General features: G+C 38.6%; 51 protein-coding genes (2 of these 51 only partly in view). 25 read left to right on the top strand and 26 right to left on the bottom strand.

Annotated features, from left to right (window positions below):
• The 14 genes from IX38_RS03475 to IX38_RS03410 form a co-directional block, all read right to left on the bottom strand.
• Positions 1 to 486 carry the 5' portion of an OmpH family outer membrane protein gene (locus IX38_RS03475; protein WP_034701559.1) on the bottom strand. The gene continues 18 nt to the left of window position 1, outside the view, so the window shows 486 of its 504 coding nt (coding positions 1-486); it begins with the start codon at positions 484 to 486; its stop codon lies beyond the left edge, outside the window.
• Positions 487 to 554: 68 nt separating this feature from the next.
• Complete coding sequence (locus tag IX38_RS03470) at positions 555 to 1,109, bottom strand: OmpH family outer membrane protein (RefSeq protein ID WP_034701761.1); 555 nt, start codon at positions 1,107 to 1,109, stop codon at positions 555 to 557.
• Between the two features lie 8 nt (positions 1,110 to 1,117).
• Positions 1,118 to 3,655, bottom strand: a complete 2,538-nt coding sequence (gene bamA / locus IX38_RS03465; protein WP_034701557.1) for an outer membrane protein assembly factor BamA — start codon at positions 3,653 to 3,655, stop codon at positions 1,118 to 1,120.
• A gap of 26 nt (positions 3,656 to 3,681) precedes the next feature.
• The gene (locus tag IX38_RS03460) at positions 3,682 to 4,431 is read right to left on the bottom strand and encodes an isoprenyl transferase (protein WP_034701555.1); all 750 of its coding nucleotides are present in this window, start codon (positions 4,429 to 4,431) and stop codon (positions 3,682 to 3,684) included.
• A 5-nt stretch (positions 4,432 to 4,436) separates the two neighbouring features.
• Positions 4,437 to 5,327 (bottom strand): type IX secretion system protein PorG, encoded by an 891-nt coding sequence (porG, locus tag IX38_RS03455; protein ID WP_034701553.1) that lies wholly within the window; start codon positions 5,325 to 5,327, stop codon positions 4,437 to 4,439.
• A 213-nt stretch (positions 5,328 to 5,540) separates the two neighbouring features.
• A complete protein-coding gene (locus IX38_RS03450; protein ID WP_034701552.1) occupies positions 5,541 to 8,036 on the bottom strand; it encodes an exopolysaccharide transport family protein in 2,496 nt (831 codons plus the stop codon).
• 2 nt (positions 8,037 to 8,038) lie between these two features.
• Positions 8,039 to 8,890 carry a polysaccharide biosynthesis/export family protein gene (locus tag IX38_RS03445; protein ID WP_117585874.1) on the bottom strand — a complete coding sequence of 284 codons (852 nt, stop codon included), beginning with the start codon at positions 8,888 to 8,890 and terminating at the stop codon, positions 8,039 to 8,041.
• 37 nt (positions 8,891 to 8,927) lie between these two features.
• Positions 8,928 to 10,055, bottom strand: coding sequence for a glycosyltransferase family 4 protein (locus tag IX38_RS03440; RefSeq protein ID WP_034701759.1), 1,128 nt, complete (start codon positions 10,053 to 10,055; stop codon positions 8,928 to 8,930).
• A gap of 113 nt (positions 10,056 to 10,168) precedes the next feature.
• Complete coding sequence (locus IX38_RS03435) at positions 10,169 to 11,152, bottom strand: glycosyltransferase family 2 protein (RefSeq protein WP_034701547.1); 984 nt, start codon at positions 11,150 to 11,152, stop codon at positions 10,169 to 10,171.
• A gap of 51 nt (positions 11,153 to 11,203) precedes the next feature.
• Positions 11,204 to 12,271 (bottom strand): formimidoylglutamase, encoded by a 1,068-nt coding sequence (locus tag IX38_RS03430; RefSeq protein WP_051884426.1) that lies wholly within the window; start codon positions 12,269 to 12,271, stop codon positions 11,204 to 11,206.
• 33 nt (positions 12,272 to 12,304) lie between these two features.
• Complete coding sequence (locus IX38_RS03425) at positions 12,305 to 12,754, bottom strand: ecotin family protein (protein WP_034701545.1); 450 nt, start codon at positions 12,752 to 12,754, stop codon at positions 12,305 to 12,307.
• 116 nt (positions 12,755 to 12,870) lie between these two features.
• Positions 12,871 to 15,429: a type I DNA topoisomerase gene (gene topA / locus IX38_RS03420; RefSeq protein ID WP_034701543.1), complete on the bottom strand. Its 2,559-nt coding sequence runs from the start codon at positions 15,427 to 15,429 to the stop codon at positions 12,871 to 12,873.
• Positions 15,430 to 15,701: 272 nt separating this feature from the next.
• Entirely contained in the window at positions 15,702 to 19,130 is a 3,429-nt protein-coding gene (locus tag IX38_RS03415) for a T9SS type A sorting domain-containing protein (RefSeq protein WP_051884422.1), read from the bottom strand.
• Between the two features lie 302 nt (positions 19,131 to 19,432).
• Positions 19,433 to 20,572: an EpsG family protein gene (locus IX38_RS03410; protein WP_228377901.1), complete on the bottom strand. Its 1,140-nt coding sequence runs from the start codon at positions 20,570 to 20,572 to the stop codon at positions 19,433 to 19,435.
• A gap of 326 nt (positions 20,573 to 20,898) precedes the next feature.
• On the opposite strand from IX38_RS03410, the gene IX38_RS03405 reads away from it, so the two are divergent.
• The 6 genes from IX38_RS03405 (at position 20,899) to IX38_RS03380 (ending at position 28,072) form a co-directional block, all read left to right on the top strand.
• Positions 20,899 to 24,552, top strand: a complete 3,654-nt coding sequence (locus tag IX38_RS03405) for an MMPL family transporter (RefSeq protein ID WP_034701539.1) — start codon at positions 20,899 to 20,901, stop codon at positions 24,550 to 24,552.
• Between the two features lie 43 nt (positions 24,553 to 24,595).
• On the top strand, positions 24,596 to 25,510 hold the full coding sequence (locus tag IX38_RS03400; protein WP_034701537.1) for a hypothetical protein: 915 nt from the start codon (positions 24,596 to 24,598) through the stop codon (positions 25,508 to 25,510).
• Between the two features lies 1 nt (position 25,511).
• Complete coding sequence (locus IX38_RS03395) at positions 25,512 to 26,651, top strand: beta-ketoacyl-ACP synthase III (RefSeq protein ID WP_034701535.1); 1,140 nt, start codon at positions 25,512 to 25,514, stop codon at positions 26,649 to 26,651.
• The gene (locus IX38_RS03390) at positions 26,651 to 27,082 is read left to right on the top strand and encodes a hypothetical protein (protein WP_034701533.1); all 432 of its coding nucleotides are present in this window, start codon (positions 26,651 to 26,653) and stop codon (positions 27,080 to 27,082) included. The genes IX38_RS03395 and IX38_RS03390 overlap by 1 nt, the downstream gene beginning before the upstream one ends.
• 5 nt (positions 27,083 to 27,087) lie before the next feature.
• On the top strand, positions 27,088 to 27,531 hold the full coding sequence (locus tag IX38_RS03385; protein ID WP_034701530.1) for an ABC transporter permease: 444 nt from the start codon (positions 27,088 to 27,090) through the stop codon (positions 27,529 to 27,531).
• A 271-nt stretch (positions 27,532 to 27,802) separates the two neighbouring features.
• Positions 27,803 to 28,072, top strand: coding sequence for a hypothetical protein (locus IX38_RS03380; protein ID WP_034701529.1), 270 nt, complete (start codon positions 27,803 to 27,805; stop codon positions 28,070 to 28,072).
• A gap of 80 nt (positions 28,073 to 28,152) precedes the next feature.
• On the opposite strand, the gene IX38_RS03375 is transcribed toward IX38_RS03380, so the two are convergent.
• Positions 28,153 to 31,065 (bottom strand): M16 family metallopeptidase, encoded by a 2,913-nt coding sequence (locus tag IX38_RS03375; RefSeq protein WP_051884420.1) that lies wholly within the window; start codon positions 31,063 to 31,065, stop codon positions 28,153 to 28,155.
• 250 nt (positions 31,066 to 31,315) lie between these two features.
• Here IX38_RS03375 and IX38_RS03370 point away from each other — a divergent pair, with 250 nt between their 5' ends.
• From IX38_RS03370 to IX38_RS03290, 17 genes are all read left to right on the top strand, one after another.
• Positions 31,316 to 31,720, top strand: a complete 405-nt coding sequence (locus IX38_RS03370; protein ID WP_034701528.1) for a hypothetical protein — start codon at positions 31,316 to 31,318, stop codon at positions 31,718 to 31,720.
• A gap of 65 nt (positions 31,721 to 31,785) precedes the next feature.
• Positions 31,786 to 32,781, top strand: coding sequence for a BtrH N-terminal domain-containing protein (locus IX38_RS03365; RefSeq protein WP_034701526.1), 996 nt, complete (start codon positions 31,786 to 31,788; stop codon positions 32,779 to 32,781).
• A 1-nt stretch (position 32,782) separates the two neighbouring features.
• Complete coding sequence (locus IX38_RS03360; protein WP_034701523.1) at positions 32,783 to 33,541, top strand: ABC transporter ATP-binding protein; 759 nt, start codon at positions 32,783 to 32,785, stop codon at positions 33,539 to 33,541.
• Positions 33,528 to 34,796: an ABC transporter permease gene (locus tag IX38_RS03355; protein WP_034701521.1), complete on the top strand. Its 1,269-nt coding sequence runs from the start codon at positions 33,528 to 33,530 to the stop codon at positions 34,794 to 34,796. The genes IX38_RS03360 and IX38_RS03355 overlap by 14 nt, the downstream gene beginning before the upstream one ends.
• Positions 34,786 to 35,211 carry an acyl-CoA thioesterase gene (locus tag IX38_RS03350; RefSeq protein WP_034701520.1) on the top strand — a complete coding sequence of 142 codons (426 nt, stop codon included), beginning with the start codon at positions 34,786 to 34,788 and terminating at the stop codon, positions 35,209 to 35,211. Before IX38_RS03355 ends, IX38_RS03350 begins: the two co-directional genes overlap by 11 nt.
• The gene (locus tag IX38_RS03345) at positions 35,211 to 36,344 is read left to right on the top strand and encodes a beta-ketoacyl synthase N-terminal-like domain-containing protein (protein ID WP_034701519.1); all 1,134 of its coding nucleotides are present in this window, start codon (positions 35,211 to 35,213) and stop codon (positions 36,342 to 36,344) included. Before IX38_RS03350 ends, IX38_RS03345 begins: the two co-directional genes overlap by 1 nt.
• Before the next feature lie 11 nt (positions 36,345 to 36,355).
• A complete protein-coding gene (locus IX38_RS03340) occupies positions 36,356 to 36,895 on the top strand; it encodes a beta-ketoacyl-[acyl-carrier-protein] synthase family protein (protein WP_034701750.1) in 540 nt (179 codons plus the stop codon).
• A 131-nt stretch (positions 36,896 to 37,026) separates the two neighbouring features.
• Positions 37,027 to 37,284 (top strand): phosphopantetheine-binding protein, encoded by a 258-nt coding sequence (locus IX38_RS03335; RefSeq protein ID WP_034701517.1) that lies wholly within the window; start codon positions 37,027 to 37,029, stop codon positions 37,282 to 37,284.
• Between the two features lie 88 nt (positions 37,285 to 37,372).
• On the top strand, positions 37,373 to 38,572 hold the full coding sequence (locus IX38_RS03330; RefSeq protein WP_034701516.1) for a beta-ketoacyl-[acyl-carrier-protein] synthase family protein: 1,200 nt from the start codon (positions 37,373 to 37,375) through the stop codon (positions 38,570 to 38,572).
• Positions 38,569 to 39,630 (top strand): beta-ketoacyl synthase N-terminal-like domain-containing protein, encoded by a 1,062-nt coding sequence (locus IX38_RS03325; RefSeq protein ID WP_034701515.1) that lies wholly within the window; start codon positions 38,569 to 38,571, stop codon positions 39,628 to 39,630. The genes IX38_RS03330 and IX38_RS03325 overlap by 4 nt, the downstream gene beginning before the upstream one ends.
• 72 nt (positions 39,631 to 39,702) lie before the next feature.
• Entirely contained in the window at positions 39,703 to 40,458 is a 756-nt protein-coding gene (locus tag IX38_RS03320; RefSeq protein ID WP_034701513.1) for a polysaccharide deacetylase family protein, read from the top strand.
• Positions 40,451 to 41,077 (top strand): LolA family protein, encoded by a 627-nt coding sequence (locus IX38_RS03315; protein WP_034701510.1) that lies wholly within the window; start codon positions 40,451 to 40,453, stop codon positions 41,075 to 41,077. Before IX38_RS03320 ends, IX38_RS03315 begins: the two co-directional genes overlap by 8 nt.
• Positions 41,043 to 41,684: a hypothetical protein gene (locus IX38_RS03310; protein ID WP_034701507.1), complete on the top strand. Its 642-nt coding sequence runs from the start codon at positions 41,043 to 41,045 to the stop codon at positions 41,682 to 41,684. The genes IX38_RS03315 and IX38_RS03310 overlap by 35 nt, the downstream gene beginning before the upstream one ends.
• A 1-nt stretch (position 41,685) precedes the next feature.
• Complete coding sequence (locus tag IX38_RS03305; RefSeq protein WP_034701505.1) at positions 41,686 to 42,288, top strand: outer membrane beta-barrel protein; 603 nt, start codon at positions 41,686 to 41,688, stop codon at positions 42,286 to 42,288.
• A 4-nt stretch (positions 42,289 to 42,292) separates the two neighbouring features.
• Positions 42,293 to 42,670, top strand: coding sequence for a 3-hydroxyacyl-ACP dehydratase (locus IX38_RS03300; RefSeq protein ID WP_084680169.1), 378 nt, complete (start codon positions 42,293 to 42,295; stop codon positions 42,668 to 42,670).
• A complete protein-coding gene (locus IX38_RS03295) occupies positions 42,670 to 43,146 on the top strand; it encodes a hypothetical protein (protein ID WP_034701502.1) in 477 nt (158 codons plus the stop codon). The genes IX38_RS03300 and IX38_RS03295 overlap by 1 nt, the downstream gene beginning before the upstream one ends.
• 4 nt (positions 43,147 to 43,150) lie before the next feature.
• The gene (locus tag IX38_RS03290; RefSeq protein ID WP_034701499.1) at positions 43,151 to 44,323 is read left to right on the top strand and encodes a DUF2062 domain-containing protein; all 1,173 of its coding nucleotides are present in this window, start codon (positions 43,151 to 43,153) and stop codon (positions 44,321 to 44,323) included.
• A 26-nt stretch (positions 44,324 to 44,349) separates the two neighbouring features.
• On the opposite strand, the gene IX38_RS03285 is transcribed toward IX38_RS03290, so the two are convergent.
• The 8 genes from IX38_RS03285 to IX38_RS03250 form a co-directional block, all read right to left on the bottom strand.
• Positions 44,350 to 44,712 (bottom strand): hypothetical protein, encoded by a 363-nt coding sequence (locus IX38_RS03285; RefSeq protein ID WP_034701497.1) that lies wholly within the window; start codon positions 44,710 to 44,712, stop codon positions 44,350 to 44,352.
• Entirely contained in the window at positions 44,709 to 46,394 is a 1,686-nt protein-coding gene (locus IX38_RS03280) for an acyl-CoA--6-aminopenicillanic acid acyl-transferase (RefSeq protein WP_034701495.1), read from the bottom strand. The genes IX38_RS03285 and IX38_RS03280 overlap by 4 nt, the downstream gene beginning before the upstream one ends.
• Complete coding sequence (locus IX38_RS03275; protein WP_034701492.1) at positions 46,381 to 47,916, bottom strand: phytoene desaturase family protein; 1,536 nt, start codon at positions 47,914 to 47,916, stop codon at positions 46,381 to 46,383. Before IX38_RS03275 ends, IX38_RS03280 begins: the two co-directional genes overlap by 14 nt.
• A 211-nt stretch (positions 47,917 to 48,127) precedes the next feature.
• The gene (locus IX38_RS03270) at positions 48,128 to 49,012 is read right to left on the bottom strand and encodes an LpxL/LpxP family acyltransferase (RefSeq protein ID WP_034701489.1); all 885 of its coding nucleotides are present in this window, start codon (positions 49,010 to 49,012) and stop codon (positions 48,128 to 48,130) included.
• A 120-nt stretch (positions 49,013 to 49,132) separates the two neighbouring features.
• The gene (locus tag IX38_RS03265; protein ID WP_034701488.1) at positions 49,133 to 49,387 is read right to left on the bottom strand and encodes an acyl carrier protein; all 255 of its coding nucleotides are present in this window, start codon (positions 49,385 to 49,387) and stop codon (positions 49,133 to 49,135) included.
• Positions 49,388 to 49,391: 4 nt separating this feature from the next.
• Positions 49,392 to 50,612, bottom strand: a complete 1,221-nt coding sequence (locus tag IX38_RS03260) for a beta-ketoacyl-[acyl-carrier-protein] synthase family protein (RefSeq protein WP_034701485.1) — start codon at positions 50,610 to 50,612, stop codon at positions 49,392 to 49,394.
• 116 nt (positions 50,613 to 50,728) lie between these two features.
• Complete coding sequence (gene fabG / locus IX38_RS03255; RefSeq protein WP_034701482.1) at positions 50,729 to 51,460, bottom strand: 3-oxoacyl-ACP reductase FabG; 732 nt, start codon at positions 51,458 to 51,460, stop codon at positions 50,729 to 50,731.
• A 74-nt stretch (positions 51,461 to 51,534) separates the two neighbouring features.
• Positions 51,535 to 53,055 carry an HAL/PAL/TAL family ammonia-lyase gene (locus IX38_RS03250; protein ID WP_034701479.1) on the bottom strand — a complete coding sequence of 507 codons (1,521 nt, stop codon included), beginning with the start codon at positions 53,053 to 53,055 and terminating at the stop codon, positions 51,535 to 51,537.
• Between the two features lie 98 nt (positions 53,056 to 53,153).
• Here IX38_RS03250 and IX38_RS03245 point away from each other — a divergent pair, with 98 nt between their 5' ends.
• Entirely contained in the window at positions 53,154 to 54,404 is a 1,251-nt protein-coding gene (locus IX38_RS03245; RefSeq protein ID WP_034701477.1) for an NAD(P)/FAD-dependent oxidoreductase, read from the top strand.
• A 36-nt stretch (positions 54,405 to 54,440) separates the two neighbouring features.
• Here the strand turns inward: IX38_RS03245 and IX38_RS03240 are convergent, their stop codons facing one another.
• The 3 genes from IX38_RS03240 to IX38_RS03230 are packed head-to-tail and all read right to left on the bottom strand — an operon-like array spanning position 54,441 to position 57,010.
• A complete protein-coding gene (locus IX38_RS03240; protein ID WP_034701474.1) occupies positions 54,441 to 55,043 on the bottom strand; it encodes a hypothetical protein in 603 nt (200 codons plus the stop codon).
• Positions 55,044 to 55,102: 59 nt separating this feature from the next.
• A complete protein-coding gene (locus tag IX38_RS03235; protein WP_034701471.1) occupies positions 55,103 to 55,705 on the bottom strand; it encodes a hypothetical protein in 603 nt (200 codons plus the stop codon).
• A gap of 12 nt (positions 55,706 to 55,717) precedes the next feature.
• On the bottom strand, positions 55,718 to 57,010 hold the full coding sequence (locus IX38_RS03230; protein ID WP_034701468.1) for a phenylacetate--CoA ligase family protein: 1,293 nt from the start codon (positions 57,008 to 57,010) through the stop codon (positions 55,718 to 55,720).
• Positions 57,011 to 57,641: 631 nt separating this feature from the next.
• On the opposite strand from IX38_RS03230, the gene ileS reads away from it, so the two are divergent.
• On the top strand, positions 57,642 to 57,671 hold the 5' portion of the coding sequence (gene ileS / locus IX38_RS03225) for an isoleucine--tRNA ligase (RefSeq protein WP_034701466.1). The gene runs 3,471 nt beyond the window's last position; only the first 30 of its 3,501 coding nucleotides appear in the window; it begins with the start codon at positions 57,642 to 57,644; the stop codon falls past the right edge of the window.

Genomic DNA, 57,671 nt, shown 5'->3' with positions numbered 1-57,671 from the left:
TTTTTTAACAGCAGCTGTAGCATCTGCACCTCCTTTGTACACAAATGCACCGGAGTTTGCATCGAGGATAAACTCGTATCCGTTAGCCTTAGCTACTTTTTCGATAGCATCATTCAGCTTTTTCTCGATAGGTCCGAAAGCAACATCCTGCTTACCCTGAAGGTCTTTCTGAGCTTTTTCCTGCATTTGCTGGATTTCTTCTCCTAATTTTTTCATTTCTGCTTCTCTAGCAGTGTTTTCTTCAGCCGTTTTTTTAGGAGCTTCAGTCTGATATTGCTGAAACTTAGTTTGAGCAGCGTCTGTTTTTTTCTTAATTTCCGCTTGTTTTGCATCTAAGAAAGCTTTTATGTCAGTATCTGCTTTTTTCTTTTCAGGCATTGCATTAAGAACTCCCATTAAATCTACAGAGGCTAATTTCTGGGCTTTTGCCATACTTACCGATACAACCATTATTACCGCGGCAAATAATACACTTAATTTTTTCATAATTGGTAAAATAAATAATTTAATTTGTTTTTAGATTTTAAATTTAAGTAAAAGTTAATTTTAAAAAGTTATTTTTTACTTTTACTTGTCTTTTCTTTTTTATCAGATGAAGATCCTTTTAATAGAATCGTTAATACTTTCTCTGTGTAATCATATCTTGGTAAAAGGAAAAGCACATTGTTATCCGATTTATCAAGAACCGTGCCCAATCCGTTTTTCTCTGCCATAGTTTTGACAGCGCTCCAGATCTGATCCTGGAAGGGTACAACCAGATTTGTTCTCAGTTTTGTAATTTCGCCGTTGGCTCCAAAACGTAGGCTTGTTGTGGTTTTGATATTTTTCTCAAGATCCATTACTTCTTTTTCTCTAAGCTTGAGCTGATCTCCTATCAACAATACTTTCTCACTTTCAAATGCTGATTTTTTTCTTTCGTACTCGGACTGCAGGTTTTGAAGTTCTGACTGCCAGGTATCGATCTGTGAATTTAATCTTGCTTCTGCTTCTTTGTATTGGGGCAGCTTATCCAAAATATAGCCTGTATCCACTATTCCAACTTTCTGGGCGTTTGAAAATCCGAAAAGCAGGAACAATACAAATGTGAAAATGATTTTAAGGTTCTTCATATGTGTGATTATAATGATTGGTTCATCAGGAAGTGAGGCTGCCATCCAGCAGGTTCTGTTCCTGAAACTGTTTTATCAAATCCGTAAGCAAAGTCAAATCCGATCAAACCAAAAGCCCCCATATATACTCTTACTCCAAAACCTACTGATCTTTTCAGCTGGAATGGATTGTATGTACTCCATGAGTTCCATACGTTACCGCCTTCTGCAAAGGTAAGTGCATAGATTTTAGCTGTCTGGCTCATTGAGATCGGGTATCTTAATTCCAGTGTAAATCTGTTATAGATTGTACCTCCTCCTCTTTGTGTAATATCCCCAGCTTCTCCTCCATATGTTGAAGCGTTTTCGTATCCTCTTAATGGAATCAATTCACGTCCGTCATATCTACCTCCGAACAAACCTGTTCCTCCTACATAGAATCTTTCGAATGGCGGAGCACCAAGATTTTTGTTATATCCATCCATGAATCCCATTTCAGCGGAGGATCTCAATACAAGTTTTCCTGCAACTTCGTTATATACATCTGCCTTGAACTTAATTTTGTAGAATTCCATCCACTTATATTTATCAACCGGCGACATTGTAGAGTAATCTTTATTGCTGAACAATGAGTAAGGTGCAGTCAGTTTGGCGGAAAGTTCGATATTTGAACCCATTGTCGGGAAGATAGGGTCAATACCTGCTGAGTTTCTGCTTAAGCCTAAGTTTAAACTTAAGTTATTGGCATCACCATAGTATTCTGTAGTATCTCCAAACTGGAACGGATAGTTTTTGAAGGTATATTTCTGGAACTGTAATCCTGTATATAATGAGAAGTAATCATCCGGCCAGTTCAGTAGTCTGTTCAGACCTACCGATGCCGAGAAGATATTAAGCTTCTGATCATTTCCGCTACTGTCACTGTATTTTACTCTTGAGGTATTTAAACTTACTGAAAGAGCAGTAGGTCTTGTTCCGAATAACCATGGCTCTGTAAATGAAATCCCATAGTTTTGGAAATACTGACCTGCCTGTGCCTGAATAGACAAAGTCTGGCCATCTCCCTGTGGTACCGGCTTAAAGTCTTTAAATTTAAGGAAGTTTTTCAGTGAGAAGTTATTGAACGTAAGACCTAAGGTCCCGATAAAGCTGTTACCTCCGTAACCTGCCTGTAACTGTACCTGAGATGAACCTTTTTCAACCAGCTTCCAGTTGATATCTACGGTATTATCCTGCTGATTCGGCTGAATATCCTGTCCTACCTGCTGTGGATCAAAGAAGGACATACCTGCCAGATCGAAGTAAGTTCTTTTAATTTCAGTTTTTTTGAAAAGTTCTCCCGGCTTTGTTCTTAAGGCTCTAAGAACAACGTGGTCATGGGTAGTTGTATTCCCCTGCCAGGTTACTTTATTCCAGGTTGCCTGTTCTCCTTCATTAATTCTGATCTCCAGATTTACGTTGTCTCCTGATACGGATTTCTCCACCGGTGTTACGTTAGAGAAAAGGTAACCGTTATTCATGTACACAGATTTGATATCTGAGTCATCTTCTTTACCTCCATCTTCTCCAACTTTTTTGTTGAAACCAACGGCATCGTAAATATCTCCTTTTTTGTATCCTAACAATCTCTGTAAATATTCTGTAGAGTAAACGGTATTCCCGGTAAATGTAACATCCCCGATATAATACTTTTTACCTTCACTAAGCTTTACATTGATTTCGTAATTGTTTCTTTTATTTCTCCACACGGAATCCGAAACAATCTTGGCATCTCTATACCCTAAAGAGTTATAGTAGTTAACAAGACTCTGTTTGTCTTCCTGATATTTTTGTTCAATGAATTTTGAAGATTTTAGGATTCCGCCGATCCCAAATCTTTTCTGTTTGGTTTCTTTGAAGGCTTTTTTTCTAAGCTTTGCATCTGTAACGCTTTGGTTGCCTTCAAATTCGATATGGTCAATTTTTATTCTTTTGCCCTTTTCTACATTGATGGTCCAATCTACCATAGACGGATCATTGGCATTCACTTTATCCTGAATGGTAATTTTCGCATCAGCAAAACCTTTTTTCACATAATCCTGAGGGACTTTTGTCTTAAGGCTAGAGATCAGGTTTTGGGTGATTTTTGTTCCAGGCTTTAGATTGTTGTCTTTGATTAGCTTTTCGTTTTTAGATTTACCGATCCCTCTCCCTGCGAATTTTACTTCTCCAAGTTCTTTAAGATCTTCAAGGTAGAATCTCAGAATTACGGTCTGCCCTTCAATGCTCTGTACATACACTTCAACTTCTGAAAAAGACTGGGTATCCCAAAGCTTTTTAACAGCGTTGCTGATCTTCTGTCCCGGAATATCTACGGCCTCACCTTTGGTTAAGCCCGTAAATCGTAAGATCTGTGCCGGCGTATATTTTTTTACCCCATCTACAACGATGTCTTTAAGAGTGTAAGTTCCTGCTTCATTTTCTGCGTGTACAGCATTATTTACTTTAGTGCTGTCCTGAGGAGTTACTTGTCCATAAAAATGCGCCGAAGCAGCAAACATTATGATGGGTAATAGTCTAAACTTCATTTTATCGAGTCTTTCTTTTCTTTAATTTATTGGGCATTTATCTGATCGCCAGTTAAGCCGTATCGTCTTTCTTTATTCTGATAATCAACAATACACTGGAAGAAGATGTCTTTTGTAAAATCCGGCCATAGGATATCTAAAAACTGTAATTCCGCATAGGCGATCTGCCAAAGCAGGAAATTACTTATTCTTATTTCTCCGCTGGTTCTGATCAGTAGGTCTACGGGAGGAAAGTCTTTTGTATAAAGGTAATTTTCGAATAATTTTTCATCAATATTCTCCACATCAACTTTTCCTTCTTTCACATCGGAACTGATGCTTTTTACGGCATTCAGTATTTCATTTTGTGAACCGTAGCTTATTGCCAGCACTAAATTGCCTTTTGTGTTTTCTTTTGTAAGCTCCATTACACGTTCAAGCTGTTCTTTCACCAGAGGAGGAAGCTTTTCAAGGTTTCCTATAACATGCATCCTGAGTCCTTTGCTAAAGATTTCTTCAGCCTCCAGCAATAAGGTCTCTACCAGCAGATTCATCAGTGTACTTACTTCATTTGCAGGACGGCTCCAGTTTTCAGAAGAAAATGTATACAGCGTTAAATAGGGTATATCAATCTCATTACAGGCATTAATGGCATTTCTTACTGCATTAATGGCATTTCTGTGACCAAAAGTTCTTTCTTCGCCACGGGTTTTTGCCCATCTCCCATTGCCATCCATAATGATAGCGATGTGTTTCGGTAAATTCTTAGAATTTATTTTATCTTTAATCAACGACATATTAATTAATCACAATAGCATGGAGGTCTTCCGAATGAATAGGTAAGCCCTAAACTAACCGTATTCATCCAGTCCTTAGACCTTTCATCTCCTATATTTCTTTTGTTAAGAAGTTCCTGCTCTCTTTCTTTAGAGACCGCATAATAGTTTCCTGACTGCAGCAGCGAACCGCCTGTAGAAGGATCTAAAATATCTGCATTAAAGCTGGACGTCAGATCTTTTGAAAGCAACCTGCTGTGATCCAGCTGATCTGTCAGTGTATATCTGAACGTAGCTTCTGCAAATATAGCCCAATTATGATTGAACTTATATTTCAAGCCTACCCCAAAAGGAATATGCATCGTTACTTTTTTTCCTAATGTATATTCCGCAGTACTTTTAAAATCCTGTTCGTTAAGAGGAGCCTGCGCCACTCCATCTGCATCTCTTCTAAAATCGTTTACAAGATTAGCTTTAGGAGCATCAAACACTAAAGCACCTATACCACCGAAGATATAAGGACTCACCATACTTACCTGTTCATTATTGACAGGGAAAAGGTTGTATTCGAACATTAAACTTGCTTCGTATACGTTATTTTTTCCGTATGAATTTCTGTTCACTCTATATTCCTCTTTCGCAGCTTTATCGCTGAACTGGACCTGGTTGTAGCCTAAATCCAATCTAACGGTCTGGTGCGGGTTAAAATTAAATCTATATAATAAACCACCATAAAAAGGGAACCCCCAATCTGACATTCTGTCTAAATCCAACGGCTTTTGTAAAATATAATTGGTCCTTCCTATGTCTCCAACTAGGTTACTCATTCCCAGACGAACTCCCAATTCGTTTCTTTGTGCTTTAACACTTACCACTCCAAGGAAGGCAAGAAAGCTAAACAATAATTTTTTATTCATAAAAGAATATGGATTTATGGTTATTTTAAAATTTAATTTTTGCAAATATAAAACATTTTTATATTAATGATATTCTTAATGTATAGTTAAAAATAAACAAAAAAACATAATTTGTTATAAAGTAAACGGCAAAGTGGCAAAAATATTCTTTTTTCCTTAGATCACCAATACCTAAAGTATAAAAAAACCCCCATTTGCTGAGGGTTTAAAACGCTATTTTTTATTAAATATTGCCTGTACCTTGTTTCGTATCTTGATTAACAACGGTTCTTTATAAGTTTTGTCTTCATCAAAATAGCCGTAGCCATAGCCATATCCGTAACCATAACCGTAACCATATCCCTGCTTCCTGTTGTAATCATTGTAGATAAGTCCTAAGTGACTGATTTCCCCATTATGATATTTCTCGGTAATCATCTTCAGCATATATTTCTCTGTATATTCGTGACGAACTACATAAATATTAGCATCAGAATGTTTCATCAGCTCGTAAGAGTCTGCCACCAAACCTACCGGCGGGGAATCGATGATGATGAAATCATATTTCTCTTTCAGCTCTTCCAAAAATCTGATGTTTCTATCGCTCATCAGAAGTTCTGAAGGATTTGGAGGAATCGGCCCGGAAGTCGCCACATCGAGATTAGGAATTCCGGTCTTATTAATAATCTGTTCTATGTTTACTTCTCCCGTCAGATAGTTGGAAATACCAAATTTATTGTCAATTTTAAAATCTCCGAAGATCTTGGGCTTTCTAAGGTCCATCCCAAGCAGGATGGTTTTTTTATCGCTTAATCCTATTACTGATGCTAAGTTGATGGAAACATATGTTTTCCCTTCGCCACCGATGGAGGAAGTAACCAAAATAACTTTCCCTTTACCTTCTTCATTATTTTCCATCAGAAACCTCATGCTTGCTCTAATTCCCCTGAACGCCTCTGAAACTGATGATTTAGGCTGTTCCAGAACGGTAAGCATATTCTCGTTGCTGTTGTTGCCGATAACACCAAGGAGTGGAATCTTTGTTGCACTCAGCAGTTCTTTTATATTCCGGATTTTGTTATCCAGTGTTTCTCCTATCAGGATGAATAATAGCGGAAGCAGCAGCAAACCAAACATTATTGCCGTTTTTATTGCTTTTACATTAGGGCCAATCGGAGACTGTCCTAAATTCTTGGCAGGATCTATTACTGTAATATCAGACTGGTTGGTAGCCACTTTCATCTGTGCTTCATTCTGTCTTCCCAAAAGGCTGTTGTAGGTAGCCTCGATCATACTGTAGCCTCTTTCTGCATCCAGATATTTTCTTTCTTTTTCGGGATATGAAGTCAGGTCCGTATTTGCTTCTGCTACCTGGCGGTCTATCTTATTGATCTCATCATAGTATTTCGTATAATAATTTTGTAAAGAACCTGATGAACCCGTCCTTGCCTCATTAATAAGCCTGTCTATTTCTCTCATAGGCTCTGAATTCGGCTTATAGATAGTCGCCATTTCTCTTCTTTTCATATATAAAGCTTTGAGCTCTGTTACAGAAGCAGAAAAGAAACCGTCCTCGAAACCTGCTGCATTGGTGCTGATCATTTTATCAAAATTCTGGGCCTGCAGTGTATTTTTAATATTATTCAGTGAGCTTATTTTGCTTATAATATCAGCTTTCCTCGCTTCAAGATCTTTTATTTTTTCGAGAGATTTTTCATCTCTGTCTTTAATATTATAAAGTTTTTCAGAGGTTTTAAGGTAGTTCAGAACTGCTGCACTTGAATCCAGCTTTTTACGGATGTCATCTATATTGCTCTGAAGATAAACATCTGTATTCTTATTAACTATATTTTTGTCTGCCAGTCTTTTTTTCTGAAGTTCGGCTACGGATTTATTCAGGAAATTTACCGTACTGTTAAGATTAAAACCTTTTTTGTTAATAATCATGATGGTTCCGATCTCCTTATCGAATGATACTCCTATTGTAGAAACAATCTCATTAACACTTTGGTTTACAGAATTAAGGCTTACGATAATGTTACCCACTTTTATTGTAGGGGTCATTGTGTTTTTAAGCAGCCTGAATCTGAGATTCGGGGAATTGTACCATTCGTTGATCTTTATAATTTTGTTCGCAGGTCTGCCATATCCGTTAACAGAGTGAAATCCTTCAGATTCATAGTTGTATAAACTGGTAGACTGCCCTTCTTCCGGAAGAATTACCTCGTAAGAGTCTCCACCTTTTGGAATCAGGGTAATAGGATAATTAATCTGCTGAAGGTGCTTTTTGTCAACCTGCAGAAAAACCGGTGAATCTGTTTTATCAATATAGGTTGATTTGATCAATCCTTTGGTGGAGTAATTAACAAAAAGATCCAGTTCTTTCACCAAAAACTCGTTATGAGATCTGGATAAGAGCATTTTTTTAAGATAAACCCCGTCCTGATTCCCATTTTGGCCCCAAATAAAGTTGATGGACTGGTTTGGAGTAAAATAGCTGGAGGTATTATTGGATATGCTCAGCGAAAGGTCTGATGCATAAATGCTCTGTGCATAATATTTGCTGTATACCCATGAAATACCGTAGCCGATAGCCAGCATCAATACAAACCAGTACCAGTTTTTGAGTATTCTTCTCAGAAAATGTTCGATATCAAATAATGCAAACGATCCGTACTTATCCTTCTGGGATTCGTTTTTCCCTGTTTGGGAGTCTCTTTCTGGAATCATGGTTAAAGGTTTTTAAGAAGCAGATAAATTGATAATGCTGTCGTAATAACCGACACCCCTGTTGTTAAGGTCTGTATAGGATCTTTTCCAAATCCGTTCAGGCTTTTTCCTCTGGTACTCAGATAGATCTCGTCACCATTCTGTACATAATAGTACGGAGAATTCATGATATCTTCACGGGTAAGGTCTATTTTTGCCACTTTTATTCCTTCGGGCAGTTTTCTGTGGATAACGATATTTGTACGGTCAACAGTTCTGTTCAGACCTCCGTTAATAGCCAGTGCTTCTGTAATGGTCAACGTATTTTTGTGGGCCACCTTTTCTCCGGAAAGTCCTGTAGTTTCTACGTCTCCCAGGATATAATAGGTTATTCCGTCTGTATTCAGTCTTACTTCGGCTTTTCCTTCCTGAAAATTTTCGTTTACTTTTTCCTGAAGTTCGAGGGTAACGTCTTCGAGTGTTCTTCCTTCAGCTTTAATATATCCGATTCCGAATACATTGATATCTCCTTTGGAATCCACCTTCAGACCGTTAAAATAAAAATTTACATTTCCACCGCCGGAAGAGCCACCGGCTCCTCCTACTCCTCCAGAGTTACTGGAACCTCCTACTCCTCCGGAAGAATTCAGGGATGAATAAAACTGGGCTGCATCTCCTTTGGGAGTGGTTACAATGTTGAGATTAAGAATATCATTCTTGGTAATCCTGTAGGTAGGAATATTGTAGGGAATAAGTCCTTCTTCATTAATTACAAGGCTTTCGCTGGGCTGCATATACCTTACATCTTTTTTGGTAATACAGGATGTAATAATAAAGGGGAACAATAAAAATAAATACTTAAATTTTTTCATCATATTGGGATATTGTTTGCAAAAATAAAAAATTAAATTCTTATTTTCTTATTTTCTTATTATTTCGTAAATGGTAGATAAGATCAGGAAGATAAGCCCCCATAAAGCCTAATAAAATGATCATCAGCAGAAGGCGGTTTATATTGATATGCCTTAAATAATAAGCCACAGTTACGATCATCAGATAATAAACAATGATATAGAATGCAGCACGCCTGTGTGTAAGATCAAGCTTCAGCAGTTTGTGATGGATGTGATTTTTATCTGCATCAAAGGGTGACTTTTTATTGCACAGCCTTACAATGATTACATTCAGCGTATCCACAATCGGCAGAATGAGGATAGCAACAGCTATCACAGGTGCAGACTGCAGGTGGTATCTCGGTACATTGGGAAGCTCTTTATCAATAAAAATATCAATAAAGCAGATTGATGTAAATGCCAGAAGGAAACCGAGAAGCATAGATCCCGTATCTCCCATAAATATTTTATTGGTTCTGGAATTGGATAAATTATAGTACATAAATGCCAGTACGGTCCCTATGATAACCGCCGATAAGACAACCAGGGGATAATTATATTCTCCCAGTCTGTAATAGCTTATTCCGAAAAGACCGCTGCAGATCACAGAGTATCCTCCGGCCAGCCCGTCTATTCCGTCGATCAGATTAAAAGCATTGATAAGAACAATAAAAGTAATGATACTGAATAACACGCTTACGAAATAGCTCATCTCATAGATCCCCAATATTCCGAATAAGCTTCTGATCCTGATATCTGAACCAATTACAACCAACGAGGATACTATAATCTGCGCTACGAGTTTTTTATAGGCCCTCATCACAACAATATCGTCCATCACTCCGATGTACAGAAGAATAATTAATGACGCAAATAAAAATTTGTAGAGGTCAAAAAGCTCGTATGCAAAGACAGATGAGCAGATTCCTATTGAATAAAAGATGGCAATCCCGCCAAGATTGGGAATTTTCCTGAGGTGGGAACTCCTGACGCCCGGCTCATCCATAAGATTCTTTCTTCTGGAGATCTTAATGATGGTAGGAATGGAGAAAAAGGTAATTAAAAAAGATAACAGAAAACCTAACCCTATTTTCACGTAAAAAATAGAAATTCCTGATTCGCTTAAGAACAATTCAAAATTCTTCATTTTTTTTATCAAGTACATTATCAATACCTCAATAAAACCCTTCAAAAACACTTCAAAAGAAGCTATCTATCAATGTTTTATATAATGACCAAACAATGCACTTATCATTTGTGTTACAACAACTTTCTTATCAGCTTCTTCTGTCCTGCAAAAAATAACAGATAAAAAATCTTTTTTTTCAACGGCAAAGATAAAAGATAATTCTTACCAAAACGATTATAGTTTAATATATCTCGAATTTTTATTTTCCTTTCTTTCATAAAAACAGTCAGCTCCCGGTCCATCTTATAAAATGTTTCGTGGTCTTTTACAAAAGCTAGATAGGCCAGAAAAGAGTATACCCCTTCGAAAATCTGGAAGTTTTTCAGCGCTTTCCTTTTGTGGGAATATCCTGATTTTTCAAATACCGATTCCACAGCTTTTACAGCTTTCAGGATATCAAGCCCTCTTTCTGTATGGGTTTTTGTAATAGAATCCGTTCGTTCAAGATACTGATAATGGAAATTCTGCGTCTGGGCCAGAATGCTGCATTCCAGAAGCAGCTGCGGTATGAGCTGAATATCTTCAAAGTGGACTCCTTTCTGAAATCTTTTATGGTCAAAAAGCTCTTTTTTAAACAGTTTGTTGCAGGCAAAGTAGCTGAGATCCGAGAAGACGGAAAAATGATTTTCAAGTTCTATTTTCTCAGGCATACCGGGAATCTGGGTCAGCTTCTGGGTTACTTTTCCATTCTGATCTACTTTCTGAATGTTGCAAATAACCATTTTAGCCCGGTGTTTTTCTGCCAGCTGCTGCATTTCTTCAAACATGGTCTCTGTAATATAATCGTCACTGTCTACAAATCCTATATATTCTCCCGAAGCCCTATCAATCCCAAAATTCCGGGCATCGCTCAGTCCGCCGTTCTCTTTGGTGAAAGCTTTTATTTTCCCGGGAAATTTTTGTGCATATTCTTCAATGATCAGGCCTGATCGGTCTTTACTGCCATCATTAACGACTAAGATCTCAATATCCTGAAGACTTTGGTTAACCAGCGAATCCAGGCATTTCGCCAGGTAATTCTCTACATTATATACGGGAACTATAACTGAAACCATTCATTTTCATTTTTGAAAGATTCTTATTAATCTTTTTTGTTTTATGAGTGCTTAAAAAGTCAGCCTGGGATTAAGCGTTCCTCTTTTTGCTTCTTCAAAATCTTTTCTGGAGCACGGGATGCAGTTTTCTATATTTTCATCTTCCCCAAAATACCAGAGATTACTGAATGTATCACGTTTGAAAGCATACTGATCGTCATCAATCAAAACATAGAACAGTTCATAATGTCTTTCTTTAGGATGAGACCGCTGAATATTGACCCCTTCAATCAGGTACCAGATCATCTGGGCCAGCAGCTGGTGGTTCAGCTGGCTTTCGGAGTAAATATTATAATTAAAGATTCCTACAGATTTTAGATTTTCACTCAATCCTATTTCTTTCATGTAGGCACATATCTCTCTCCTGTTCAACCCATTGACCTGCGGATTCATGGAAAAGGGTTCACTGAAACTTTCAACAGCGTCACAATTTAAGGTGACAAGATCTGTTTTTCTGAAAAAAGGCTCTGTTTTTTCTGTAGAGTTCATCATTTCGGCAAGACGGATGATATCAAACTCCACTTCTTTGATGAGTCTTATTGAATCGGCTTCATTCAGATGCTTCTGATAGCCCAGATGATGGTAATTTTTGATGGAGAAATTCTTGGAACCTAAAATTTTCCCCAGGAAGGTATGCTCATTGATTGTCTCACCCTGCTGCAGGGAAATAATGTTGCTGATCTGGGTATAGTTAATGTTTTTCTCATGAAAATTCAATGCTGAAAATAGTGAAAAAGCAAAATCATTTGAACCTCCGATAATCACCGGAAGTGCTCTTTTGTAATGACACGCCGACAAAACCTCCTGCAGAATATAATGGGAATCCTGAACCGATTTTCCGGAAACCAGATCTCCAAGATCCACGACCGGAATTTCAAAATCCAGCTGCGAAAGTTTATAAAATTCCTTTCTGACTGCCGTGAAATCCTGAACTTCCGCATCGCCACCCGCACCTCTGTAATCTGAAACAAAGAGAAGAACAATACTGTCTTCTTTTATATCTTTCGTGATCCGGCTTCCGATCTGCCAGCTTTCTGCTTTGAAATTTCTTGGTGAAATGATAAAATCTTCAAAATCCATAAATTACAATGTAATTAATAATGTAATATTTTTTTATTTTACTTCTATATATTTTGGCTCAGCTTTCCATATTCTATATTCTACATTCATCTTCTTAGGAATATAAAATATATAAGGGCGTTGAGATTCATATTCTTCATTCAAAGGAAAATTATAAACTTTTTTGCTAATTTTTTCTTTACACTTATCACTAATTAAAACAACAGTTTCAATATTGTGATTCTTCACTTCATAGTAAACATATCTATTACCTGAAAGCAAATATTCTCTTTCCAGTTTTACTGTTGAGCTTGGTGTATCACATTTTGTCACCGTCATCATAAACGTAACAAAAATTTCAATTTTGTAGTCTTTCTCATTTTCTTTTTGAGGTAATTTTAATTCCACCTTTTTATATCCATCCTTTGGTTGAGGGTATTCAGGTTTTTGAGAAAAACAAAGTATAAAGAAAAATAATAAAATAAAAGTATAGCCCTTTTTCATCAAGTATATTTTCACAAACTTACAAAAAACCTTATCAAATTGAAATCTTATCGAGTTTTTATTCATAAAAAAAGCCGTCAACAATATATGTTAACGGCTTGTATGATTATTTTATATTACTTCTTTTTTGCGGCAGTCTTCTTCACTGCAGTTGTTTTCTTAGCTGCGGGTTTCTTAGCAGCCGGCTTCTTTTTCTCTGCAAAAGCATTTTTATCCTGATCAGTGATCCATTTTTTCACCTCATCCAGAGATACATCCTTCAGCTCTTCTGCTTCATATTTTGTATCATCTTTTTTCTTCGGGATCTTGAACATGGCTTTTCCGAATTTAACAAATGGTCCCCATCTTCCGTTTTCAATGGAAATTTTTTCTTTTTCCCACTGCTGGATGTAACGGTTGGCTTCTTTTTCAAGCTTGGCATCGATCAGTTCGTTGATATCGCTTTGAGAAAGATTGTCGAAATTATATTTCTTCGGAACATTTATAAAAATATCTTTGTATTTGATGAAAGGCCCGAACCTTCCCGTTCCTTTGGTTACCGGATCTCCTTTATAAGAAGCAATAGGTGCATCCGCTTTTTTCTTTTCGTTGATGATCTCTTCTGCACGCGCCTGGCTTATAGAAAGAGGATCTTCCCCTTTTGGAATGCTGATAAATGTCTCGCCCCACTTCACATAAGGTCCGAACCTTCCCACGCCCACAGAAACAGGCTGTCCTTCAAATTCATTAAGCTCAAATGGCAGTTTGAAAAGTTCCAGCGCCTCGGCTAATGAAATGGTTGCAATATTCTGTCCGGTCATCAATGAAGCGAAGATTGGCTTTTCTTCGTCTTCCGTTTCACCGATCTGGATCATCGCTCCGAATCTTCCGATTCTTGCGTGAACATTTTTACCGGTCTTGGGGTCTACTCCAAGCAGCCTGTCTCCATTGGCTCTGTCTGCATTTTCCTCTACATCCTCGATTCTCGGGTGGAATTTTGAATAGAAAGTAGTCATCATTTCTTTCCACTTCTGATCTCCGTTGGCAATTTCGTCAAAACTTTCTTCTACTCTTGCTGTAAAACCGTAGTCCAGGATTTCTTTGAAGTTATCTGTCAGGAAATCGTTAACGACCTCACCGATGTCCGTAGGTATAAATTTATTTTTGTCGCCCCCGAATTTTTCTTCAAGAACTTCTTTTTTGATTTTATCTTTTGTAAGAGACATTCTCACCACTTCACGGGTTTGAGGGTCAATCTCTCTTTTATCCACGTATTCTCTGTTCTGAATGGTCTGGATCGTCGGTGCATAAGTAGACGGACGTCCAATTCCCAGTTCTTCCAGCTTTTTCACCAATCCTGCTTCCGTATATCTTGCGCTCGGTCTTGTAAACTTTTCTGAGGCGGTGATCTTTTTATAGTTTAAAATTTCACCAACGCTTACTTTAGGCAGAAGCTTTTCGTTGTTTTCTTCATCTTCGTCTTCTGTCTTTACAATACCGTAAGCTTTTAAGAAACCGTTAAATATGATTACTTCACCCTGTGCTTCAAAATGCTGGGGTAAAGATGCGTTTCCTATTTCAATAACTGTCTTCTCAATTTTAGCGTTAGCCATCTGGGAAGCCAGCGTTCTTCTGTATATTAGCTGGTATAATCTGTTTAACTGGACATCACCGATACTTTTTACGGCAAAATCCGTCGGGCGGATGGCTTCGTGAGCTTCCTGTGCAGAGGCTGATTTTGTAGTGTAATTTCTTGGTGAAGAATATTGTGCGCCGTATTCTGAAGTGATCTGCTTTTTTGCTCCTTCTATAGCTTCCTGAGAAAGGTTTACGGAGTCGGTTCTCATGTAGGTAATGTATCCTTCTTCATAGAGTCTCTGCGCAAGACGCATGGTATTGGTTACATTGTATCCTAATCTCGAAGACGCTTCCTGCTGTAATGTGGAAGTGGTAAATGGTGCAGATGCAGTACGTGTTCCCGGTTTTGTTTCAACATTCAGAACTTTAAATTCTGTAGTTTTTGCTTTTTCAAGGAATTTTTCTGCGTCTTCTTCTTTTTCGAAGTCTTTTTTAAGCTTAGCGGCAATTTCCTGCTCGCCTTTATTTAAGAAAATTCCATCCAGCTTAAAGCTTGCTTTTGGAACAAATTCGCGGATTTCTTTTTCTCTTTCTACAATTAACCTTACAGCAACGGACTGTACTCTTCCTGCAGAAAGGCCTGGTTTTATTTTTTTCCAAAGCACCGGAGACATTTCAAAACCTACGATCCTGTCCAAAACCCTTCTTGCCTGCTGGGCATTCACAAGATTCTGGTCAATATCTCTTGGGTTTTCAATCGCTTTTAGAATGGCATTTTTAGTAATCTCGTGGAAAACAATTCTTTTTCTGTTTTCAGGCTTTAGTTTCAGCTCGTCCGCAAGGTGCCATGCAATAGCTTCTCCTTCGCGGTCCTCATCGGAAGCCAGCCATACCATTTCGGCTTTCTTCACGGCAGCCTTTAATTCTGTTACCAGTTTCTTTTTATCAGCCGAAACCTCGTAATCGGGACTGAAGGTGGCAAGGTCTATTCCCATTCCTTTTTTCGGAAGGTCACGGATATGCCCGAAACTTGATTTCACATCAAAATCCTTCCCTAAATATTTCTGAATAGTTTTTGCTTTTGCCGGTGACTCTACGATTACTAAATTTTTCGACATTCTAAAAAATTTTTTTGCAAAAGTAAAGCTTTTTTATTATATACTTTTTGTTAAAACAGTTTAATTTAATATTTAGATACGTTTAACACGCCTTTCCGAGGGCATTTTTATAGATATCAAGTCCTTTAGGGTGTACGGTTTAGGGCAAAATCCGGCTTCAATAAAACAGGTGATATAGAATTTTTCATCAACGCTGATAGATGCAGGGTATATGGAAGGCATAAAAAAGCAGAACAGGAAACCCCATTCTGCTCTGTCACTGCTTTTTTAAGTTAGTGTTTAACGATTTTCACAATTTTTTCAGAATTATTGATTCTTATTAAATATATTCCTGAAGTGAGCGCAGAAAGATCTGTCTTTTTGTTTTCAAACTTGCCCGATTTCACCAGTTGTCCGGACATATTATAGATCTGATAATAATATCCGTCCTGTTCCGGTGCATTGATATAAAGAATATCTTTTACCGGGTTCGGAAATAAAATGATTTTGTTTTCACTTATTTTTTCCTTCACCTCAGCGCTGCTTAAAACAGATGCTGCTTTTTCAGAAACCAAAGCGGTCACCTGTAATCCCGGAATGGGGCCGGCTTCATTTCCCTGAGCGTCATATTTCATTCTCACACACCGGCAGCTTGTCGCGAGATATGGATCATTATTATCATTCAAGGCGATAAACCGGTTGGCCGTAGAAGCTGCATCAAATAAAACATTAACGGATCTTCCCAGGTAGTTTGAAGCCAAAGCTCCTGTCCAGACAGCGGGATACTGGAAATTGACGGTATTGAACGTACCCTGTGGAGACTGATTAGCCAAAACGCTTCTAAATCCGCGTGAACCTGAATCCGGGAAATTACCTACTGCATATGACGGGCCGGCCAGCATATAACCTATGGTAGAAGTCGTGGAGGGATTTCTTACCCTATATCCTGCATAATCTGTACTGACATTATAAAAAGCAGCTGCGTTTTTATCTTTTTTATACCAGGGTGACTGTCCGAAATCCTTGTTAGAAACCAATGCCACATTGGTAAGGTCGGGAATTCTCCAGCCTTCCGGACAGGGATCGAAAGGTGATTTCTCCCCTCCTCTTCCCCATCTTTCGGGAGCAAGGTTCGGCTCATCTGCAAGCCAGTCTGTTCCATTGGTATAATTAGGCACCGCACTGTTATAAGGCGCAAAAGAACTTGGAACCATATATACCAAAGGGTTTTTCACGGAATAAGACAGCACTTTTGCTATTTTATCTGCGGGTTTATCCGTGCTCTGTACAGTTGGAGCTGCATAGGTATTGTAAGGAACAATGTAATTTCCCGACGTATTGTTGTACATGGCAGGAGTGAGTGTAGTATAGGTGACTGTCCCGTTATCTGATGCTGTTCCCAAAAACACATTAAAGGAAGCTTTATTATCCGCATACTGGAAGGTAGGAATCGGGTCTTTTCTTCCCCACTGATAATGCATTCCTGTAGAAGCCCGTATTTTTGCCAGCTCAGCGGCAGTTGGTGTCATCGCATTAGCAACCATCGGAAATGCATCTACTGCTCCCAGGTTCCTGTCCATAAATTCTGTCTGCAGCACCACATCAGCCTTACTCACATAGTTCACATAGTTGACAGCTTCAGCCGAAGGAAGTTCTGTTGTATAATTAAAAGAGCCCAGAGCAGAGTCCGTTATCCAGATATGCCAGCTCCAGTATACCGGAGATGAAATACTTCCGTTATGAAGTGTTACTACAGCATTTCCACTCTGGTTCGGGCTGATCTCCACTGAAATCTTTGAGTTACCGAGGTCCTGAAGGGAAGCAGGAGAAGGATTTATAACTGATATCCTGTTGATTAATTTTGTATTGGTAGTCCACAGTACATTGGTTTTTAAATTATTAAAACTGGAAGGGTTTAATATTTCCTGGTTATCCAAAAGCTGGCTTTGGACCGAAAACGCTTTACTTACAGGAATTTCCACCATAAAAAGCTGGGTATTCCTGACAGCCTGATAGGTATTCGGATTATTGATCCCTTCTCTGTATTCTGCCTGTGGAGCAAGATATTCTGAAGGAAAATTATAGCTGTTTACAATATAAAGGGGATCTTTGATACATCGGCATCCATTGGCTTCGGAAGTATACATCCCAGACATCGGCATATAAAAATATCTTCCTTTAATATTGGGAAAATTAGGGTCCGGAACATCCGGCTGGCCTTTATCAGGGATCATATAAAGTCCTCTGGTGATGACTGCAGGGGAAGCATCAAAGTGTCTGGCCATCGTTGCTGTCCACAAGGCAACATGATGCTGGTCGGTATACTGTCCCAGGTGGGCATTTCTGATCAGCTGGCCTGTACCCGGAAAAATCCCCATATTATTTCCGCCGGCATTGGAAAGGTCGAAGCCTAAATTAGGATACACCTTAAATCCCGTCATGAATGACGGAACTCCTGTATCCGTAGGTTTGATGATGTGGTGCTTATTGGTTTCAAAAACATTTTTAGCCAGACTGGTCCTGACTCCGAAAGGTGAAAAATCCAGCCTGATATCATCCACATAGGACGGAGAAGCCAGATTGGCCACCAACATTGAAGGCATTCTCCATCCGTTCGGGCACGGATCGTAAGGAGACTTATCCCTGTAAGGTTTTGCGCCTGCATTGCTGTTATACTCTGTACTGACCAGTCCCCGGGAATTATCAGACCAAAGGTTAAGCTCCGAAAGCCTGTTATCCGGAATTCCGGCAGCACGGCCAAACCAGTTAACGGGAAGATTGAGGTTGTTATTGTAGTATGCCTGCCCGCTGTTATCGTTTTTATTGACATAGATCAGACTTAACGGATTCTTCACTGAAAGCCTGATATTATTGGTAACCTCGGCGCTTGCGAGGGGAACATATTTGGTAAGGTTATCGATATTTGAAGCATCGGTAAAGTTTTTCGCGCCTCTGTGCCTTATTCTTCCTATGGATCCTGACACTTCGTAGAAGTCGTTTCCTCTCGTTACCAAAGGTGGGATAGGATCTTTTCTACCCCATTGGTAGAGCAGTCCTATATTTCTGTTCCAGTCGGAGGAAGTAATGGAACTGCTTAAAGCCCCAAGATTACGGTCCATCCAGCCCCATTCGGAATCAGGAATCTGCTCAACTGTTCCGTCTGCCCTTACCCTTGTAATATTGTCAAAACTTTTGTAGGTTGATCCGTTAGCAGGATCGTCAGTTACCCAAACATGCCAGCTCCAGTAGATTTCGCCATTTACTCGCAGGGCAATAACAGCATTCCCTTTTTTAGCTTTATTGATTGGAACCTGTATTTTGGCATTTGCATCGGATCCTAAAATTCCCAGTGAGTATCCGGGCCCTGATTTAATAAGTCCATGGGTATCTTCCCATAATACATCTGCCGTCATTTCACCGGATGGAATTCCGTCTCCTTTAATGTGTCCGCCCCCTTGCCACATAGCATAAGCTTTTCTTACAGGAACCAGTAAGCCTTCGCTGTTTTGGGCGGGATCAAAAATATAGCTGTTCGGGGCTTTTGTCCAGTCCTGAACGACAGCCCTTCTATTATCAGGATTTCTCAATGTGTCTCCTACAGATACTGATCTTTCTGTGTATCTATACTGAGAATCGCCTTTTGGTTCTTTAACATTCCTGGAATAGGTACAAACCGACACTAAGCAAAAAACTGCCACTAAATTTTTAACTAAATTTTTCATATCCTCAGACTTGTGTGTTATTAGGGAGAATTCAATTTTTAATCCTTTATCAACAATAAACGACTAATAAGATTGATAAAGTTATTATATATCAATTACATTGACAATAAAACAACATTAAAAGATTATAAATACGAAAACAACACAATCAATCCGTCTGTAAATGCCATTTTTCAAGCGTATCTATCTCAGCATAAAATTTAACTTGAACACTCACAACTGTAAGAAAAAGAATAGAGAAAGCACAACAAAGGCAGCTCTGAAGCTGCCTTTGTTTATAATATGAATGATAATATAAGTTATTATGGAAGAATATGGTTCTTATAAAGCTCAATAGTAAATCTACCCACTTTTATATTTAAGAAAGAAGAGAAAACAACAAAGTTAAAAATAACAAGCGCGAGGATAAAAGCGTAAATCATTTTTTTAACACTACCCGAAACCACATACATTGAATTGGGAATCAGCACGTAAGAAAACCCAATAAATGCACCTACAAGCCTGGATGAGAATACAGGGTTATTCCTGAAAATAAAATAAGCGCATATCCCTACAACGGCATAGTTTCTATGGTATTCATAATATGGATACAGCTCCTTCATTTTGGTATCAAACGCAAAAAGAAAGAACGTCAAAATGATCATCATTGCTTCGGGAATTCCAAAACCGCCATTCAGTCTATCTGAATATTCGTCCATATATCCATTTAAACCTTTCACCAAAATATTATCCGAGGTCATACTGTCTAAAAGACTTCCAAAAACCCGGTATATTTCAAATGGCGAAAGAAATACAGAGATGATGATCAGGACCAGCATTATGGTTTTGTTTAACGGAACACGGGCCAGCCAGTACATCGGGAGAAACAGGTAACAAACGGTATGTATACCTGATGCCAGAAATATAAAAAAGAGGTAGTGCCATAACTTCCGTTCTTTAATGTACCGTACGGCAAAATAAACAATGAATGTTCCCAGATTCTGCCTGATCTGTCCGCTTTCCCCAACAAAAAAGTAAGGAATAAACATGAACAGGGTAAATGTAAAGGGGTAAAAAGTATTATCTTCCGTATATTCTATCTTGAAAAAAACCGCACAAATAGCAATAACCAGGGTAAGCACATAAAAAGGCGCATTAAAAATATTCAGAAGTATCTTATTAATGAGGGTATACAGCCACTCCACTTCCAGCTGATCAGGGCCTTCCATGTGAAGCATCTTCATAAAAATACTGTAATAACTCTTCGTATCGGAATAAATATAAATTGCTTTATAACTTCCGTAATCCGGGCCTACATTATCTCTGAAACCTACCAGCAGGATAAGATAAATCCCCAGTAACCAAAACCACTTTTTTTCTACTTTTTTTCCGAAAACTTCCTGTACACTAAAAAAAAGCATGTATGCAATCGCAACAAAGAAATATGGATGTAATAAACTCATGCTAATTTAATGTTTTTTTAACCGGTGCAGTACGCACAAAGAAGGTGCAGATCTGTAATAAGATAATGCATACGGCAGAAGGGAGAATGCTACTGTGAATAGCAATCCGTTTATTTTTTCATCATTTTTTTTCAACATATCTAAAACAGATTCTTATTTAGTAATAATATTGGTTTAAAATATATTTTGAGAGGGAACTTTTGCAAAAGTAGATTATTTTTTTATTCTGCCTAGAATATTTTGTTGATTTTCAGACAAACTTATAGCCGAAATGTTTTGAACTAATACTGAATAAATTAAATTTGCAGACTTGATTTCATAATCTAATGCATCGTTTTTTTATATTTTTATATTACCGGATTTCCAAAAACAGGATTCTTTCAGCAGTTTTTGCTTTGGGAATAGCTGTGATATGCGGCTTTTTTGCCTCAAAAATTAATTTTGAGGAGGACATTAACCAGATCATTCCTAAAAACGAGAAGTCTGATCTTACAGCAAAAGTTCTTAAGCAATTGAATTTTTCGGACAAGATCATTGTGATTATAGAAAACAAATCTGCTGAAGAGAGTTACCAGCTTTCTGAAACAGCGGATCATTTCCTGCAAAAAATTGAACCTTTAAAAAAATACATAGGCTCTGTACAGGGAAAGGTGAATGACAGTGAGATCTCGGAAACATTCGATTTTGTAAGCCAGAACCTGCCTCTTTTCCTCGATGAGAATGATTACAGGGAAATTGAACGGAAACTCCAGAAAGACAGCATTTCAAAACAGGTAGAGAACAATTATGTCTCTTTGGTTTCGCCCACCAGTCTTGTGACGAAAGAGTTTATCAAAAAAGATCCTCTGGGAATTACTTATCTGGGAATTAAAAAACTGAATGCTTTAAAGATCAGCAAAGATTTCAAGCTCGAAGACAACTATATCGTCACAAAGGATGGAAAAAACCTGCTGCTTTTCATTGATCCTAAGAATAAAAGCAATGATACCAAAAGCAATGAAGCTTTTATCAATGACCTCAACCGGATAAAAGACGGTATTAATAAGCAGTTTAAAGGGAAAACGGAACTTAGCTATTTCGGCTCTCCGGTGATTGCTGTGGCGAATGCACAACAGATCAAAAAAGACATCCAGAATACGGTAATGATCTCCATGACTGTTCTGCTGATCCTGCTGATCTATTATTTCAGGAATTTCTTTACCCCCATCATTGTATTTCTGCCAACTGTATTTTCGGTATTGCTCGCCCTGCTGATCCTTTATTTTATCAAAGACAAAATTTCGGCTATTTCTCTGAGTGTGGGTGCCATTCTTATCGGAATCACAATAGATTATGCGCTCCATATCCTTACGCATTATAAGCATAACAATAATATAGAAGAGCTTTACAAAGAGATCACACAACCCATCATACTGAGCAGCGCCACAACTGCCGTTTCTTTTTTATGCCTGGTATTTGTGCGTTCTGAAGCCCTGAAAGATCTCGGCCTTTTTGCAGCGATTACGGTTATCTTCTCTTCCGTTACCGCACTGATCATAGTTCCCCAGCTTTATAAGCACAAGCAGAAAGAGGATAAGCACAGCACTAATTTTATCGACAGGATCGGTTCTTATCCTTATGAGAAGAATAAACCCCTGATTATAGGATGCTCCGTCATTATTATTGCCTGCCTGTTTGGCTTCAGACATGTGGGATTCAATGAAGATATCGGAGACCTGAATTATATTCCGAAAGAGTTAAAAATAAGCGAAGCAAAGCTTCAAAAGCTTTCTGACATCACTTCAAAATCCATTTACACCATTTCTTACGGCGATTCTGAGGAAGAGGCCCTGACAAGAAATACCCGGCTGAGCCAATTTCTTGAGAAGGAAAAACGGGAAGGAAAGATCCTGAGCTACAATTCACTGGGCAACGTTGTTCTTTCTGAAAAAGATCAGAAGCAAAGGATTGATGTCTGGAATAAATTCTGGGATGGGGATAAGAAAACACGCACCGTTTCGGAACTGGTGAACAGCGGGAATCAATTTGGATTCAACAGCAGTGCTTTTGACAATTTCAATGAAATTTTAAATAAGAACTATACAGCTTTAAGCCTCAAAGACTATGAGAAAGTAAAAGCTCTGCAGATTTCCGAATTCCTGAGCAATGAAAACGGATTTTATACGGTTTCCAATGTTGTAAAACTGGATGAAAAGAAAAGAAACACCTTCATAAAAGATGTTGAAAAAAATCATGATGCCCTGGCCATTGACCGCCAGCAAATGAACGAAAACTTTTTGGGACTGCTGAAAAGAGATTTCAGCACGCTGATCAACTATTCTCTTCTGGCTATTGTCCTGACGATCATTGTTTTCTTTAGAAATTTTGAGCTTACCATTTTAACGATGTTTCCGATTGTATTAACGGGAATCGTAACAGCAGGAATTCTCTATTTCTTAGGCCTGGAGCTGAATATTTTCAGTACAGTAGTTTGTACATTGGTTTTTGGTGTCGGGGATGATTTCAGTATTTTCCTGACACAGGCGATGCAGAAGGAGCATACAACAGGGAAAAACGAGCTTCCAACTTATAGAACTTCTATTATTCTTGCAGTTTTTACAACCATTTTATCCATCGGCTCTCTTATTTTTGCCAGGCATCCGGCATTACATTCATTGGCATTGGTCGCTTTGATCGGGATGTTCTCTGTAATTATCATCACTTCAACATTATATCCCTTCTGGTTCAGGTTGCTGATCACAAACAGGGCAAAGAAAGGACTTTCTCCTATTACCTTCAGACTGTTCTTAAGATGCGTCATATCATTTTTTTACTATGGACTGGGAGGATTTATTTTTTCACTCATCGGAAGTATATTCGTCAAAAGATCAAAAGGGAAAACATTAGATATTATTAAATTAATTTTAGCCAAGTTCTTAACATCCGTACTGCACATCAGTCCATTTGTAAGAAAAAGGGTGATAAAAAATCCGGCGGAAGATTTCAGCAAACCGGCCGTGATCATTGCCAACCACACATCCTTCCTGGATACACTTGCCATCGCTATGGCTACCCATAAAATTATATATCTGGTCAACGACTGGGTGTATGAATCGCCTGTTTTCGGAAAACTGGTAAAGGCACTGGGCTTTTATCCGGTTTCGCAGGGAATAGAGAACGGGATAGAGAAACTGAAAGAAAAAATTGACCAGGGCTATTCGCTGGTTGTTTTCCCTGAAGCAGAACGTTCTTATACCAATGATGTCAAAAGATTCCACAAAGGGGCATTCTATCTTGCAGAACAGTTCGGATTGGATATTCTCCCGCTGTACATCCACGGAAATTCCGAGGTGCTGCCGAAAGGAGACTTCATTATCTATGACGGAAGCATTACCGTAAAAGTAGGTGAAAGGATAAGTAAAGATGATCTGAGCTTCGGGAAAAACTATTCTGAAAGGACAAAAAAGATCAATGCCAGCTTCAGACAGAAGTTTGCAGAGCTGCGGAATGAGCTGGAAGATGAAAATTATTTCAGGAAAAAATTATTCTTAAGCTATCTGTACAAAGACAGTGAAGTGGTCAGGGAAATCAAAGATGATTTTAATGCGAACAAATCTGTTTATTTTGAGCTGAACAAACACATTCCGAAGGATGCATCTATTCTGCATATCGCAGATGATTTCGGACAGAAGGACATCCTACTTACTCTTTACCATGCGGAAAGAAGAATTTTCTCGTTCATAAAAAATGATGAAAGAAGACAAACGGCCAGGCAGACTTATCTGGTAAAAAGAAGAAAATTAAATTATATTAACACCTTTTCAGAAATCAATAAGAATATTGATGTGCTTTTGGTTTCAGACCAGAATTTTGATATCAGTACACTGAAGGAACTTCCGGAAACCATTATATTCCTGAACCTACCACATTCAGCACCGGATCGTTCAGATTATCACCAGGAATTCAATTCAGAAGCAATAAAAATATTCAAAAAACAGTAAATAAATATGAAAAGCATATTTTTGTAACCGCTAAAGAATATTAATGAAAAAAAATATACTTATTATTTATTATTCGCAGACCGGCCAACTGGAGGATATTGTGAGGAATATAGCCCAGCCTTTTGAAGCCAGGAAGGAAGAATATGACGTTACCTATTATAATATCCGGCTGAAGGAAGATTTCCCTTTCCCCTGGCCCGGTGACGTATTCTTCAATACATTTCCCGAGTCTTATCTTCAGATCCCCAAAGAGATCTTTCCTCCTTCGGATGAGATCCTGAATAAAAAGTACGACCTCGTCCTGTTCGGATATCAGGTATGGTACCTTACACCATCCATCCCAATTATTTCATTCTTAAAAAGTGGTTTTGCAGAAAGGATCATGAAAGACACGGATGTGGTTACCATTTCCGGAACCAGAAACATGTGGATGCTTTCCCAGGAGAAACTGAAAGTGTATTTGAAAGACCTGGGAGCAAAACTGACAGGAAATATTGCTTTGGTAGACAGGCACGACAATTATACAAGTGTACTGACCATTTTACGCTGGCTTACCACAGGACAGAAAGAAAAATCAGGAATGCTTCCTGCCGCCGGCGTTTCGGATGAAGAAATTTCGGGTTCCGTAAAGTATGGCAACATTATAGAAAAGCATTTCAGCAGCGGAAACCTGTCGGTCCTTCAGCCTGATCTGGTACAGAACGGTGCCGTAGAAATACGCCCTTTTCTGGTAAGAGTAGAGAAAGTAGGCAACAAGATCTTCACCATATGGTCCAATCTCATTATTAAGAAAAAAGAGAAACGGCCATTGCTGATAAAATTCTTTAAGGTATATTTGATGGCTGCGATATGGATTATATCACCTGTCGTCTTAGTTTTACACTTACTGACAACCCCTATATTTTGGTCCAAAAGACAAAAACAAAAAACATATTTACAAGGAATTAATTTAAAATAGAATGTACGACGTATTTATAACAAAAGCATCAACATATTTACCTAATAACCCGGTATCAAATGATGAAATGGAGACTTATCTTGGTCTGATAAATGGCGCTCCTTCTAAAGCAAAATCATTGATTTTAAGAAACAACAAGATCACGACAAGATACTATGCTTTGGACGAAGAAGGAAATCCTACCCATACCAATGCACAGCTTACAGCAAAAGCTGTAGAAGGACTTTTCGATGAGAATTTCAAAAAGGAAAACATGAACCTGCTGTCTGTAGGAACAACCTCTCCGGACCAGATGCAGCCTTCGCATGCTTCTATGGTTCATGGTGAGCTGAATATCGGCAAATCTATTGAAATTAATACCGCTACCGGCCTCTGCAACTCGGGGATGAATGCCCTGAACTACGGATTCCTTTCTGTGAAAGCAGGTGTACAGGAAAATGCTGTATGTGCAGGCTCTGAAAGAATGTCCGCATGGATGACTGCAGATAAATTCAATCATGAAGCGGAAAACCTGAAATTACTGGAAGAAAGACCCATTGTTGCCTTCAAAAGAGAATTCCTCAGATGGATGCTTTCTGACGGTGCAGGAGCATTCCTTCTTGAAAATAAACCCAGAGAAACAGGGATTTCTTTAAAAATAGAATTCATTGATTTTTATTCTTACGCCCACGAAATCGAAGCCTGTATGTACGCAGGATGTGACAAGCAGGAGGACGGAAGCCTTAAATCATGGGCAGACTATCCATCTGATGAATGGCTGAAACAGTCTATTTTCGCTATAAAACAGGACACCAAGATCCTGGACAAATATATCCTTGTAAAAGGTGCAGAAAGCTTAAGATCTTCTTTTGACAAGCATAATCTGGATCCTGAAAAGATAGACCATGTTCTGGCGCATATTTCTTCAGGCTACTTTAAAGACGGCTTAAAAGACGAGTTCGCCAAAAAAGGCATGGATTTCCCTGCCGAAAAATGGTTCTATAACCTTTCTGATATCGGAAACATCGGAGCGGGATCTATATTCGTCGCACTGGAAGAATTAATGAATTCCGGAACGCTGAAAAAAGGGGAAAAAGTATTGCTTTGTGTTCCCGAAAGCGGAAGATTTGCCTACTCTTGTGCCTTATTAACGGTTTGCTAATGAAACACCAACTGCCAACATCCGATCAAGATTTTGTGGGAAGCCTCATTCCACAGCGTTTTCCGTTTGTCATGGTTCATGAGCTTATGGAATACACTGATGAAAATCTTGTGTCCGGATTTGAAATCAAAGACGGTAATATTTTTATTCAGGATGGAACTTTTCAGGCTTCAGGCCTTATTGAGCACCAGGCACAGAGTGTTGCCCTGCATACAGGCTACAAGTATTATCTTTTAGGAAAAGACGCGCCTACTGGATATATCGGGGCCATTAAATCTTTTGAGGCAGAAGTCCTGCCCAAGACAGGAGACCACCTGACATCGGAGGTTACAATCCTTAATGAAGTGATGGGAGTAACCCTGGTAGATATTGTCACGAAGCTGAATGGTGTGATCATTGCAAAATCCCAAATGAAAACTGCTGTAAAATAAATGTAATGGAAATCAAGGAAGAAAATCTCGTCAATATACACAACTTTCTGCCGCACCGCGAACCGATGCTGATGGCAGAGTATATCCTGGAATTGACCAAAGAAAAAGTTGTGACTTCCTTTGAAATAAAAGAAGATAATATTTTTGTCTACAACGGTGAATTTGTAGAAGCCGGCCTGATTGAAAATCTGGCCCAGACCTGTTCATCAATTCTCGGACAGAGCTTCTTTGAAAATCCTGAAGCAGATACCAAAGTAATCGGCTTTATTACCAACATCAAAAAGATCGAATTGTTTGCTCTCCCAAAGACGGGCGACAAGATCATTTCAAAAGCATCACTGATCTCACAATATGAAAATATCTGTACTATTTTCTGTGAGACCTTTAATAATGATGAGCTGCTGATCAGGGCAGAGATCAATCTCTTTATACAGGAAGTGAAATCTTAAGAATCATTTATTTAAAATATCAGGCCAACCTTTATTCAGGTTGGTTTTTTTATGTATGAGATTTTAAATAATCTGAAATCGGGATAAGGATTAAAATAAGCAATGATAAACAAAGATTTATACGTCACTCTGTTGATTTTTAATTTAAACAACAGTAACTACTATCCTCCAGCTTCCCTCTTCCAACCATTTTTAGCCTAAATTCAGGTTAAGCATGATACTAAATATTTTATAACCCCTATTTTTCGATACCTTTGATGAAAATAAAATAATGGGTGTAAAAGTAAGGTTCTATTCAGATAATGTTGAATTCGAGTTTGAAAATTCTGTTGAGTTTCCGGTCGCCCCACAAATTGGTGATGAAGTGAATCTTCTTTCATTTTTCAAATACCAGACTTCCGAAAGAATAGAATACTACAGTAATATGGAAGATCTTGATCTGTACAACGATGCTCTTGTTTCACAGCGTACCTGGTGCAATGATCTGGAGAAACAGGAAGTGTATCTGCTGGTAAAGCTGAATTACAGACAAAGAAAATAAGCTTTCCTTTTAAAAATCAAATGTTTAAAACAAAAAAGCGGAGCATTGCTGCCCCGCTAAAAAAATTGGTATCATAAAGGTTAGTACCCAAAGATCTCTTCAAGGGAAACTTCCTGGAATGTTCCCATTTTATTGATGGATTCCATATTAAGGTTTTCCTTTTTACCGATAATGGCCGTATTGTATTGTACAGTCTTGATCTCGGTATCATAGAAACTGGTTAGCTGCAGCAATGTTAGTCCCTGAATTTCAGAATAAATATCTTTTCTGATATCATAGTCTACCCCCAGCTTTTTCAGTGCCATCTGGTTAAAGAAAATATTCGTTCTGTTGATTCTGTTAGATGCGATCTGCTTAAGCGCGGAACCTTTTGAGTTCTCGAACTGCGCTGGAATCTGTGGCAGCGATGCCATAAGATCATTCATAGCACTTACAGCTAACGGCAGTTTATTAGCCTGAGTTCCGATATAGTTTGTGATATAATTCGCATGTCCTTTTTCAGTGGCATTGGCATAAGAAACATACGCAGAATAAGCCAGCGACTTACTTTCTCTTATTTCCTGGAAAACGATAGAAGACAGGCCTCTTCCGAAATATTCGTTGAAAACATTCGCTTTTCCGAAGTTGCTTAAATTCACCTCATTTCCTTTTGCTACTTTAGACATTTCCATCTGAACCATGTCGTAGTTTGTAAAGTATACTTTTCCTTCTGCAGCAGGTTCAGGGTAATCTTTGGCTTTTGCCGGCTGAAGGGTTGCTGCTGCGATATAAGGTTTAACCGCTTTCTCTAAACCTGACTGATCCTGCCCGTAAAGCAATATCTCATATGGAGATTGGTTCAGGGCTTTGATCTTCCTGATAAGCTCCACAGCATCAATACCTTCAAGACGTTCCTTAGACACGATATCCGTCATTCTGGAATTCCTTCCATATTTAGCATAGTTCGTAAGAGCGGCCATGATTCTTGTCTTATCTTTTTTAGCAGCATCTCTGGACTCTAAAATCGTTTTTACGGTCTTGCTGTAAATATCCTTATCTGTTTTTACATTCGTCAGCCAGTGATTCATCAGCTCCACGCCTTTTTTCATATTGCTTTCCAATCCGCTTAATGTGATAAAAATCTGGTCATTGGAAGTTCTGAAGCTGTAAGTGATTCCCAGCTTATAGAATTCACCTTTCAGCTGTTCCGGAGTATATTTATCCGTTCCAAGATATTCAAAAAGAGTTATCGCGATCTGAAGTTCCTTATCATTATCTGTTCCGAAAGGGAAAATATAGCTGATCTGAGCAACGTCATTATACTTATTCTTCACAAAGCTTACTTTCTTATCTTTGATCTGAGAAGTCTGGATCGCCGCTTTATAGTCTATAAATTCCGGCTTGATCTCAGATATTTTATTGCTTAGAATATCTTTAAGGAAAGAAGACTGAGCTTCTCTGTTAAGTTTAATAGGAGTAATTCCGGGATTCTGTACACGAACCAGTTTATCATTCACCCCCTTCTCTTTATACACTACTACATAATTATCTTTGAAAAATTCATTCGCAAACTTTACAACATCTGCCTTTGTAATTTTTTCATATTGGTTGATATCATCCAGCTCCTCCTGCCATGTTTTCTCGTTAATATAGGTATCATACAGGGTAGTCGCCAGCCCGTCTGCAGTTTCCCACGACTTCATACGCTGTACTTTCTTATCATTAACGATCGCTTTAAGCATCCAGTCCGGGAACTGACCTTTTTTCACCAAATCCAACTGATCTAACAATAACTTTTTAGCATCATCAGAGCTTTGCCCGTCTTTCGGAGTTACAGACATGGTAAAAGCACCATACGTTTTAAAAGCCGATTCGTAAGCCCCTGCACCTAATACTTTCTGCGTTTGATTCATATTGAGATCAATAAGTCCCGCATCACCTCTGTTGCTTAAAATTTCCGCAACCACATCCGCCAGTCTTGCATTCTGGGTTCCATTGGAATCCGATCTCCAGGCCAGGGTCATTCTCGGTATGCTCGGGCTTTTTACCGTCCTCGTCACAATGCTTTCCATTGGCTGTTCCGATACCATTTTTTTCATCGGCAGCTCTTTGTATTTGAAAGTTCCAAAATACTGATCCACCATTTTAATGGTTTTATCAAAATCCAGATCACCCACCAAAACAACAGCCATATTATTAGGTACATAATACGTGTCGAAATACTTATGAATAGCAACCATTGAAGGACTCTTCAGGTGTTCCGAAGTTCCGATGGTGGTCTGCTGCCCGTTCGGATGCTTTGGGAAAAGAGCTTCCATCATCGCATAATTCACGAGACGGCCGTCATTATCCTGCGCTCTGTTATATTCCTCGTACACAGCTTCTAATTCCGTATGGAAAAGGCGGAGTACCAGTTCAGAAAAACGTTCTTTTTCTACTTTCAGCCATTTTTCCAGCTCGTTAGAAGGAATATTGTTTTTATAAACCGTTTCGTCCAGCCATGTGTGCGCATTCGTTCCCGTTGCTCCCAATGATGAGATCGCCTTGTCATATTCATTGGCAATTGCATATTTAGAAGCTTCCTGAGAAACCTCATCTATTCTTTTATAGAGCAGTTTTTTCTTTTCAGGATCCTTTTCAGCTTTGTGCTGCTCGTAAAGATCAGAGATCTGCTGAAGGAGAACCTTTTCCTTTGCCCAGTCCTGTGTTCCCAGATGTGAGGTTCCTTTGAAAACCATATGCTCCAGATAGTGGGCCAAACCTGTATTGTCACCCGGATCATTATTCGATCCCGTTCTTACAGGAATATAGGTCTGGATTCTTGGCGCATCATCATTTTTCGCAAGGTAAACTTTCAATCCGTTTTTCAGAGTATAAACCCTTACCCCGGACTGGTCATTTTTCACGGTTTCATAAGTATACCCCTGACTGTCCGTCACCTTCTGAGTATCAAACTTCTGTGCCATTGCATGCAGCATGCAGAAAAGCGATACAGAAATAAAAAATTTCTTCATAAGTCTTATTTATTTTAATCCAAATTTCGTAGAACCTTATAAGTATACATTCTGCATGCACTTGTTACAATAAACTGCGGATTCTGATTTCAGATTAAAATTTCAATTTATCCCTTAACAGCTCTGTTTCTGGTATTATAATTAATATGATTTACATATAATGTATTTTCACTATTTTAGCCAACTGATTAAAAAGAATTAAAAAGGTGAACGGTTTTTCATCTTAAAGTAAAAAAATAATACTGTTTACATGAAAAAACAAGACCTGCCCCAGGACGAAAGCAATCTGAAGTCAGCAAACATGACCGAAGTCTTGTATGTGACGGACGAAAATGACAATTACACGACAGCCAACAGTATCGGCTGGGAAGCTAAAAAAGCAGCTCTGGAAGAATCTATGGAGCTGATCCATGAAAGAATTGAAGAAGCCAGGCAGAATGTGGCCAATAATATAGTGAGTCCTATTATCTATTTCATGGAACTGAATAAAATGGATCTGGGTGTTCTCTCTTCTTATGTCGGAATGTGGCAGTGGAGAGTAAAAAGACACGCAAAACCAAAAGTATTTAAAACACTAAACGAATCTTTACTGAAAAAATATGCCGATGCATTCGGTATTTCAGTGGATGAACTAAGGAACTTTGACGGAAAATAATACTGGAATGAAGCACAAGCCTATGTACAACCTCATTTCAGCAATGAAAAAGATAAAAGCAGCAAATGAAACTTAACTTTGAACACCATCAGACCGCACATTGCGAAAACGGTGTTGCCTCCAATCTGTTACTCAATAAAGGCTTAAAACTCAGCGAACCTATGATCTTCGGGATCGGTTCCGGACTGTTTTTTGTCTATCTGCCATTTTTGAAAGTAAACTTCGCCCCGGGATTCAGCTACCGCCCGATGCCCGGAGCTATTTTCAGTAAAGCAGCAAAAAGATTGGGAATTAAAATCAAAAGAGAAAAATTCTCCAATCCTAAAGAGGCACAGTCTGCTTTAGAACGAAATTTAAACCAGAATATACCGACAGGGCTTCAGGTGGGCGTTTTCAACCTTACCTATTTTCCTGAAGAATATAAATTCCATTTCAATGCCCACAATCTGGTGGTATACGGAAAAGAAGACGGAAAATTCCTGATCAGCGATCCGGTAATGGACTACACAACATCCCTTACCGAAGCAGAACTGGAAAAGGTAAGATACGCCAAAGGCGCACTGCCTCCCAAAGGACATATGTACTACCCTACCCATATTCCTGAAAATGTGAATATTGAAGAAGCCATAAAAAAAGGAATTAAAGATACCTGCAAAAACATGCTCGCACCGGTTCCTATTATTGGTGTAAAAGCCATGAGATGGGTCGCCAAAAGCATCCCCAAATGGGCTGAAAAGAAAGGCACTAAAGTCACCAACCATTATCTGGGACAACTGATCAGAATGCAGGAAGAAATAGGTACCGGAGGAGGCGGTTTCAGGTTTATTTATGGCGCATTTCTTCAGGAAGCCGCAGTTATTCTTAAAAATGATGAGTTAAAAGAACTATCCAAAGAGATTACTGCCATCGGTGACCTGTGGAGAGACTTTGCCGTGGATATTGCCCGCGTTTACAAAAACAGAAACTCGAAAAGCGATATCTACAACACCCTTTCAAAATCCATGCTTCATATTGCTGATCTGGAAGAAGCTTTCTATAAAAAACTGAAAAAAGCGATCTGATATGGCAGAGAATATGATTGAGATTAAAAATCTGTATAAAAAGTACAAAAACTCCGAAGAGTTTTCTGTCAACGATATCTCGCTGAATATAGAGAAAAATGAGATCTATGGAATCCTTGGTCCGAACGGAGCCGGAAAAACCACTTTGATCTCTATGCTTTCCGGATTAATCAAACCGACTTCAGGGCAATTTACGATCAATGGATTGTCGCCCCAGAAGGACAGCTTCAGGATCAAACAGATCATCGGAATTGTCCCTCAGGAATATGCGCTCTATCCTACCCTTACCGCTAAAGAAAACTTAATGTTTTACGGAAGCCTGTACGGTTTAAAGCATAAAGAGCTTAAAAGAGTGATCGACCAGTCTTTAGAGATTATGGGACTTTCAAAGTTTGCAGACAAAAAAGTAGAGCAATTCTCCGGAGGAATGAAACGCCGCTGCAACCTTATCGCGGGAACGCTTCACAATCCGAAAGTATTGTTTCTGGATGAGCCGACCGTAGGAGTTGACGTTCAGTCCAAAAAAGTAATCATCGACTTCCTCCAGGAACTTAATAAAAACGGAACGTGTATCATTTACACCTCCCACCACCTTTCCGAGGCGGAAGAGTTCTGTACAAAGATCGCCATTATCGACCGGGGAAGAATCCACGCAGTAGGAACACCGGAAGAACTTGTGGCACAGATCACAAACGCTGAAAACTTGGAAGATGTTTTCATTTCATTAACAGGAAAAGAATTAAGAGATGTTGTTGTATAAACTGTGGAGAAGCTTCGTGAAAGAAATCCTTCTTCTGAAGAGAGATATAGGGGGAATTGTCATTATTTTCGTCATGCCGTTACTTTTAATTGTAACGATTACTTTAATTCAGGATTCTACCTTCAAAAACCTCGAAGGTTCAAAGATCCCGATTATTTTCATTGACAATGACAAGTCTGAAGTTTCAAAAAATATAAAACAGGAACTGGAAACCAGCAAAACATTCCAGCTGCTGACGAATTACACTGAAAAATCAGCCCAGGAAGCCGTATTTTCCGGAGATTACCAGATGGCCATCGTCATTCCTGAAAATTTAACGAAAGATTTAAATTTAAATATTGATTCCAAAGTGCAGACGATCGTAAGTTCGTTTGGATTGGAGGGCAATTCTGCTGCCGTAAAAAAAACAGCACCTAAAGCGAAAGAAATTCATCTGTATTTTGACCCGGCCACCAATGCCGGATTCAAAAACTCGGTCATGAATTCCGTGAATAAAATGGTTTTCGAGATCGAAAATAAAAAAATCTACAAAGCATTCCAGGATCAGCTGGGAACAGAAGAAAACCTCGATGAAAACAAAAGCCTGATCAGCTTCAAAGAGATCACCCCGAAAAAAGGAGCGATGGATGTTATGCCGAACTCCGTTCAGCATAACGTTCCTGCATGGACCCTTTTTGCCATCTTTTTCATTGTAGTTCCTTTGTCTATCAATCTTGTTAAAGAAAAAAGCCAGGGCACAAGCGTAAGAGCGAGGATCAGTCCGACCCCTTATTTTGTCCATATTTTAGGAAAAACATTCACTTACCTTATTATCTGTATCATCCAGTTCTTACTGATGGTAGCCGTGGGGATTTATCTTTTCCCGTATATGGATCTGCCGGCATTTGATGTTTCGGGAAAAATGTTCCAGCTTATTGTAGTAACCTTGTTTTCGGGCTTGGCCGCAATTGGGTTTGGAGTTTTATTGGGAACCATTGCAGATACACAGGAACAGTCTGCTCCTTTTGGAGCTACCTCTGTAGTAGTTTTGGCCGCTATCGGAGGAATATGGGTTCCCGTATTCTTAATGCCCGAATTCATGCAGACCGTAGCCAAGTTTTCCCCCATGAACTGGGGACTGAATGCTTATTATGATATTATTTTAAGAAACAGCGGTATCGCAGGAATTGCCAAAGAACTCGCATTATTGTTTGCGTTCTATATTGCCATGGTAGCTATTTCTATTTTTTACGAAAGAAAACAAAATGCAGTCTAAAGAAAACACATTAACCTGTACCGAAGAAGTAAGAGTAAGGTTCAACGAGACAGATCCGCTGGGAATTGTCTGGCACGGACATTATATCGTCTATTTTGAAGATGGAAGAGAAGCTTTCGGAAGAGAGCACGGCCTGACCTATCTTGATATTCAGAGAGAAGGCTATGTTACCCCTATCGTAAAAAGTACCTGTGAGCATTTTCTTCCTTTAAAATATGGGGAAACGTTCAACATTGTAACCACTTTCGTGAATTCAGTTTCCGCAAAACTCATATATACCTATGAGCTGTTCAACCAGGACAACAAACTTGTGTGCCGCGGAGAAACCATTCAGGTTTTCTTAGACAGTAACGGAAGCTTATGCCTTTATAATCCTGAGTTTTTTCAGGCATGGAAAGATAAAATGGGATTATAATGAAGAAAGAAATTTACATTACAGACTATAACTGCGTCACCCCTTTAGGATTTGATGTAACTTCCAACTGGAAAGGTCTCTTGGAAGGAAAATCAGGCGTAGCACTCCATAAATTGATAGAAAACCAGGAAGCTTTTTATGCTTCTGTCATTGATACGGAAAAACTTGAAGAAGAATTTAGAAGCAATTTTGACCGCCCGGATTTTACAAGGCTGGAAAAAATGTTTCTTCTAAGCCTTAAACCATTGGTTGAAAAGCATGAAATCTCGGAAGACACAGCTTTCATCCTATCTACAACCAAAGGCAATATCAGCTTATTAAAAAATCAGGCTGAATTACCGGAAGGAGTCTATTTATCAAAATTAGCACAGAAAATTGCAGATTATTTCGGGTTTAAAACAAAACCAATCGTGGTTTCCAATGCCTGTGTTTCAGGAGTAATGGCTATTGCTGTTGCCAAAAACATGATCCGGGCCGGAAAATATAAAAACGCTTTCGTAATTGCCGGTGATGAGGTTTCAGAATTTGTCATCTCGGGATTCAATTCTTTTCAGGCTATCGGAACGGAACCTTGCAAGCCTTATGACAAAACCAGGAACGGAATCAATATCGGTGAGGCTGCTGCTGCTGTGTATATTACTTCTGAATTGAGCGAAAACGAAAAATTTAGGTTTAAAATACTGGGAGATTCTGCAGTGAATGATGCCAACCATATTTCCGGACCGTCCAGAACGGGAGACGGACTCTATGCCAGCGTCAGAAATGCAATGGCAGAAGCCAATGTAAGCTCTGAACAGATCCATTTTATTTCGGCACACGGAACTGCCACCTTGTACAATGATGAAATGGAAGCAATTGCCTTCAACAGAATGGAACTTCAAAACGCTCCATTAAACAGCATGAAAGGGTATTACGGACACTGTCTCGGAGCATCAGGACTTTTGGAAAGTATTATTTCTATGGAAAGTGCCCGTCACGGAATGCTTATTCCTTCTAAAAACTTTGAAGAAACAGGAGTTTCCCAGCCTTTAAACATCATCAGAGAAAACCAGCCCGCAACGGTTCAGTATATTTTAAAAACAGCTTCAGGCTTTGGCGGATGCAATGCTGCGGTTGTTTTGGAAAAATGTTAAAAATAAAAGTGATGAAAAAAACTGACAGCTGTACCATAGAACATTCAAAAATAACCGTCAACGGAAACCCTGTTTTTGAAAATCAGACAGAGACATTTCATGACTTTGCAAAAGAAGCATATAAAAGTTTAGAGCTCAATTATCCCAAATTTCACAAGATGGATAACCTGAGCAAACTGGCTTTTCTCGCTGCTGAAATGATTTTAAAAGATGAAGACCACAGCAGAACGGCATTGGTTCTTGCCAACAGATCATCAAGTCTGGATACGGATTTTAAATACCAGGAAAGTATCAACTCACAGGAAAATTATTTCCCCAGTCCGGCTGTATTTGTCTATACTCTGCCCAACATCTGTGTAGGTGAAATCAGTATTAAACATAAAATGCAGACGGAAAATGCTTTTTTCGTACTGGATGAATTTGACGAGAAATTTTTAAACAATTATGCAGAGCAGATCCTGCTGTCCGGAAAAGCAGATAAAGTTCTCTGCGGCTGGACAGAACTTTATCAGGAAAATTATAAAGCTTTTGTATATTTGCTGACCTTATAAAATAAAAACAAAATAACAATGTAGCAATATAATAGTCTAGCAATGTAACAATTCTAAAGATCAAAATGAATACACTCATACATTGTTACACTGGTACATTAAATACATTGATACACTATTTAATCTATCTTATGGAAAACTTAAAAACAGAATTGAAGCACAAAATTATTGAAGTACTAAACCTTGAAGACGTTTCTGTAGAAGAAATTAAAGATACTGACCCGTTATTCGGAGGCGGATTGGGTCTTGATTCTATCGACGCTCTTGAGCTTATTGTTCTTCTTGATAAAGACTATGGAATCAAATTGGCCGATCCTAAAAAAGGAAAGGAAATTTTCCAGTCCATAGATACAATGGCTACGTTCATTGAAGAAAACAGAACAAAATAATTTATTCAATCTAGCAATGTATCAATCTACCAGTTTGCCAATAATTGTCACCCTGGTAGATTGATACATTATTACATTATAAAATAAAATGAGCCGAAAAATTGCCATAACAGGAATGGGCATCATTTCCTCCGTTGGAAACAATGTGGAGGAAAATTTTATTTCGTTAAAATCCGGAAAACATGGAATTTCAGACATTGAAATGTTTGAAACACGCCATGCCGGAACTATAAAAACAGGTGAGATAAAATGGTCTAATGAAGAACTTGTACAGAAACTTCAGTTACCTGAAGACAACAATGTAACAAGGACATCTTTATTAGGGATGGTTGCAGCAAAAGAAGCCGTAGAATCTGCCGGAATTTCTGATATCAACGAATACAGAACCGGCCTGATATCCTCTACCAGCGTAGCGGGAATGGATATCACGGAAAAATATTTCTACTCTTACGAAGACTTTCCTGAAAAACAAAAATACATCGATGCCCATGATGCAGGAAACTCATCATTGGCCATCGCCGACTATCTTGGCTTAAAAGGTATGGTTTCCACCATCAGTACAGCCTGCTCTTCAGCAGCCAATGCCATCATGATGGGGGCCAAACTGATCAAAAACGGCGTTTTGGACCGTGTAATCGTTGGCGGAACGGATTCCCTTTCAAAATTTACTTTGAACGGATTCAATACACTGATGATCCTTACAGATTCCTACAATACTCCTTTCGATAACGACAGAAAAGGCCTGAATCTGGGAGAAGCAGCCGCATTTATCATTCTGGAATCTGATGAGGTGGTAAAAAAAGAAAACAAGAAAGTACTGGCCTATCTTTCCGGTTATGGGAATGCTAATGATGCCCACCACCAGACGGCATCTTCAGAAAACGGGCAGGGTGCTTTTTTAGCCATGGAAAAAGCATTGAAAGTATCAGGATTGGCAAAAGAAGACATCGGTTATATCAATGTTCACGGAACAGCTACTCCTAATAACGACTTGTCGGAAGGAATTGCCATGATCCGTATCTTCGGTGAAGGGCAGGTCCCTGAATTCAGTTCTACCAAAGCTTTTACAGGGCATACCCTGGCGGCGGCGGCAGGAATTGAAGCTGTATTTTCAATCCTGGCGATGCAGCACAGTGTTATTTTCCCCAACCTGAATTTCAAAACGAAAATGGCAGAATTTGATTTAACCCCGGTTACCGGGCTGAAGGAGAAAAGCATCAACCATGTTCTTTCCAATTCATTCGGGTTCGGCGGCAACTGTTCTACCTTAATTTTCTCAAAATCATGAGCGCAGTATACATCAACAGTGCATCCTGCATCTCCGTACAGGACACTTTAAAAGAGAATTTCGTACAGGATCTTACGCCTGAGCAGTCTGTTCAGATTTTAAAAGCTGTAGAGCCTAATTATAAAGAATTTATTCCGCCTGCAATGATCAGGAGAATGTCTAAGACTGTAAAAATGAGTTCCGTAGCTTCACACCATGCTTTAAAAGAAGCTGGAATAGAGAAACCGGATGCTATTATTGTAGGAACCGGAATGGGATGTTCACAGGATTCTGAAAAGTTTCTGAAAAACGTGATCGATAACAACGAGGAATTTCTGACTCCGACCTTTTTTATTCAGTCGACTCACAATACCGTTGCAGGGCAAATTGCGCTCGGAATTCAATGCCATGCGTACAATTTTACGTATGTCAATACCTCTTCATCTTTGGAATTTTCATTCCTGGATGCCCAGCTTCAGATCAACGACGGAGAAGCTAAAAATGTTCTCGTAGGGGCTGCCGATGAACAGACTAACAGAACCATGGAGCTTTACTGTCTTAACAATACCATTAAAAAAGAAGAGGATCTTCCTGCCGATTATTTACATTCGGAGACGGATGGAGTGATCTGGGGCGAAGGAGCCGGTTTCTTTGTTTTGGGAAAAGATAAAACTGAGCATTCTTATGCTAAACTTAAAAATATCCAGATCAGCAACAGAGTGAATCCGGAAGAATTGCAAATGTTCCTGGTAGATTTTCTCGCTAATAATAATTTGAACAATGAAGATATTGATGTTGTAATTTTAGGGTTCAGCGGGGATGCAAAATCTGATATTTACTATACGAAAGCAATGGATTCATTTCAAAATTCGGCTTTGCTGTATTATAAACATTTAAGTGGTGAATTTAATACATCGAGCAGTTTCTCAACGTTTATGGCTTGTCATATCCTGAAAAATCAGCAGATTCCAGACGTTATGATGATTAATTCAGAGAGAAAAAACGAGATTAAAAATATTCTTCTTTATAATCATCTGGCAGGAAGCGATCATAGTCTTATGCTCCTGGAAAGAGCTTAAGACGGAAGTGTCAATAAAGATGTTGCCAATTGCTTATCTACCCAAAAAAGTAAAAATTCAAAATAACAGCAGATGAAGCATTATCCATTTATTTTATTTTATCTTTTCTGCAATGCATTCATTTATGCATTCCATGGAAGTTTCTGGGTTTATATCGCTTGTTTCCTGGCCTTTTGTTTCGTTGTGGTGTGGGGATCCTTTGATATACAACTGGGATATTTTGTCAACAGCATTACTCATAAAAGAACGAAAATAAACGAAGTTGCACTGACTTTTGATGACGGACCGACTGAATTTACCCCTCAATTTTTGGATCTGCTTAAAGAACATCAGGTAAAAGCCACCTTTTTCTGCATCGGAAAACAGATTGAGAAGTATCCCGAAACCTTTCAGAGGATTATTGCTGAAGGTCATACGATCGGAAATCATACTTTTTCACACTCAAACAAGACCGGGTTTTTATCTGTTTCAAAAATGACTGCGGAAATTGAAAAATGTGACGAAGTAATATTAAAAGTTGGCCATATCAAAACAAATCTGTATCGGCCTCCTTTCGGGGTTACAAACCCGAGTATCGCGAAAGCTATTAAAAAGACTCATAAAAAAAGCATCGGATGGAATGTCCGTTCCCTGGATACGGTGACAGACGATGAAAACAAGATTTATAAAAGAATAACAAAAGGTCTGAAGAGAGGAAGCATTATCCTGCTTCACGATACTTCTGAAAAGACTTACAATGTATTGGCAGATTTATTGTTATTTTTGAAGAATAAAAAATATTCGGCGTTTACGGTCGATTCAATTACAAAATCAAAGAAAAATGATTAAAAATATTGCTTTCGGAGCATTTTTATTAGTTTCCGGCTTTATTTCTGCCCAGATGACGGCAATGTCAGGGGCTGAAGCCAAAGCATTTGTGACGAAAGTATCTTCTGAAACCCAGGAAATCAAAACCCTGCAAAGCGATTTTACCCAGACCAAAAAAATGGATTTTCTGGATAAAAACATCGTTACCTACGGTAAAATGTCATTGAAAACTCCGAATATGCTGAGCTGGAAATATACAAAACCTTACCAGTACAGCATTGTTTTTAAAGACAATAAAATCTTCATTAACGATCAGGGGAAGAAATCATCTGTTGATGCCAAAAGTAAAACATTTGAGAAGATCAATAAGCTGATCGTGGGTAGCTCGAACGGGAAAATGTTCAGTGACCCTGAATTTACCGTTTCCTACTATAAAAACGGGAACTCCAATGTGGCCAGATTCACCCCGAAATCTGCTCAGCTGCTGAAATATATCAAACAGATCGAACTGCATTTTCCTAAAAATCAGTCTACCGTTTCGCAGGTGAATATGACGGAAGCTTCAGGAGATACCACCAATATTGTTTTCAAAAATACCAAGATCAATGCGGCGATTGCAGCTTCAGAGTTTAGCTTATAGTCTGTTTGTTTTGCTGTTTGTTTCCTGCAAAAGCTATCAGCTTACAGACGCAAAAACGGTTCAGAGTTCTGAAAAAACGGTTGAAAATTTATACTTTTCTTCCGGTGAAGACTATGTCTATAAATGCCAGATGGATATTTATAAAAATCACGTAAGCGGAATTCTGATCATCAAAAAGCTGAATGAAAATACTCACCGTGTGGCCATGACCTCAGATTTTGGAAATAAATTAATTGATTTCGAGATTTCTGAGAATAATTTTAAGCTGAATTATGTCCTTCCGGACATGGATAAAAAGATCGTCATTAATTTTTTAAGGGACGACTTCCGGGAACTGCTGAAAAAGCAATATCCTGTGAACGAATCTTTTGAGAATGACCGCTTTAAAATCTATCTGTCAAAAGCGGATAACAAGGCCTATTATCTTTTCTTCAATAAGGAAAACGGACTGCTGAAGAACATCATTTACACCAGAAACAACAAGGAAAAAATCGATTTTACTTTTGAGGCAAAAAAACATATCTTCGCGGATAGCTTAAGCCTGCAGCATAAGGATTTTAAGATCAATATAAAACTATTTCAAATAACCGAAACTGAACAGAATTAACATGAAAAAGCTTCTTTTTTTAGTCGCCGCCACTATTTCAACCCTGTCTTTTGCGCAGGTAACTTTTACTCCGGGAATCAGAGCGGGTGCCAATTTCTCTCATTTTTCGAACAGTGAAGAATTTAATTACTACTATCTGGAAGAATTTCCCAACGCTGAGGAGCCTTATCTGGATTATAAAACCAAAACAGATTTTTATATCGGCTTTACAGGAAATATCCGCTTTGCAAAATTTTATGCTTTGCAGCCGGAAATCAACTATTCCAGACAGGGAGCGAAAATAAACACAAATGTAAATAACTGGGACGGGAAAACACTTTCCGTATCTTATCTGGGATTACAGCTTATCAATAAATTCTATTTCAACCAGTTCAATGTACATGTCGGGCCGACCTTGGAATTCGTTGTAGACAAAAAGAATTTTGACCCTCAAAATGAGGTCGATTTGGGAATTACTGCCGGTTTGGGGTACGATATTACTAAAAACTTCGGTATAGAGGCGAGAGTAAAAAAGGGTTTTATACCGGTGGACAGCTACAACAGAGACCACTCTAATGTTGTTTTCCAGACAGGGCTTTATTATACTTTTAACATGAAAAAATAATTTTATGCAGACTATTCTTACAGACTTTTATACTTTAGAATCACACGAAAAAACAGAAAATGGAAGTTTCATTGCCAATATCCGTCTGAATAAGGACCATGATATTTTTAAAGGCCATTTTCCCGGGAATCCTGTGACGCCGGGTGTCTGTATGATGCAGATCGTAAAGGAGCTGACGGAGGAATTCACCGGTTCAAAATTATTTCTGAAAACAGCTTCAAATGTAAAGTTTATGGCCATTATCAATCCTTTTGAAACGCCGGATCTGAAGCTCCAGCTGGATATTACTGAAAATGAAGAAGATGTTAAAGTAAAAAATATAACTTCTTTTGGCGAGACTATTGCATTAAAAATGTCTGTAAGCTATAAAAAAATACTATAATGAAACTTCTTTTATCCTTCATAACAGCCTTTATTTTTTTCTTCCAGACTGATCTGGAGGCTCTGAGAAACAGCTATGCAAAATCCAATCTTTCTAATGCCAATACGGAAGCATTCATTAATCTTGCTGAAAAGCAATCCGGTTCTGATGCTGTGACCGGCGGTTATAAAGCCGCAGCCCAGATTATGGAGGCCAAGTTTGCAAAGAAGAACAGAAAAGCACTGGTAAAAAACGGAGCCACCAGCCTTGAAAGCATTATCAAAAATAATCCGAATAATATAGAACTGCGCCTGATCAGGCTGAGTGTTCAGGAAAATATTCCGAAAATAGTAGGTTACAGAGGCAGCATGAAAGATGACAAGGTATTTCTTATCAATAACTACAGCAAGCAGAATGCGGCCATGAAAAGTTATGTGAAAAAATTTGTAACACAGTCCAAATCCTTTACAGATACCGAAAGAGCGACTATAAAATAAAACAATGACCCTTCCTGAAGTACAAAATGCAATTTCTGAAAAGAAGATCTGCATTTTAATACCGACCTACAATAATGAAAGAACTCTGAAAAGAGTGATAGACGGTGTTCTGGACTACACCGAAAGCATTATTGTAATCAATGACGGCTCTACAGATTCCACTCCGGAAATATTGACTCAATACCCTCAGATAGCGGTTATTTCCCTGCCTGAGAACAAAGGAAAAGGAAACGGGCTGAAAACGGGCTTCAGAAAGGCTAAAGAGCTGGGTTATCATTATGCCGTCACCATTGATTCGGACGGGCAGCATTATCCGGATGATATTCCTGTATTCGTAGAGGCTCTGCTTCAGGAAAAGCAAGATGTTCTTCTGATTGGAAACCGGAATATGTCTCAGGACGGAATTCCGAAAAAAAGCAGCTTCGGGAACAGGTTTTCTAATTTCTGGTTCTGGTTTGAAACGGGAATAAAACTTGAGGATACACAATCCGGCTACAGGCTATATCCGTTACTGAAAATTCCGAAGAAATATTTCACCCCGAAATTTGAATTTGAGATCGAGATCATTGTGCGGACGGCCTGGAAACATGTTCCTGTAAAGAATGTCCCGGTAAAGGTTTTATATGACCCGGCGGAAAGGGTTTCTCATTTCAGGCCGTTCAAAGATTTTACCCGGATCAGTATTCTGAATACTATTTTGGTAGCCATAACACTGCTTTACATTATTCCGCGAAACTTCGTGAATAATTTTAAAAAAAAAAGTTTTAAAAAATTCTTAAAGGAAGATGTGCTGGAAAGTGACGGCAGCAACCGGACAAAAGCATTTTCAATTGCACTCGGTGTTTTTATTGGCTTTTCTCCCTTCTGGGGATTCCATACGCTTCTCGTCATCTCGCTGTCTGTTCTTTTTAAACTGAACAAGGTGCTGGCTTTTATCGCGTCCAATGTAAGTCTTCCCCCATTCATTCCTTTTGTTATTGCCGCTTCTCTATTCTTAGGATCACCTTTTGTACACGGTGACAGCAATATTTTTAGCAGCGAACTCAATTTTGAACTGATCAAAAACAATCTTCTCCAGTATGTGATCGGGAGTGCTATTTTAGCGACTTCAATGTCTGCTCTCTGTGGAATCCTGACATTTCTTTTCCTGAATAAGCTGAACCCGGAAAACAATTAATGAACCGTTCATTTTTTCATGTAAAATTATTTAAAGACCACATCCGAAAAGGATAACGGACTCATAATGAGGGTTACGAATACCGCAAGAATAACTAGAACCAACTGATACTGATAATAGATTTTCGCCTGATCTTCTCCCACCTCAAAAGTAAATTTAATCTTGTCCTGTTTTCTGATGATCAGCCAGATGAAGCCCAAAATAATAAAATTCAATATGATCGGGGCAAAAATAAATAATTTACTTCCCGATCCGTCATTCTTTCCACCATACCCGTGAATCGGTATAATGTCGGGAATAGAATGGTATATGGTAAGCAGATAGACCGTATAGCTGATAATTATGATAAAAGGTACGGCGAACAACCATTTTATAGGTTTGGGGATCATTTTAGCTTTTTTAAAGTTTTCCTGAGGTATTTTTCCACATTTTGTCTGTCGGGAACTGTTGTAATTTCTTTGGTGAGGGCTTTTTCAAATTCAGTTTTGGCTTTTGAAAACTCGTTTAAACCGAAGTAATATTTTCCGGCCTGATAATAGACAAACCAAAAATCCGGATTCATGGACTGGTAATAAGGAATAAAATCATCACTTAATGCCTTATCTTTTTTGTGGTCTATAGCATCGCTCACTTCCGCCGCCAACCTCTTGGATATTTCATAATTATTGAATTCTTCCGAGTCTGCAAAGGGATCTCTGGCGATATTCAGTGCCGTTTTTGCTTTTAAACTTTGTTCCGCATTTTTCCCGGAAAAGATCTCATTCAGGTCATAACAGACAAATTCTCCCAGCTGGTAAGGATTTGATGAAACCCATACCAATCTTTTTTCAGGCGAGAATATAATGGCGTGGTGGGCCAGCAACTGGTTAATGGCCTTTTCATTTCCGTAGCCGATCTTCCGGTCTTTTAAACCGGATTTATCCCTTAAAATAGCGGCCATTTTTTCAGGGTTCAGTTGTTTCTTTTCCTGAAGAAGCTCCTGAAGCTTTTCATAACGGTATTCGGAATGGCTTTCTATAATATGTTTCTGATTTCTCTTATCATCTTTATAGGCTTCCGACTGAAAGTGGTTGGTGCAAAACACCTTACTTGTATTTTCAACCCTGTAAACACCGAAATTTTCAGGTGAAACCTCAATGATTACCGCATTTTTGTCATGAGCGCTTCCGACAAGAATAGATTCTGAAACGAAAACCTTTCTTTTTTTTGCAATGGCAATGGCCTCATCAATATTTTTGGCGTACTGCAGAATTTCCCTTGTCACCAGTGAAATCGGAGTCTTTGCCGTGAGGGGGATTTTAGATTTCCCTGCATTGATCGTTACCGTGATTCCTTCTTTGTTCATTCCGGAAACTACGCCTATCATTCCCGGCCAGCTTACGGACATGTATGGAATTCCTGTGTCCGGCTCTACAAATTCGATCAATTTATTTCTGGCGAAATCATCTCCTACGTAAAAATCAAAATTTCTTCCGATCAGAAGCTGCCCGTCTTCTGTATTTTCGTTCCATACCGCCAGTGAAGTACAGCCTACCATAGCGAGATCCTGCATGGCATGGCCGATGTCGTGGGCTCCGTGCAGATATAGGTTCCGGAGATATTTCGGGGCAATAAAATCATATTTATCCGAGGAATACTGAGACAGGCCGTATAGTTCTGCCTGGTAATCTTCTCTTACGTTCAAGTACATTTTCCTGTTGTACCATTTTAAAAATCCTCTAAGCAGCTTTTGTTTAAATTTCGATGGGACAAAGCCCTCGACTTTGGAAAAGAAAATCTCTTCCTGCTTCTGCATCAGGTTCCGGGTTAAAGCTCCGTTATTGTATCCAAGCTGTAAGGGATTTCCTTTGATGTAAAGTTCCCAAACCTGCTGTTTATTTTTGGTTAAATAATTCTGATGAAAGCTGAACGTAGAATCATTGATCTTATTCACCTCAGGAGTTTCCAAAGCATATGAACTGATATCCGGAACATGATGAACCGATTTTGAAATGCCGCATGAGATGAGGGAAAGGACCAGAAAAAACTGAATTCCCCGGAATACCGCAGCGAGCGTGTTATTTTTTTTCATTAGTGTCAATCATTTGTTTCAGACGTTCATCTATAAGTTGTTTGCCCAGAATTTCCGCACAAGTGTTAAAGGCTCCTATCGTTACTCCCAGAATTCCATGCATGTTCACAGACTGACCTGTCAGGAACAGATTATCGGTCTTGGTACGGGGCGAGACCATAGTTTTAAGGGGATTATCCGAGTTTTTCATGTATCCGTACATATTTCCTTCAAAGCTGCCGATATAGTCCCGGTATGAGAGCGGTGATGAAGTATAGATGCTTTTTATAGAATGTCTGAGATTGGGAATTTTCTTTTCTAGCGCAGTGATCATCTTTTCTGCTTTTTCCAGTTTGAATTGTTCGTATTTCAATCCCCTTCCTTGTTCATCGGCAACAGTGTTCACCGTTTTCTCCCAGGATTTAACCTCATCAAAATCCATATAAGAGATTGCTGTAAGGCTTTCCGCGTAATCGGGATGATGCTTTGAGGGTGTGGAGGAAAGCATATAGGTTTCCGGCCAGTTTTCTTTGCTGTAACGGAATGCATTCCAGACCATTTCTTCCGATGAATAATGGTATATATTGTAATTAAAGTTCGGAAACGACTGCGGTTTTAGAATCAGATAAACGCTGAAACATGATGAAACGGGTTCCCAGCTCATCACTCTGTTCAGAAACGATTTTCTCAGTCTTTCTTCCCCGATCAGCCGGATGACGGAACGGATCTCTATATTTGAAATAAATTTCTTCGCGGCATATTCTTTTCCTTGTTTTGTCTTTACCGCAGACAGAACTCCGGTTTCATTAAAAATAAATCCGGAAACTTCGGAACGTTTGTGTACTTCTGCTCCGTACTGACGGAGTTTCCGGATCAGGAGCCTGGTAATCTGGCTTCCGCCTTTTACACATTTGTAGGCACTCTGAATGTAGGAATTTACAGTCAGGGCATGAACGTAAAACGGAATATTTTCTGAGTCTCCACCGTATAAAAAATTGGATCCCAGCAATACGGCCTGCAATTTTTTATCCTGGGTCACAGATTCTATAAATCTTTTGGTATTGAGGTGAAGAATTTCTTCGTTATAGCTGTCTTTTCCTACCACCTGATATCGCGGAAACTGTGCACAGACATACTGGATCTCTTCGCAATAGCTTTCCAGGTTTTGTTTTTCGTTGGGGAAATGGGCTGTAAGCTGTTCAATAAAGTTTTCATATCCCTGTGCATGGGGATATTCAATATTTTCATCACCAAAAGAGATTCTGTCATAGCCGTCTTCATTCATTGGATGAAGTTCCAACTCGTCCATAATTTCAAGATAGGAAAAAAAACGGTGAAGATTCTGACCTTTTGAAAGGCCGCCCAGGTAATGGACTCCGGTGTCAAAGATGAGCTTCTCTCTTGAAAAAGTCTGCAGGTTTCCGCCATACTGGTTATTTTTCTCCAGGACACAGACCTTCAGACCTTCTTTCGCCAAAATTAGAGCCGAAACAAGACCTCCCAATCCGCTGCCGATCACAAGTATGTCAAATTCTTTTTTCAAGGGGAAAACTTTGTTTGTTTGATTTCAGAATTATGGTAAAATTAAAGCAAAGATCCGCAAAGATTTTAACTTACCGGCCGCTTTAGGAACACAAAGCGATAACAGTCAGCAAAAAATGATTAAACGGGTTTTTATTTAAATAGATCTAAATTCTCAAAATCAGTTTTAATTCTGAATTTATGATTAGTTTTCAGGGATAAAATTAGAAAAATTAATCAATATCATCCCAAAAATCGAAATAATTGAACCATTGAAGGGGATATTTTCTGATCATGGTCTCAAGGTTCTGCACATAAGAATTGAGAAGTCCCTGAGAATCACGGTTTTTAATGTTCTTTGCAACTCTTGCGTATAAATGATAATGAAGATTTTTTTCTTTCATTACATACACATACACCACGGGAACACCCAAACGTGAGGCGATAAGAAATGGGCCGGCCGGAAATTTGGCACTTTTCCCAAGCAGATCAGCTTCAAGATATTTTGAACCTTCGAAGTAACGGTCTCCTGTAAAGCAGATCAGTTCGTTATTGGACAAAGCCTGATTGATCTCAAAAATATGCGACATATCATCTTTGACATAAATAAACTTGATGTTACTCTGTTTTACGGCAACGCTTTCGAGGTATTCTTTAATGACCGTCACTTCCTGGTCTGTGGTTACGAGATTGATCTGGCAGTCGAAGTCGATATCAGCAAAGAAATGTTCCGCTATTTCAAAATTGCCTATGTGGGCACTGATGAGAACGCCTCCTTTTTTTTCAGCCAAAAGATTGGTCAGGTTTTCAACACCATCAAATTCGTAGGTGTATTTCTCCCTTAAACCGGCTGAAATTGCCGTTTTATCGATGAGTACTTTTCCAAAGGTAAAATAGCTTTTAAATACGGAAGCTTTTGATTTCCAATATCCGTAATCAAGTCTTTTCTGAAAATAGTAAAAGATGTAGCGGTTGCTCTTTTTCAGGAATAAAAAATAATAGGAAGCTACGAAATAGAGCACAAAATATGAACTCCGGACCCCGATATTTCTAATACACCAGACGAATATTTTATATCCTGCTATGGTTCCTTTAGATTTACCTTTCCACTTGTTCATAGATACATTTTACCCATTGATCAATATACCAGTGTAACAATTACTTCAACTGAAATATTGTTACACTGGTACATTGTTTTATTGTTACATTATTAAAAAGAATAAATATTCAGTCGATAGTTATGCGTTTTTTGCAGCAATTTTATTTTCAATAGTCGTGTAGAAATCATCAAATGTTACCATTTGTTTAAAATCTGCCTCTCCTAATTTCACTCCAAAATTAGATTCAATAACCACGACCATGTCGATATAGTCCAGACTGTCCAGCCCGAGCGTTTTTTTCAGGTTGGCATCATTGCTGATCTCATCGCCATCCACCTCGAATTCGTTTACTAAGAAATCATTAACGATGTCAACAATTTTTTCCCTTTCCATGTTTTTAATTAAATTTTTTAACTATTAATGCGGAGTTGGTTCCCCCAAATCCGAAAGAATTTGACAAAAATACGTCAATTTTTTGATTTTTCGTTTTTGAGACCAAATTTATCTTTTTCGCATCATCATCAGGATTTTCCAGATTGATGTTCGGGGCAACGAAATCGTTCTGCATCATCAGAATTGAGTAGACTACTTCACTTGCTCCCGCCATCCAGCATTCATGCCCTGTCATAGACTTGGTAGAGCTTACAGGAACCTCGCTTCCGAAGATCTCATGGATCGCTTTGGCTTCATTGGCATCCCCGATCGGTGTGGAAGTCGCATGGGCATTGATATAATCTATATCTTCCGCTTTTAATCCTGACTGTTTTAAGGCTCTGTCCATTGCTAAAGCAGGACCATCAATATTCGGTGTCGAAATATGCCCGCCATTTGAGGAGAAACCATAGCCTACGATTTCTGCAAGAACCGTTGCCCCTCTTTTCTGTGCAGATTCTAAACTTTCCACGATAAGGCTGGCAGCGCCTCCGCTTGGGATCAATCCGTCTCTTCCGGAATCAAAAGGCCTTGATGCTTTTGCAGGTTCGTCTTCCCTCACGGAGAAAACACCGAGCCCGTCAAAGCTTGCCATTGAATATTTGTTGGTTTCCTGGGCTCCCCCACAGATGATCATATCCTGAAAACCATTACTGATCATCATATAGGCCAGTCCTAACGAATGTGAACCGCTGGCACACGCTGCACTGATCGTAAGATTGATTCCTTTCAGCTTAAAAATGGTTGAAAGGTTCATCGTTACAGTAGAGTTCATTGACTTGAAGATGGCACCCGACCCCATCAGTGTGGTATCTTTCTTTTCCCTGGCAATGTCGATAGATTCTACCACTGCCTGAGAAACACTGTCGTTTCCGTATAAAATACCTACTTCATGGCTGTCCAGGAAATCCTGGTCTATACCTGCCTGCTTCAGTGCATCACTGGTAGCAAGGTAAGCGTATTCGCTTTCCTCACCCATGCTTACGCGCTGGCGTCTGTTGAGTAGATTTTTAAGGTCCGGCTTCGGTACAACGCCTGTAAGGCCCGACCTGAATCCGAATTCTTTTCTTTCCTGTACTAAAGCAATACCGGATTTTCCTTGATATAGGGATTCTCTGACTTCTTCCAAAGAGGTCCCGATGCAAGAATAAATTCCCATTCCGGTAATTACAACCCTATTTCCCATGTCTTTATATTTAAATGTAACAATGTATCAGTATAACAATGTAACAATAGCATTGAGCTCACAGCAACATGGTTACACTGGTACATTGTTATATTGCTACATTATTTTTTTACTATTTAGGAGTAAATTCCCCCGTTAATATTTACAATTTCCCCGGTAATGTATGACGCTTTTCTGGACGCTAAAAATGCAACCAGATCTGCCACTTCTTCTGCTTCTCCAAACCTGTTGGCGGGGATCATTGCTTTAAGTTCGTCTTCATTGAAGTCCTGGGTCATATCTGTTCTGATAAATCCGGGAGCTACTGCATTCACTGTAATGTTTCTCTTGGCTACTTCCTGGGCGAGTGCTTTTGTAGCACCTACCAAAGCTCCTTTTGCTGCAGAATAATTGGTTTGCCCTGCGGTTCCTTTTACTCCGGAAACAGAAACCATATTGATGATTCTTCCGTATTTATTACGCAGAAGCTTCTGGATAAAGAAGTTGGTTACATTAAAAAAGCCGTTCAGACTTGTATTGATTACGCTGTTCCAGTCTTCACTCTGCATCCACATGAATAATCCGTCTCTTGTAATACCAGCATTGTTGACGATCACCTCAACGATTGCATCAGGATTTCTGTCCTGCCATTCCGTTAAAACATTCAGGCTTTCTTCTGCATTGGCCACATCAAATTTAAGGATCTCTCCCGTAGCTCCAAGTGCTTCTACTTTGGCTAAAGTTTCCTTTGCCGCCACTTCATTTGAAGCATAGTTGATGAGTATATGGTAATTTTTTTCTTCCGCCAGTTTTATGCAGACAGCTCTTCCAATCCCCCTGGAGCCGCCTGTGACAATTGCACATTTCATGTGTTAGTGTTTATTTAGTTTTTTTCAAGTTAACTTTAATCCCTAAGTGTATGACAATTCATTATCACTGATAATTACATTGCCTTTAAATATTTTTTCACTTCCTCCAGATACGGATACATTACCATATCATTGGAAAATGCAGGAATGATCTTTCTTATTTCGTCATACAGCTCTTTGGTAGAAGACGAAACCTTATCCTGAAAACCAAGATATTCCACAGCCTGAATGATGGTGATGGCTTCAATGGCCAATACCTCGAATGCATTCTCGATCACTTTTCTGCAGATCACTGCTGCATTGGTTCCCATGCTCACAATATCCTGATTATCATTATTATTAGGTATACTGTGTACATACATGGAGTTTGACAGCATCTGGCTTTCTGCCGTAGTAGATGTTGCCGTAAACTGTACACCCTGCATTCCGAAATTGAAGCCTAATTTACCTAAATTTACAAAAGGAGGCAATATTTCGTTGATTTTTGCATTCAAAAGGTAGTTCAACTGTCTTTCTGCAAGCATGGTCAGCTTCGTAACAACGATTTTCAGCTTGTCCATTTCTAGTGAAATGTAGTCTCCATGGAAATTTCCGCCATGATATACATGTTTATCCTCTACATTGATGATCGGATTGTCATTGGCTGAGTTGATCTCGTTTTCAAGAACCGTTTCAGTATATTCCAGGGTATCCAGAACAGGACCCAGAATCTGGGGAACACATCTTAAGGAATAATATTCCTGAACTTTTTCTTTAAAGACCTTTTCCTGCTCTTCAAAGTGGGTATAAAGATGGTCTTCTCTTTTTCTGATCAACTTGCTGTCTGCTAAATGTGCACGCATTCTTTCTGCTACTTTCTGCTGACCGTAATGTTTTTTGGTACCGTTCAAAGCTTCGGATAAATGATCGTCATAAGCCTGAACGATTTCGTTAATGGCACAAGACAATTTAATTGAAATATCTGTTAATTGATTGGCTTTGTAAGCATTAACAACACCAATTCCCGACATCACAGAAGTTCCGTTCATTAAAGCAAGCCCTTCTCGGATTTCAACCTGAATCGGTTCCAATCCTTCAATTTCGAAAACTTCTTTTGTAGATGTTCTTTCACCTTTATAGAAAACTTCGCCTTCGCCAATTAAGACTAAAGCAAGGTGCGCAAGCTGTACCAAATCACCACTTGCCCCGACTCCTCCGTGTTCGAAGATCAAAGGTGTAATATCTCTGTTGATCAATTCTTTAAGTAAATGAACAACAGACTGGTGAACGCCTGAATTTCCAAGTGAAAGTGTATTGAGTCTTGCCAGCATACAGGCTTTTACTTCCTGGGCAGGCAGCGGGTTTCCGATTCCTGAAGAATGGCTTCTGATCAGGTTATACTGAAGCTGGTGGGTATCTTCATCACTGATTTTGAACTGAGCCATCGGCCCAAAACCGGTATTGACACCATATATTACTTTATTTCTTGAAAATTCCTTTAAAAACTGAAAACTCGCTTCCACTCTATCCAAGAGTGATTCGTCCAGTTCTATTTTTCCGTTCTCAATGATAATTTTTTGAAAATCCTTCAGTCCTAAAAAGTTATTTATTTTCATTAATTAAAAGTAATAGTTGCTAATTTTGTAAAATATTAATTAATTGTCACTAATTTTGCGGCAAAGATAGAAGTTATTATTAAAATAAAAAATCAAAGATGAGTAAAGAATTTGTTGACGTTCTCGTAATCGGCGCCGGACCGTCAGGTTGCGTATCTTCTTCATACTTAAAGAAGAACAATGTCAGCGTAAAAGTTGTTGAAAAAACAAAATTCCCGAGACTGGTAGTGGGCGAAAGCTTAATTCCCAGGGTAATGGATCATTTTGATGAGGCGGGACTTTTTCCAGCTTTGGATAAAATGGGCTTTGAAAAAAAACTGGGAGCCCGGTTTTTACGAGGCAATGAAGTTTGCATTTTTGATTTCAGCGACAAGTTCGGAGAGGGCTGGGACTGGACCTGGCAGGTTCCGAGAGCTGATTTTGATAATACTCTGGCTCAGGAAGTGATGAATAAAGGCATTGACCTTGAATTTGAAACAGAAGTCGTTGATATCCGGTTCAACGGTGCAGATTCTGTAACGACTGTAAAGACCAGGGACGGCGAAACAAAGGAGATTCATGCTAAATTCGTCATAGATTCAAGTGGCTACGGAAGAGTACTGCCAAGGCTTCTGGATCTTGAAAAACCTTCAAAACTTTCTCCGCATTCTGCCATTTTCTCGCATGTAGAGGATATTAACAGAGAGGAAGGTGAGGAAGGAACGTTGATTTCTTTTGATATTATTGAAACTGAAGTCTGGCTTTGGGTAATTCCTTTTTCCAACGGAAATACGAGTGTAGGAATTGTTGGCCCGACTGAATATATTGATCAATTATCCGAAAACGTCGATACTACGGAAGCATTGAGAAAAGCTATTTCTCTTTCTGATTATTATGTAAAACGTTTTGGCAATGTAGATTTTATTTTTGAGCCAAAGCATCTGAAAGATTATTCGTGCTCTGTAAAACAACTGTTCGGGGAGGGATATGCCCTGACAGGAAATGCTTCTGAATTCCTTGATCCTGTTTTCTCATCGGGAATGGCATTTGCCACGGAATCGGGAATGCTGGCTGCAAAGCTGGCTTTAAGGCAGCTTAACGGTGAGAAAATCGACTGGCAGAAAGAATACACGGATTATATTCTTTACGGTGTAGATGTTTTTACGACTTATGTAAAGGAGTGGTATACGGGAAATCTTCAGGAATTATTTTTCCACAGACCTGAAAATGAAGATATAAAGAGGAAAATATGCGCGGTTTTGGCCGGCTACGTCTGGAATAAAGACAATCCTTTTGTGAAAAAACACGATACAGTCATTAAAAATCTTGCGAATCTGATTAAAATGGAGAAACAGCAGGAACAGCAATAAAAAACCGGTCTGAATATTTTCAGACCGGTTTTTGTTTTATTTCAATTCTCTTTCGATTCTCTGAGCAAGAGTTTTACCGGTTTTGGCAAAACCTTCTCCTACCCTGGTTTCATTATTAAAATTACTTCCCCACTGATCTCCCGGAGCTTCTACACTTTCTATGTCGCACAATACTTTTTTAGAATCCGTCTCAACAAAAGTAAGCTGCGTAGTCACCTTTGCAGACTGCTTCATAATTCCGGCATCCCAACCCGGATAAACCCATTTTACTTTAACAATCAATGTATATGGACTTTGAGCATTTTCCTTCAGCTTTGTATTGATATTTTCTTTTGACAAAACTTTATTGAATGTCGTGATGAATTTCGGATTCCACAGCTCTTCTTTGCTTCGTTGCCATTGTTTTTTCCAGATATCCCCGCTTCCTTCAGTTTTTTTGTTAAGTTCTTCTATTCTTCTTGGAATATATTCTTCTTCTGTATAATTTTCTTTCATCAGTTTCATCCCTGAATAATCAAAAACGACATTTACAGTTTCGATTCCTTTTAAGAATTTTGCGTCTCCGCTTTGAATTTTAAATTTCTGGGCCATTGCAACTGTTGAAATTGCAAAAAACAATAGAAATAATAGTTTTTTCATAGTTATAATTTTTCTAAAAAATTGAAGTTTCAAATATATTATAAAAAAGCAATCAATTATTACTTTTTTTCTTTGTAGTGGTTTGCTTTCAGAGCCAACATTTTAGAAGTTTTTGCATAGCATTCTGCGATCCGGTCATTATGATTTGGAATTCCTATCACATTATCACCTGTTGCTCCAACTCCTTCAACAACCAGTAAAACATGATCGGGATTATTTGTTTCTATAAAGGTCATTCTGGAATCCAATTTTGCAGGCTCGTTGACAACTCCGGCAAACCATCCCTGGGAAATCCATGTAGGCTCTACAATAAGGGTATATTTCGTCTGCTCAATGTTTGTGGCAGCCTTGATGTCGATATTTTTATTCCATGAAGCTAAAAATTTATCCGGAAAACTTTTTTCTTTTGAATATTCCCAGTCTTTTCTCCATTTTTCAGATTCTTCTTTACCGCTAGTCTGCTCAATATCCTCCATCCTATCTTTGATATACTGATCCTCACTGATCTTCTTTTTCGCAAAAGTAACGCCATCAAATTTGAAAATTACTTTGATGAATTTCTGATCTTTCAGGAACTTGTAATCTCCGGAAACAACTCTTACCCTTTGAGCCATAACACCGGCAGAAAGAGCAATTAACAAAAGAAATAATATTTTTTTCATCCTCTGGTCTTATTATCTTAAATCTATAAATGTGATTGGTTTTCTGCTGTTTGGATTAAAAACAGTTTTAGACAAAACATCAAAATCAATGATTTCAATCTTAGGACTTACCCTGAGCTTTGCCCGGAAATGGTCACGAACTTCATTGACGAAAGTTTCATGCTCCTGTTCTGTGCTTAATTTGATGATAATTTCATCCAGTCCAATTTCATTCGACTGGATAACGATCTGATAACACAAAATATTATTAAAATCATTCAAAATATCATTCATGGCAGGCGGATACAACGTTGTTCCTTTATATTTGATCATCTGCTGTTTTCTACCGACAACAGGGCCTAATCTCATTGTATTTCTTCCGCATTGGCAAGGTTCATAATGAGCTTTTACGATATCTCCGGTTTTAAATCTTAACAATGGAAGAGCTTCTACACCTAAAGTTGTAATGGTTAATTCTCCGCTTTCTCCCTCCTGAACTACATTTCCATCGTCATCAAGAATTTCCGTGATAATTAATTCCGGATGCTGATGTCCTCCGATTTGATGCTCACATTCCGTGAAGGCTGTGCTCATTTCTGTGGAAGCGTAAGTTGAAAATAATTTAATATCCCATTTTTCTTTAATCTTCTGTGAAAGAATATTATCTGTAAAGTCCTGATTTTTGATGCTTTCTCCGATACATATCGCGCCGTAAATGCTGGAATTTTTATAGTCAACACCATGTTTTTCAGCATAATCAATCATCTTCAACAAAAAAGACGGAACTGTAATTAAATATTTCGGCTTATACCTAAAAATAGAATCCCATTGAAGTTCGGGGATTCCGGGTCCCATTCTGACAACGCTTGCACCCATTTTTCTTAAGCCTAAAAAATAGGCCAGACCTGCCATAAATCTTTTATCAATAGTTGTGATCATCTGTACAACATCACCTTTCTGAATTCCTGCACAAACGAAGGAAATAGCTTCGTTGTAAGCCAGCCTTTCAAGGTCGTTATCTGACAATCCGAAAGTTACAGGATCACCCAAAGTTCCTGAAGTTGTGCTGTAGTCAACAATTTTATCCCGCGTAATACAGAAAAAATCATCATTATTCTGCTGAATGTCATTCTTAGTTGTTGTCGGGATTTTCTGTAAATCTTCCACCGTCTGAATATCAGCTATATTGATATTGTTTTCTTTAAATACTTTTTGATAAAAAGGCGAATTGTTTTCAAGATAAATTAATAGTTCCTGAAGTTTTTGCTCCTGAAACTTTTTGATTTCCTGAATGTCCGATTTTTCGATTGATGGATAGAATTCCAATGGTTTTTTATTTTAAGTGACAAATTTATTTAATTTAAAATTAAAAGATGGAATGATTAAAATATTATGTGTTGAATTTTTAACCACAGATCAACACGAATTTTCACAGATGATTGTGTTTTAACTTTTGTGTTTATTAGTGAAAAACATTTGTGTTATTTGTGTTTCAATTTAAACGCAAAGATTTAACTATTATAGTTTTGATTTCAGATGGCAAAGGCAAATAAATTTGCTGCACGAAACTTGAAAACAAAGCTTCATCAAATCAACTTGTTGATTCTTCTTTGCTCACTTGATATTAGTTATTATTTAAATTAAAACTTTGTGTTAGAAAATGCGCGAGCAAGAAATTTTAAGTTTTGGCTAAAGCCAATTGGAAACACCTTAAATTAAACGGGCTAAAGCCCGCGCCTATTGATAGAAATCACCGAAAATTTCAGATTTTTTTTTAAAATTAGATTTAAAAAATTGACTCATTCACCATTGACAATTCACCAATAATCAATCCAAACATTTATATTTCTGAAACAGAACTTTTTAATCCATACTATCAAAATAAAACATATATTATAAACCGACAAATTTTAGTAAATTTGCCAACTTAATTAATCAACGATATTGAGATATTACAATGAGCCAATTTAAAGAATACAAAAACCTC

Origin of the sequence: Chryseobacterium luteum, from assembly GCF_000737785.1 — a bacterium.
Taxonomy (GTDB): Bacteria; Bacteroidota; Bacteroidia; order Flavobacteriales; family Weeksellaceae; genus Chryseobacterium; species Chryseobacterium luteum.
Note: the sequence above shows the minus strand (reverse complement) of the source record. Positions and strands in the feature narration are given on the sequence as shown.

What these genes read in the sequence shown, in the direction of transcription:
- IX38_RS03470 (WP_034701761.1), bottom strand. Translation starts at nt 1,109, where the DNA reads ATGAAGAACCTTAAAATCATTTTCACATTTGTATTGTTCCTGCTTTTC.
- bamA (WP_034701557.1), bottom strand. Translation starts at nt 3,655, where the DNA reads ATGAAGTTTAGACTATTACCCATCATAATGTTTGCTGCTTCGGCGCAT.
- IX38_RS03460 (WP_034701555.1), bottom strand. Translation starts at nt 4,431, where the DNA reads ATGTCGTTGATTAAAGATAAAATAAATTCTAAGAATTTACCGAAACAC.
- porG (WP_034701553.1), bottom strand. Translation starts at nt 5,327, where the DNA reads ATGAATAAAAAATTATTGTTTAGCTTTCTTGCCTTCCTTGGAGTGGTA.
- IX38_RS03450 (WP_034701552.1), bottom strand. Translation starts at nt 8,036, where the DNA reads ATGATTCCAGAAAGAGACTCCCAAACAGGGAAAAACGAATCCCAGAAG.
- IX38_RS03445 (WP_117585874.1), bottom strand. Translation starts at nt 8,890, where the DNA reads ATGATGAAAAAATTTAAGTATTTATTTTTATTGTTCCCCTTTATTATT.
- IX38_RS03440 (WP_034701759.1), bottom strand. Translation starts at nt 10,055, where the DNA reads ATGAAGAATTTTGAATTGTTCTTAAGCGAATCAGGAATTTCTATTTTT.
- IX38_RS03435 (WP_034701547.1), bottom strand. Translation starts at nt 11,152, where the DNA reads ATGGTTTCAGTTATAGTTCCCGTATATAATGTAGAGAATTACCTGGCG.
- IX38_RS03430 (WP_051884426.1), bottom strand. Translation starts at nt 12,271, where the DNA reads ATGGATTTTGAAGATTTTATCATTTCACCAAGAAATTTCAAAGCAGAA.
- IX38_RS03425 (WP_034701545.1), bottom strand. Translation starts at nt 12,754, where the DNA reads ATGAAAAAGGGCTATACTTTTATTTTATTATTTTTCTTTATACTTTGT.
- topA (WP_034701543.1), bottom strand. Translation starts at nt 15,429, where the DNA reads ATGTCGAAAAATTTAGTAATCGTAGAGTCACCGGCAAAAGCAAAAACT.
- IX38_RS03415 (WP_051884422.1), bottom strand. Translation starts at nt 19,130, where the DNA reads ATGAAAAATTTAGTTAAAAATTTAGTGGCAGTTTTTTGCTTAGTGTCG.
- IX38_RS03410 (WP_228377901.1), bottom strand. Translation starts at nt 20,572, where the DNA reads ATGAGTTTATTACATCCATATTTCTTTGTTGCGATTGCATACATGCTT.
- IX38_RS03405 (WP_034701539.1), top strand. Translation starts at nt 20,899, where the DNA reads ATGCATCGTTTTTTTATATTTTTATATTACCGGATTTCCAAAAACAGG.
- IX38_RS03400 (WP_034701537.1), top strand. Translation starts at nt 24,596, where the DNA reads ATGAAAAAAAATATACTTATTATTTATTATTCGCAGACCGGCCAACTG.
- IX38_RS03395 (WP_034701535.1), top strand. Translation starts at nt 25,512, where the DNA reads ATGTACGACGTATTTATAACAAAAGCATCAACATATTTACCTAATAAC.
- IX38_RS03390 (WP_034701533.1), top strand. Translation starts at nt 26,651, where the DNA reads ATGAAACACCAACTGCCAACATCCGATCAAGATTTTGTGGGAAGCCTC.
- IX38_RS03385 (WP_034701530.1), top strand. Translation starts at nt 27,088, where the DNA reads ATGGAAATCAAGGAAGAAAATCTCGTCAATATACACAACTTTCTGCCG.
- IX38_RS03380 (WP_034701529.1), top strand. Translation starts at nt 27,803, where the DNA reads ATGGGTGTAAAAGTAAGGTTCTATTCAGATAATGTTGAATTCGAGTTT.
- IX38_RS03375 (WP_051884420.1), bottom strand. Translation starts at nt 31,065, where the DNA reads ATGAAGAAATTTTTTATTTCTGTATCGCTTTTCTGCATGCTGCATGCA.
- IX38_RS03370 (WP_034701528.1), top strand. Translation starts at nt 31,316, where the DNA reads ATGAAAAAACAAGACCTGCCCCAGGACGAAAGCAATCTGAAGTCAGCA.
- IX38_RS03365 (WP_034701526.1), top strand. Translation starts at nt 31,786, where the DNA reads ATGAAACTTAACTTTGAACACCATCAGACCGCACATTGCGAAAACGGT.
- IX38_RS03360 (WP_034701523.1), top strand. Translation starts at nt 32,783, where the DNA reads ATGGCAGAGAATATGATTGAGATTAAAAATCTGTATAAAAAGTACAAA.
- IX38_RS03355 (WP_034701521.1), top strand. Translation starts at nt 33,528, where the DNA reads ATGTTGTTGTATAAACTGTGGAGAAGCTTCGTGAAAGAAATCCTTCTT.
- IX38_RS03350 (WP_034701520.1), top strand. Translation starts at nt 34,786, where the DNA reads ATGCAGTCTAAAGAAAACACATTAACCTGTACCGAAGAAGTAAGAGTA.
- IX38_RS03345 (WP_034701519.1), top strand. Translation starts at nt 35,211, where the DNA reads ATGAAGAAAGAAATTTACATTACAGACTATAACTGCGTCACCCCTTTA.
- IX38_RS03340 (WP_034701750.1), top strand. Translation starts at nt 36,356, where the DNA reads ATGAAAAAAACTGACAGCTGTACCATAGAACATTCAAAAATAACCGTC.
- IX38_RS03335 (WP_034701517.1), top strand. Translation starts at nt 37,027, where the DNA reads ATGGAAAACTTAAAAACAGAATTGAAGCACAAAATTATTGAAGTACTA.
- IX38_RS03330 (WP_034701516.1), top strand. Translation starts at nt 37,373, where the DNA reads ATGAGCCGAAAAATTGCCATAACAGGAATGGGCATCATTTCCTCCGTT.
- IX38_RS03325 (WP_034701515.1), top strand. Translation starts at nt 38,569, where the DNA reads ATGAGCGCAGTATACATCAACAGTGCATCCTGCATCTCCGTACAGGAC.
- IX38_RS03320 (WP_034701513.1), top strand. Translation starts at nt 39,703, where the DNA reads ATGAAGCATTATCCATTTATTTTATTTTATCTTTTCTGCAATGCATTC.
- IX38_RS03315 (WP_034701510.1), top strand. Translation starts at nt 40,451, where the DNA reads ATGATTAAAAATATTGCTTTCGGAGCATTTTTATTAGTTTCCGGCTTT.
- IX38_RS03310 (WP_034701507.1), top strand. Translation starts at nt 41,043, where the DNA reads ATGCGGCGATTGCAGCTTCAGAGTTTAGCTTATAGTCTGTTTGTTTTG.
- IX38_RS03305 (WP_034701505.1), top strand. Translation starts at nt 41,686, where the DNA reads ATGAAAAAGCTTCTTTTTTTAGTCGCCGCCACTATTTCAACCCTGTCT.
- IX38_RS03300 (WP_084680169.1), top strand. Translation starts at nt 42,293, where the DNA reads ATGCAGACTATTCTTACAGACTTTTATACTTTAGAATCACACGAAAAA.
- IX38_RS03295 (WP_034701502.1), top strand. Translation starts at nt 42,670, where the DNA reads ATGAAACTTCTTTTATCCTTCATAACAGCCTTTATTTTTTTCTTCCAG.
- IX38_RS03290 (WP_034701499.1), top strand. Translation starts at nt 43,151, where the DNA reads ATGACCCTTCCTGAAGTACAAAATGCAATTTCTGAAAAGAAGATCTGC.
- IX38_RS03285 (WP_034701497.1), bottom strand. Translation starts at nt 44,712, where the DNA reads ATGATCCCCAAACCTATAAAATGGTTGTTCGCCGTACCTTTTATCATA.
- IX38_RS03280 (WP_034701495.1), bottom strand. Translation starts at nt 46,394, where the DNA reads ATGAAAAAAAATAACACGCTCGCTGCGGTATTCCGGGGAATTCAGTTT.
- IX38_RS03270 (WP_034701489.1), bottom strand. Translation starts at nt 49,012, where the DNA reads ATGAACAAGTGGAAAGGTAAATCTAAAGGAACCATAGCAGGATATAAA.
- IX38_RS03265 (WP_034701488.1), bottom strand. Translation starts at nt 49,387, where the DNA reads ATGGAAAGGGAAAAAATTGTTGACATCGTTAATGATTTCTTAGTAAAC.
- IX38_RS03260 (WP_034701485.1), bottom strand. Translation starts at nt 50,612, where the DNA reads ATGGGAAATAGGGTTGTAATTACCGGAATGGGAATTTATTCTTGCATC.
- fabG (WP_034701482.1), bottom strand. Translation starts at nt 51,460, where the DNA reads ATGAAATGTGCAATTGTCACAGGCGGCTCCAGGGGGATTGGAAGAGCT.
- IX38_RS03250 (WP_034701479.1), bottom strand. Translation starts at nt 53,055, where the DNA reads ATGAAAATAAATAACTTTTTAGGACTGAAGGATTTTCAAAAAATTATC.
- IX38_RS03245 (WP_034701477.1), top strand. Translation starts at nt 53,154, where the DNA reads ATGAGTAAAGAATTTGTTGACGTTCTCGTAATCGGCGCCGGACCGTCA.
- IX38_RS03240 (WP_034701474.1), bottom strand. Translation starts at nt 55,043, where the DNA reads ATGAAAAAACTATTATTTCTATTGTTTTTTGCAATTTCAACAGTTGCA.
- IX38_RS03235 (WP_034701471.1), bottom strand. Translation starts at nt 55,705, where the DNA reads ATGAAAAAAATATTATTTCTTTTGTTAATTGCTCTTTCTGCCGGTGTT.